Below are 53,508 nucleotides of genomic sequence, written 5' to 3'. Positions count from 1 at the left end.
CGACGCGCCGCGGGCGGCGAGCGTGCGGATGCGGGCGGGGTCGACGATCGTCGTATAGCCGCGCGTATCGCGTTCGGTCTTCGTCTCCTCGCCACTGCGCGCACGCGCGCCCGAGCGGCGGCGCTTGGCGATCTTGAGCGCTTCCTCGTCATTGGCAGGCGGTGCGTCGAGGCGCGCGCGGATCCGCTGCGCTTCCTCGACCCGACGGGCTTCGCGCGCACGTTCACGATCCTGCGAGAGCGCATCGCGTTGCGCGGCCCGCGCTTCGGCGCGCTGGTCGGTCGCGGCGAGGCGGTCCTGCGCGCGCTGTTCCCGCTCGCGGGCGCGCTCTTCGGCGCGGCGGGCTGCGCGATCCGCGGTGCCGGGCAGCAACGGGCCCGGACCGCGGTCGTTCAGCGGCCAGGCCGATGCGGGGCTGGATTTGGGGGGCGATTTCGGCGGGCCCCAGCCGTCGGTCATGTCATGTCCTGTCGTCACCGGTGCGCCGCGCACGACGCGAAAGCCGCGCTGCTATGCGATGGCGTCACCGGTGACAATCAGGCGGTCGGCTTAGGCGGGCACGGTTTCCAGCGCCGGATAGTCGATATATCCCTCGGGGCCCTGGCTGTACCAGGTCTTCGGGTTATCCTGCGCCAGCGGTGCGCCGGTGCGCAGGCGCTCGGGCAGATCGGGGTTCGCGATGAACGTCCGGCCGAAGCTGATCGCATCGGCATCGCCCTTGTCGAGCTCGGCCTGCGCCTTTTCGAGCGTGTCGTAATCCGAATTCACGACCAGCACGCCCTTGAAGACCTTGCGGATCGCCGGGCTTAGCTTTGGCACGTCGGTCTTGCCGAAGGTGCCGTCGGGGCCGGGCTCGCGTAGTTCGAGGAAGGCGATGCCGAGATCGGACAGCGCCTTGGCGGCGGCGGTGAACAGCGGCTCGGGATTGCTGTCGTCGACGCCCTGCGAATCGCCATTGGGCGAGAGACGGACGCTGGTGCGATCGGCACCCGCGACCGAGATCACCCGCTCGGTGACTTCACGAAGCAGGCGGATGCGGTTCTCGACCGAACCGCCATACTCGTCGGTGCGGCTGTTCGCGTTGTCGCGCAGGAACTGGTCGATCAGATAGCCGTTCGCGGCGTGGATCTGGACGCCGTCGAACCCCGCCTCGAGCGCGTTCTTCGTCGCGAGCTCATAGTCGTTGAGCAGCCGCGGGATCTCGTTCAGCTCGAGCGGACGCGCGACCTCGAAATCCTTCTTGCCCTCGAACGTGTGCGCCTGGCCTTCGGTCTTGGTCGCGGACGACGAGACGGGCTGGCCGCCGATCACCGACGAATGAACCTGGCGGCCCATATGCCAGAGCTGCGCGATGATGCGGCCGCCGGCGGCGTGCACCGCTGCGGTGACGGGCTTCCACGCGGCAACCTGCGCATCGGTCCACAGGCCCGGCGCGAACGGCCAGCCCAGACCTTCGCGGCTGATGCCGGTGGCTTCCGAGATGATCAGGCCGGCGCTCGCGCGCTGCGTGTAATAGTCGATCATGAGGTCGGACGGGACGGCGTCCTTGTCCGAACGCCCGCGGGTGAGCGGCGCCATGAGGATGCGGTTGGGCGCTTCGACGGCGCCGAGCGTGATGGGATCGAAAAGGCTTGGCATGGGGGCTCCTTAATGCCTGACGGGGGCAAGATAGGACGCTACAGCGCGGCATGCATCGCCCCGCCCCGCAAAGAATATCTAGCGTGCCCGAAACGCCGACGGCGACGACGACCGGTGCCCCCGGCACGCTCGCGTTCGGCGCGCTGCTGATCGCCAATGTCGCGCTCGCATTCGGGCCGTGGTTCGTCCGCGCGACCGAGGTCGGACCGGTCGCGGCAGGATTCTGGCGGCTGACGCTGGCGGTGCCGTTTCTCGTCCTGCTGGCCGCGCAACAGGGCGCGCGACCGACGCGGCTCGGGCGCGGCGTCTGGATCGGGCTGATCGCGGGCGGCGTGTGCTTTGCCGCCGATCTCGGCAGCTGGCATCTCGGCATCCTGCGCACCACGCTCGCCAATGCGACGCTGTTCGGCAATGCGGCGACGCTGATGTTTCCGATCTACGGGTTTCTCGTCGCGCGAACCTGGCCGACGCGGACGCAGGGCTGGGCGCTGATGCTCGCCGCGGCGGGCGCAGCGCTGCTGCTCGGACGCTCCTATCAGCTCGATGCGAAGAACCTGGCGGGTGACCTGCTCTGCATCCTCGCGGGGCTGCTCTACACGGTGTATTTCATCCTGATGGCGCGCGCGCGGACGACGCTTGCCCCCTTGTCCGCGCTGGTGCTGTCGACATTGGCGGGCATCGTGCCGCTGCTGGTGTTCGCCCTTGCGATGGGCGAGCGGATCGTGCCGGCGCAATGGGGGCCGCTGATCGGGCTCGCGCTGTGCAGCCAGGTGCTGGGCCAGGGATTGATGATCTATGCACTCGGGCGGTTTTCGCCGCTGGTGATCGGCATCGCGCTGCTGATCCAGCCGGTCGTCGCAGGGACGGTCGGCTGGCTGGTCTATGGCGAGCGGCTCGGCCTGCCCGATCTGGTCGGCGTCGTCATGGTCGCGATCGCGCTGGTGTTGGTCCGCCGGACGCCGGCCGATCGCCCCCCTATTGAAGAGGCGCTCGACACGCCTGATCTTGGACGGCAGGAGACGGTATGACCCAAGACCTCACGCTCGACGAAATCCGTTCGCTGCTCGCCCCCGGCATCGCCGCCAATGCGGCATTCGACGGGTGGAGCGACGCGGCGCGCGACATGGCGGCGGACGCGGCGGGCATCGACCGCGACGTCGCCGCGCTCGCCTTCGAACATGGGCCGGTCGACATGATCGACGCCTGGTTCGCCGATATTGACGTCGCGATGCTCGAAAGCGTGCCACCCGAACCGTTGTCGGCGATGAAGATCCGCGCCCGGATCGCCGCGCTGGTCGAGGCCCGGTTGCAGGCGACCGCCGCCGACCGCGAATCGCTGCGCCGCGCGCTGGCGATCCTCGCCCTGCCGCAGAATCTGACAAAGGCGGGTCGGCTCGGCTGGCGGACGGTCGACACGATCTGGCGCGCCGCGGGCGACGTCGCGACCGATTATAATCATTATACCAAGCGGACGATCCTGCTCGGCGTCTATGCCGCGACCGTCACCGTCTTCCTCGACGACGACAGCGAGGGGTTTGCCGAGACGCGGGCGTTTCTCAGCCGGCGGATCGACGGCATCATGCGGTTCGAAACCGCAAAGTCGGGCTTTCTCAAGCGGACAGAGCATGGCTTCAGCCTGTCGCGGTTCGTCGGGCGGTTGCGCTATCCGGTGGCGTGAGCCGGTCGCGGCGCGCCGTCACGCGGCGATGGAATGCACGCAATCTGCGTCAAGTGCGCGTGCCGGGGCTTCCCTTGGCGATCCGTTACTGATAATCAGTCGCATCATGGACACTCGCCCCGATCGTTCCGTCAGTCTCGAAACGCTGCCCCGCAAGCAGCATGGCATCGTCGCTGCGATCGACTGGGCCAGACTGGCAGGCCCGGAGGCACGCCGGTTGCGCGAACTGGGCTTTGACGAGGGTGTCGATGTCGAGGTTCTTCACCGCGCGACGCTGGGCCAGGGTCCGATCGCCTGCCGGATCGGCCGGATGACCGTCGCATTGCGGCGTGCGGTCGCAGGTGCGATTCGCGTATCACCCACGCCAGCCGCCGCAGAATAATCAGCCTGACATTATGAACGCAGCACCGCTGGTCGCGCTGGTCGGCAATCCCAATGCCGGCAAGAGCGCGCTGTTCAATGCGCTCACGGGTGCGCGGCAGAAGGTCGGCAATTATCCAGGCGTGACGGTCGAGCGCAAGGCCGGACGGCTGACGCTCGACGACGGCCGCCCGGTCGAGCTGGTCGACCTGCCCGGCGCATACAGCCTCGAGCCCTCCTCCCCCGATGAGCGCGTCACGCGCGACGTCGTCACCGGAACGCAGGACGGCGAACGCCTGCCCGACGCGCTGGTCGTGGTCGTCGATGCCGCCAATCTCGACAATCACCTGCGCTTCACGCTCCAGCTGATCGCGCTCGGCCTGCCCGTCGTGGTGGCGCTCAACATGGTCGATCTCGCCGAACGCGACGGGTTGAAACTCGATGCGGCGGTGCTTTCGCGAGAACTTGGCGTGCCGGTGATCCCGACCGTCGCGGTCCGCAAACGCGGGCTCGACGCGCTGCGTGCGATCCTGACGCAGACCGTCGTCAACGGTCCGATCCGGCTGCGCAAGTCGGACGGCAGTGTGCAGGACGACATCGTCACGCTGCAGCGGCGCGCGCGCGACATCGCGACGGCCGCCACGCTGTCCGAGACGCCGGTACGGCGCTGGACGCACATGCTCGACGGGGTCGCGCTGCATCCCATCGCCGGGCCGGTGCTACTGCTGGCGATCATGTTCCTGATGTTCCAGGCGGTCTTCAGCTGGGCGCAGCCGTTCATGGACCTGATCGACGGCGGCTTCACGGCGCTGCAGGCGTTCATCACGTCGGAGCTTCCCGATTCGCTGCTCCGGTCGCTGCTGGTCGACGGGGTGATCAAGGGCGTCGGCGCTGTGATCGTGTTCCTGCCGCAGATCCTGATCCTGTTCCTCTTCATCCTCGTGCTCGAGGCGAGCGGCTACATGGTCCGCGCGGCGTTCCTGATGGACCGCGTGATGGCGAGCGTCGGGCTGTCGGGCCGCGCGTTCATCCCGCTGCTGTCGAGCTTTGCCTGCGCGATCCCCGGCATCATGGCGACGCGGACGATCGACGACGAGAAAGATCGGCTGACGACGATCCTGATCGCGCCGCTGATGACCTGCTCCGCGCGGCTGCCGGTCTACACGCTGATCATCGGCGCGTTCGTTCCCAACACGCAGGTGCTGCCGTTCGTCGGCCTTCAGGGGCTGGTGATGCTCGGGCTCTACGTGATGGGCATCGTCGGGGCGTTCGTCGCCGCGCTGGTGCTGCGCCGGACGGTGACCAAGGGCGTGTCGTCGGGCTTCATGATGGAGATGCCGAAATACCAGTGGCCGCAGTGGCGCGACGTCGGCATCGGCCTGTGGAGCCGCGCGCAGATCTTCCTGAAGCGTGCGGGCGGCATCATCCTCGTCTCGACGGTGATCCTGTGGGTGATGCTGAGCTTTCCCAAGCCGCCTGAAGGCAGCCGGGTGTCGCCGGTCGATTATTCGGCGGCGGGACGGATCGCCAATGGCATCGCCCCGGTGTTCGCACCGATCGGCTTCAACCGCGACATCGTGCTCGCGCTGATCCCGGCGATGGCCGCGCGCGAGGTTGCGGTCGCGGCGATCGGCACGGTCTATGCGATCGACGATCCCGACAGCAACCAGGGCGGGAAGGCGATGGTCGAGAATCTGCGCGGCCGCTGGACCCTGCCGACCGCGCTCGCCTTCCTGATGTGGTTCGTGTTCGCGCCGCAGTGCATCTCGACGATCGCCGTAACGCGTCGCGAGACGAACGGGTGGAAATGGCCGGCGTTCATGGTTGGCTATTTGTTCGCCGCCGCCTACATCATGGCCGGAATCACATATTGGCTGGCGGTGTTCGCCGGCCTCTGAGGGGCATCATGGCAGGCAGCGTCAACAAGGTCATCATCGTCGGCAATCTCGGCCGCGATCCCGAAAGCAAGCAGTTCCAGAACGGCGGCAAGGTCGTCAATCTGCGCATCGCGACGTCCGAGTCCTGGAAGGACAAGATGTCGGGCGAGCGCAAGGAAAAGACCGAATGGCATTCGGTCGCTATCTTCAACGAAGGCCTCGCCAACGTCGCGGAAAAGTATCTGCGCAAGGGCTCGAAGGTCTATATCGAGGGCGCGCTCCAGACCCGCAAATGGCAGGACGCGCAGGGCCAGGACAAGTATTCGACCGAGATCGTGCTGCAGGGCTTCAACAGCGTGCTAACGATGCTCGACGGCCCGAATGGCGGCCAGGGCGGCGGCGCAGGCGGTGGCGGTGGTAGCCGCGGCGGCGGCGACGATTGGGCCGGCGGCGGCAACGACTTTGGCGGCGGCTCGTCGGGCGGCGGCGGCGGTTACGGCGGCGGCGGTGGCCGCTCGGCGCCGTCGGGTGGCGGCAGTGGCGGCGGCGCGCGCGGCGGCAGCTTTGGCCAGACCGGCGGGTTCTCGGACGATCTCGACGACGACGTGCCGTTCTAAGCATCGTGACGCCACCCGTTTCGACTCCAGTAGCGCCGAGCGTGTACGACGAGGCGGCGCGATCGCGCGTCATCTCGTCCTACGATGTCGCGGGCGCGCGCATGCAGGGTGAGCTGGACGACATCGTGTCGTTCGCAGCCCGGCTGTGCGATGCGCCGATCGCGCTGCTGAGCCTGGTCGAGGAGGAATATCAGCGGTTCCTCTCACGCAGCGGCACCGATCTCGACCAGACGCCGCGGAGCCAGTCCTTCTGTGCGCATGCGATGCACCATCACGACGTGATGGAAGTGCCCGACGCGCAGGCCGATCCGCGCTTCGTCGACAATGCACTGGTGACCGGTGCCCCGCATGTCCGATTCTACGCGGGGGCGCCTCTGGTATCCAGCGAAGGCGTGCCGCTCGGCGCGCTGTGCGTGCTGGCGACGACCTCGCGGGCGGGGCTTACGCCGTTCCAGCGCGACGGGCTGACACTGCTGGCCAAGGCGGCGATGGGGCGGCTCGACGATCGCCGGACCGCGCGCGAACAGGCCTTTGCCGAGGCGCGGGCGCGGCGCACGCTCGAGGCGAGCGATCTGCGGTTCCGGACGCTGGCCGACACGATGCCGCAGATGGTCTGGTCGACGCTGCCCGACGGCTTCCATGATTATTACAATGCGCGCTGGTACGAGTTTACCGGCACAACGCCCGGCACGACCGATGGCGAGGGCTGGAACGACGTGTTCCACCCCGAGGACCAGGACCGCGCCTGGACGATCTGGCGCCATTCGCTCGCCAGCGGCGAGCCCTATACGATCGAATATCGGCTGCGGCACCGGGACGGCACCTATCGCTGGGTGCTCGGCCGCGCGCTGCCCGTGCGCGACGACCAGGGCGCGATCACGCGCTGGTTCGGGACCTGCACCGACATCCACGAGCAGAAGCTCGCCTATGAAGAGCGCGAGGTGATCAGCCAGGAGCTGAGCCACCGGATCAAGAACATCTTCGCCGTCATCGCCGGACTCATCGCCTTTTCCGCGCGCGGCAAACCCGAATTCGCCGGGATCGCGACCGATCTGCGCCACCGCATCACGGCACTGGGCCGTGCACACGACTTCGTCCGCCCGCACAGCACCCAGTCGCGTCCGGAAGCCCCGCAGGACAGTCTGAAGGGCCTGCTGGGCGATCTGTTCGAACCCTATCGCCAAGACGGGACGGATCGTCTGGTCGTGATCGGCGACGATGTGCGGATCGACGATCGTTCCGCGACCCCGCTCGCCCTGCTGTTCCACGAGCTCGCGACGAACGCGACGAAATACGGCGCGCTGTCGACCGTCGATGGCCATGTCGCGCTGACGATCGGTCATGACGGGGACGGCACAACGGGCGTGGTGCGCTTGACCTGGCGCGAGCAGGGTGGTCCGCCGATCGCACACCCGACGAGCCATAAGGGTTTTGGTAGTCAGCTGATCGAAATGAGTGCGGTTCGCCAGTTGGGCGGGACGGTGCGGCGCGACTGGCGTCCCGAGGGGCTGTGCGTCGAGATCGGGGTCCCCCTCCCCTCCTTCTGCCGCTGACCGCGCGGCCTCCCCGTCAGTTCCCGCGCCGTCGGATCTGGATCAGTTCGCTACCGCCGCGTAGCGCCTGACCCGTGGTCGCCAGTTCGGCGGCGGCGAGGATCGCGGCATCGTTGAACGGCTTGCGGATATAGCCGAGGCAATCGGCGTCGCCGATCTGGCTGGGATTGGCGGTGACGAAGACGACCTTCACGCCGTGATCGCGTGCAATTGTCTCGGCAATCGACGGGCCGGTCGGACCGTCGCGCAGATTGACATCGACAAAGGCAAAATCGCATCCGGCCGCGGCGATGAGCGCGGTCTCCCGGTCCGCCGCGATCGCCACGACGTGATATCCGGCGTCGATCAGGATCCTTTCGAGATCCAGCGCGACGAAGATTTCATCTTCAACGATCATGGCGGTCTTGGTCATTGTCGTGGCAACCGTTGGCCGGGCTATCCGTTCCTTCGGTTTATTGATTTGAATCAAGAACGTGTAGCGAATTGAAACAAATAACCTGTGTTACCGGGGGAGCGCCCGGGTCATGCCCCCGGTTCGCCCCGCAACAGGAATACGGCGTGCTCGGCGAGCAGGTTGGCAGCCGCCGACGTCGTCTGCTTGTCGCCCGACAGGAACCAGGCGCCCTCGACGATCACGCCGCGCTGCCGGAGGAACGCCCGGAAGTCGTCGATCGTGACGTGATGGATGTTGGGGGTGTCGTACCAGCTTTCGGGCAATTGCCGCGTGACCGGCATCCGCCCGCCCCACAACAGCGAAAGCCGCACGCGCCAATGCGCGAAGTTGGGAAAGCTGACAAAGGCGCGCCGACCGATCCGCAACAGATGGTCGAGCACCAGGTCGGGTGCGCGCGCGGTCTGCAATGTCTGGCTGAGGATCGCATAGTCGAAACTGGCATCGGGATAGCCCTGCAGGTCGACATCGGCGTCGCCCTGGATCACCGACAGGCCGCGCCCTACCGCGGCCGCAACGTTGCCCGGATCGATCTCCAGCCCGCGCGCATCGACCGCGCGCTCGTCCCGGAGCGCCGCCATCAGCGCCCCGTCGCCGCATCCGACGTCGAGCACGCGCGACCCACGGGCCACGTGATGCGCGATGATCCCCAGGTCGGCGCGCAGGGTCTCCTGCGGCGTCGGGGTGCTCACGCCCCTGCCCTCAGAAATCCGTCGACGACGCGGTTGAGCTCGGGCGCCTCGAGCAGGAACGCGTCATGGCCGTATGGGCTGCTGAGCTCGACGAAGCTGACCGGCGCGCCGGCGGCATTGAGCGCCTGGACGATACTGCGCGATTCCGCGGTCGGATAGAGCCAGTCGGTGTCGAAGCTGACGAGGCAGAAGCGCGCGCTCGTCGCGCGGAAGGCGTTGGCGAGCAGCCCGCCATGCTCCTCCGCGAGATCGAAATAATCCATCGCGCGGGTGATATAGAGATAGGAATTGGCGTCGAACCGGTCCGTGAAGGCGAGCCCCTGATGCCGCAGATAGCTCTCGACCTGGAAATCGGCGTCGAAGCCGAACGACTTGGCATCGCGCGCCTGCAGCCGTCGCCCGAATTTCTCGGTCAGCCCGGCTTCCGACAAATAGGTGATGTGCGCTGCCATCCGCGCTACCGCGAGCCCCGCGGTCGGCGCGGACTCATCGTGATAATCGCCGCCGCGCCAGTTCGGATCGGCCATCACCGCCTGGCGGCCAACCTCGTGAAAGGCGATGTTCTGCGCGGTGTGTCGCGCGGTCGATGCGATCACGACACAGGCGCGGACCCGGTCGGGGAAGGTCGCGGGCCAGCTCAGCGCCTGCATCCCGCCCATCGATCCGCCGACCACCGCCTGCAGCACGTCGACGCCGAGATGATCGAGCAGCATCGCCTGCGCGCGAACCATGTCGCGGATCGTGATGACCGGAAATCCCATCGCCCAGGCGCGCCCGGTCGCGGGGTTGATCGTCGCCGGTCCCGACGAGCCCATGCAGCTGCCGAGCACATTGGCGCAGACGATGAAATGCCGCGCGGGATCGATCGGTCGCCCCTCACCGACCATCCGCGTCCACCAGCCGGGCTTGCCGGTCCGGGGATGCGTCGAGGCGACATGCTGATCACCGGTCAGCGCATGACAGATCAGGACCGCGTTCGAGGCGTCGGCATTCAGCGTGCCATAGGTTTCATAGGCAATGTCGACCGGCGACAGCAGGACGCCGCCATCGAGCCGCAACGGTCCCGGCAAGGTCACGCGACGCGCCAGGCCGAAGCGCGCGTCGGTCGTCCGGTCGGGATCAATCGTGTCGAGCATGACGCGTCCGCTACCACAACCATTTGCCACTGCGCCACACCGACCGCTATGCCCCGCGGCCATGACAAACATCATGCCCGCACCCACGCCGAAGCCCTGGATCCTGGGGATCGCGCCGTACACGCCCGGTCGCTCGACGACCGATGATGGCCGCACGGTGATCAAGCTGTCGTCGAACGAGAACCCGCTCGGGACGAGCCCCGCGGCCAAGGCCGCGTTCGATGGCGCGGATCACACGCTCGAACGCTATCCCGACGCCAGCGCGACCGCGCTGCGCGAGGCACTGGCGGCGCATTACGACCTGGATCCGGCGCGCGTGATCTATGGCACCGGATCGGACGAGATCCTGCATCTGGTGGCGGGCGCCTATGCGGGCCCCGGCGACGAGATCATCCATGTCCGCTACGGCTTTGCGGTGTATGAGATCGCAACGCGGCGCGTCGGCGCGGAGCCGGTCGTCGTCGACGATCGCGACTATGCGACCGATGTCGATGCGATCCTCGCCGCGGTCACCGAACGCACCCGCGTTGTATTCGTCGCCAACCCGAACAACCCGACCGGCACCTTCACGCCGCGCGCCGAGATCGCCCGGTTGCACGCCGGCCTGCCGCGCTCGGTGCTGCTGGTGCTCGACCAGGCCTATGCCGAATATCTTAGCCCCGAGGAGGACGATGCCGGCCTCGCGCTGGCGATGACCGAGGCCAACGTGCTCGTCACGCGGACCTTCTCGAAGATCCACGGTTTGGCCGCCGAGCGGATCGGCTGGGGCTATGCCTGCGCGCCGATCATCGATGCGATGCACCGCATCCGCGCCCCTTTTAACGTCACGACAGCAGGCCAGGCGGCGGCCGTCGCGGCGCTGGCCGATACCGGCTTCGTCGATGCGACTCGCGCGCACAACGATCGCTGGCGTGGCTGGTTCGTCGAGCAGGTCGCGCAGATGGGCAATGCAGGGCTTCGCTGTGTACCCTCCAAGGCGAATTTCGTGCTGGTCCTGTTCGAAGGCGGACTGACCGCCGACTCGGCCTATCACGGGCTGATGGAGGCGGGATATATCGTCCGCTGGCTGCCCGGACAGGGCCTTCCCAACGCGCTGCGCATCACGATCGGCACCGAGGATGAGACGCGCGGCGTGATCGCAGCGCTACGCGCGCTGGTCGAGCGGGGCTGATGCTGCCGTTCGCACGCGTCACGATTTTGGGACTGGGGCTGATCGGGTCGTCGATCGCGCGCGGCGTGCTGCAGGCGATGCCGACGGTGCGGCTCACCGGCTATGACGCCGATCCCGCGGTGCGTGCGACCGCGGACCGGCTCGAGCTGTGCCACGATATCGCCGACACCGCGGGCAGTGCGGTGATCGACGCCGATCTGGTGATCCTGTGCGTCCCCGTCGGCGCGATGGCGGCGGTCGCGGCGGAGTTTGCCGCGGACCTGCCCGCCGAAGCGATCGTCAGCGATGTCGGCAGCAGCAAGACCGAGGTCGCGCGCGTGCTGGCGGAGGCGCTGCCGGGTGCGACCGTGATCCCCGCGCATCCGGTCGCTGGCACCGAACGCAGCGGGCCCGAAGCTGGGTTCGCGACATTGTTCAACCATCGCTGGTGCATCGTCACGCCCCCCGAGGGCGCCGATCCGGCTGCGGTCGAGCGAGTCGCCGAATTCTGGCGGCGGCTGGGCGCGCAGATCGAGTTCATGGCCCCCGATCATCATGACCGGGTGCTGGCGATCACCAGCCATCTGCCCCATCTGATCGCCTACACGATCGTCGGCACCGCAAGCGATCTGGAAGAGGTCACCCAGTCCGAGGTGATCAAATATTCGGCCGGCGGCTTTCGCGACTTCACGCGTATCGCGGCATCGGATCCGACGATGTGGCGCGACGTGTTCCTGACCAACCGCGAGGCGGTGCTCGACATGCTGCAGCGTTTTTCGGAGGATCTCAGTGCGCTGCAACGCGCGATCCGCTGGGGCAAGGGTGACGAGCTTTTCGACCTGTTCACGCGCACCCGCGCGGTACGCCGGTCGATCGTCGAACAGGGTCAGGACGACGACGCCGCCGATTTCGGCCGCGCGCACGACTGACCCCGTTTGAGCGGCACCAGCGGCGTCAGCCGTCGAGCGCGTTCATCGCCGCATGGACGCGCGCCTCGGCCTCCTCGCGCTTGAGACCGGCGGGGACGACCTCGCCGAAGCGGAAGGTGATGACGCCCGCGCGCTTGGGCCCCTTGCGCGGCCAGACGGTGCCGCTGTCACAGGCGATCGGGACCGTCGGCATGCCGAGCGCGCGGTAGAGGCCGGCAAAACCCGGTTTGAGCGGCGGATGCTCGCCGGGCGCGACCCGGGTGCCTTCGGGGAAGATCAGGACCGAGCGCCCGGTCGCCTTGGCCGCGATCGCCTCGCGCATCATGTTGCGCAGCGCCTTGGCCGACGCGTCGCGGTCGACGACGATCGCACCATAGCGTCGCGCCGCCCATCCCCAGGCAGGGATGTCCGCCAGTTCGCGCTTCAGGACGATCGCCGGCCCGTCGAGCAGCGCCTGAAGCTCGAGTGTCTCGAACATCGCCTGGTGCTTGCAGGCGTAGAAGGCCGCGCCGTCGGGCCGCGTCCCCTCGATCCGGATCCGGATGCCGAGGATCCATCGCGTCGCCCAGCGGTGGAACCGCGTCCACACCGTCGAATGGACGATCACCGCGCGCGACCCGAACAGCGCGCTGATCGGCACGGTCAGCACGATCGGCGCCGAGATACTGTAAAAGACGATCATGAAGACGATCGTTCGCAACCAGGCGATCATGCGCCAAATCCTATCCACAATGCGATCCGTCGCAGGATCAACTTGTTATATTCGTTGACCAGCGTCCCGAGCCGCGGCGTGCCGGGGACGCCGTCGCCAAGCACCAGCACGCGCGGCCCGAGCACCGCGGCAAGCTCCATCTTGGCGCGCGGGACATGCCAGTCCGAGGTGACGAGACGCACGGTGCGATAATCGTGCGTCTTGACCCAGCGCGCGGTTTCCTCGGCATTCGACCGCGTATCCACCGCATCCGCGCCGAGATCGACGCAACAGGCGAAGACGCTGGGCGAGGTGCGATATTCGAGCGCGAGGTCGATCGGGCGGACGCCGGGCGCGACTCCGGTCACGAGCATCCGCTTGGCCTGGCGGTCGCGCAGCAGCGCCAGACCGCGATCGATCCGCCCTGCCCCGCCGGTCGGCACGACGATCGCATCGGTGGTCGAGCCATTGAGCGGCGGCGGCAGGAGCAGCATGAACGCGGCGAACCCCAGCGCCCAGACGAGCACACCGACACCCAGAAGGCGGACGATCACAAGGTCGTCCTCATCGCGCGCACGATCGTCGCGCGCGCGGCGACCATCGCCAGCACGATGAACCCGACCGGCATCGCGCCCAGCGTGGCCCAGTCGGTCGAGGACAACCGCCCCCCGTCGAGCAGTTCGGAGCCCAGCCCCTGCAACCGGGTCATGATCAGCAAAATGACGGCAATCGCGACGCCGGCACCGGCCACGCCGCCGATCGCGGCGTCGATCGCCACCCGACGCTGGAAGAGACGCGCGACCTGCAGATCGGTCGATCCCAACATGTGCATGACCTCGATCGTCGCGCGGTGCGTTTCAAGTCCCGCGCGTGCCGCCAGCACGACCACCGCCGCGGTCGCGCCCGCCATCAACAGGACGATACCGAGCGCGAGCAGCGTCAGCGAGCGCATCACCCCGCTGACGGGTGACATCCAGGTTTCGTGCCGGTCGACGCGCGCGGTCGGCGCGACGCCGCGAACCGCGCGCGCGACCGCGGCGACCGCAGCATCGTCCTGGCCGCCCAGATCGACGTCGATCATCGCTGGCACCGGCAGCCCCGGATCGGCACCGTCGCTACCGAGCCAGGGTCGCAACAGCCGCGTCAGCTCGGCGCGATCGACCGCGGCGACGCGGGTCACCTCCGGCAGCGTCCGCAGCGTCGCGAGGACGCGGGCGGCACTGGCATCACGCCGAACCGGGTCGCCGTCGATGATCTGGACCGTCAGCCGTCCCGCCAGCTGACGATCGAGCGCGCGCGCGGCACCCGCGGTCCCCAGCCCGAGCGCGGCGGCGAGCATGGTAAGGAACAACATGATCGCCATGACCCAGGTCATGGCACGGACGCCGCCAGCCTCGTCGAGCACGCGACGTTCGGATGCGCGGCTCATGGCTCGGCCCGGGGCGATGGGGGGTACTGCAACGACCCGGTCGGATCAAGCAATCGGCCGTGATCGAGCCGCATCATCTGCGCGGTTGGAATCCGGTTCAGAAGGTGCAGATCATGCGTCGCGACCACCACCGTCGTGCCGAGCTTGTTGAGCGATTCGAACAAATGCAGCAGCCGCTCGGCCATGTCGGGATCGACATTGCCGGTCGGCTCGTCCGCGACCAGCATCTCGGGCCGGGCGATCACCGCGCGGGCGATCGCGACGCGTTGCTGCTCACCGCCCGACAAGGTCGCCGGTCGTGCCTCGGCCCGTTCGGTCAGGCCGACCCAGGCGAGCATCTCCTCGACCGGTTGGCGCAGATCCGCCTCGGGCATACCCGCGACGCGCAACGGCAGAGCGATATTGTCCCAGGTCGACAGATGCGGGACGAGCCGGAAATCCTGGAACACCACGCCGATGCGGCGGCGGAACCCCGGCATCCGGTCACGCGGGAGCAGCACGGCATCCTCGCCGAACAGCCGGATCACGCCGCGGCTCGGGCGCTGGGCGAGATAGAGCAGCCGGAGCAGCGACGTCTTGCCCGCGCCGCTTGCGCCGGTCAGAAAGTAGAAGGCGCCGCTGCGCAGCGTGAACGAGATGTCGGACAGCGTTTCCGCGCCGGTGTCGTAGCGCAAGCCAACATTTTCGAACTGCACGATATTCGCCATGAAATTGGTCGCGCCCGCCCGAGTTCGCCTGTGCCGTGAGCCTCGCTTTCGCATGAAAGCGCGCGCGGCTTCAAGCTGGCGGCCATCTGCAGCGCGGCAGACAGCATCCGGGCGCATGATGCTTGCCACGAGCGGGGGCCACGTGCTTAGTTTGACCGCGAACGGCCCCGTCCCGCGGCCCGCAGTGAATCGTGCCCGATGATCCTCCAATGCCCCGAGTGCAGCACACGCTATCTGGTCCCCGACAGCGCGATCGGCACCGAAGGTCGGACCGTGCGCTGTGCCAATTGCCGCCACAGCTGGTTCCAGGCCGCGACGGACGTCACGGCGCCAGACGCGCCAGCCGCCGCGGAGGCAATGCCTGCGGCCCCGCTGGGCTTCGCGCCCCCACCGCCGTTCGGCGCGGCTTTCGATGCCGAGCCCGCCGCGCCCCCGGTCTGGCCAAATCCGGCGTGGCCCAATCCGTCCTCGCCCACCCCGTCCGGGGTTCCGATGTCTTCGCCGCCTTCGGCCGCGCAGACCGCCGACGATCTGCCGCCGCCGATCATCCGACCCTTTGCGCCATTGGCTGCCCAGCCTGCCGCCGCGCCGGCCGCCACGTCGAATGTCGCGGATGAGCAGGCCGAGCTGCCAGCGGTTGCGACGACCGTGCCGGCTACGACCACCGACAGCGCCGCCCCGCCCTCCTATGCGGGAAGCCGGAGCGACGCCGATTCCTATGATGCATTCGCACATGCCCCGCCGTTCCGCGCACGGCGCAACACCACCCGGCTGTGGACGATCGGTGCGGTGGCGGCCGGGCTTCTGATGCTGCTGGGCGTCGCTGCGATCCTCTATGTCGGCGCACCTGGCCTTGCGACGCAGCTTGGACTCGTGACGGGCGCGGACGAGACACCGCTGCGACTGCGCGACAATCCGATCGAGCGCCGCGAACTGGACAACGGATCCGAGCTGTTCGCGGTCAGCGGCCAGGTCACCAATCCCTCCGATTCGACGCAGCGCGTGCCGGACATCCGCGCCGAGCTGCGCGATGCACAGGGCCGGATCGTGTATAGCTGGACGATCACCCCGCAAAAGCGGACGCTGACACCCGGCGCGGCGATCGATTTCAACTCTGCCAAGCTCGACGTGCCGTCGAATTCGAAACGGCTCGAACTGAGCTTTGCCGGCGAAAACGCCTCCTGATCCGGTTCCGCCGCCCCGACGCGGGGGCGGCATAGGGCCCTGCGACATGATTTTCTCGCAGCGGCGCGCATTCGATGGCAAAAGGGCGTTGCGGGATCGCAAAAGCCTTGCTAGTGGCACCGGCCTACCAGCTAGCCGGCTTGTCCGGTCAGTGTTTCACGTGCGGCCGTGGCGGAACTGGTAGACGCGCAACGTTGAGGTCGTTGTGGGCGAAAGCCCGTGGAAGTTCGAGTCTTCTCGGCCGCACCACTTTCCTCGTTTCTATCGACCCGGATTAGAACCACCCCCATGGGGGACATGACGGTCCGTCCTGCGGGATCCTGTCAAAGCGGAGCACGGCGATGGCCGATTCGATCGACGACCAGATCATCGAAACGCCCGATGGCCCGATGACGTTCGCGCAGTGGAAGAAGAAACACCCCGTGCAGCTCCCGTCGCGCCGCACCAAGGGCAAGAAGCTTCCCAACAAGGTGAAGTTGACGACCGACGAGGTTTAGTCGCCGGTCGTCGTTGCCAGGCCCCTGGGAGGGGGGATGGGGACCTGACAATCGGGGTTTGACTCCAGCACCCGGGACAAAGTCACGAGCGATAGCGGCGCAACGAAGCGAAGCCCGAATCGGTTGCCACGTCGCCAGCAGATTGCCGCAAAAATCGCGAGTCCGCCGGGATCGACGACGAGCTGGGCCGCCTGCCCCTGTGAAAAATGCTCGCAGAGCGACGTCGCGACCTCGAGTTTCGCGCCACCGGTCGAGATATCGACCAGCCTTGCGGCATACCAGCACCCCTCGACATTCAGCCTGACCGGTGCCGAGACGACGAATCGCGGCGATCGGGCGATCATCCCGGCGGCGTCGCGCGTCGCGAAGACGGGGTCGATCACATGCGGCTGGTCGAAATCGACTCCTGCGCGAAACCCGTCGACCCAGCGGACGGTGGCGCGAAGCAGCGGCATGCCCCGCACCTTGATCTCGAGCATCTCACCAAGCGCCGGCAGCGTGGTGAATCGCGCCTTCAAACCGACGGTCGAAATGTCATGGACGAGACAGATCGAGCCGCGGTCGGCATGGATGACCCGGCCGATCAGCAGGACAGTCGCATGGCGTCGACCGGCACGCCGGTCGCGGTCCGCGGGCCGGCGCAGATCTGCTCCGCTCCCGCCGTCACCGCCGGTTGCGTCTTCCTCGTCAGGCCCCGAGAGCACGCGCCGTCTCCCCGCCGCCATGCGATCGGGAGGCGCGACGCGCGATTAGCACGCACCGCCCTGTCGGTGCGCGGTAGCGCCATCTGGTGCCTGAGCCTGGTCTGCCTTGCCGCACATTTGATATCCCCGAACGGTGTCGGCGAACCGTGCTAGGCGCGGCTTAACTAATTACTACAAAACCGAAATTACTGTAATACCGTGCTGAATGCCGGTCAGCGTCGGGCGATCGCGGTGAGGTAGCCGGCGACCGCGTCATAGCCGGCTGCGCTCAGCGAGATTTCGATGCGACGCCGATCGGTCGGGTCGTTGACGCGGTCGATCAGCTTCAGCTTGTGGAGGTGCTCGATCCAGCGTTGCGACGTGGTGACCGGTGCATCCGCCATCGCGACCAGCGCCTTGACGTTGGTCGGCCGGTGATCGCGGTGCGAAACGAACAGTGCGACGAGCATGTCCCAAGCCGGCTCGTGGAACAATTCGCCCGGCAGGAAGCGACGGCGCAGTTTACGATGCGCCAGAATCTCCTTGGCCCGGGCGACGAGCATTTCCTCGCTGATCGGGCTCGTCGCATCCTCGGCCCGCTGGTCGACGACCCGCGATGCCCGCGCCGTGAACTCCTCGCTGACGGCGGCCAGCCTCGATCCCAGATCCTTGATCAAGTCGGCAACGGATTCGTCTTTCACCACATGCTCCCGGTCGCCCACAGGGTCTTAAGCCCATAATGACCCAAATATGGCGGCACGCCGGCATAATGGTCAACATCATTCAGCTATCTGTTTTACCGCTCTATTCTTTTAGGTACCCGCGATAGTCTCGGAACTTTCTTAAGATATGCAAAACGGGTTGAAATCTGTTCAGTTTGGTTGTGATTGGTGGCTTGCCCCGTGTGGGTTTTTGGGCTGCAACAGGTAGAATTTGTACCAATGTGAAACCAATATAAGGTTTGATCGATTTTGCCCGCGTCCGGCATGATCCTCCGGCTCGGACGCCCTCCTCGGAGATACGCGATGAATGCTGCACGCACCTATGAGCTTCTGCAGGAAGCCTGTCGCGCGCTCGAACAGGCGGGCGATCATGCGATTGCGGCTTATGTCGGTGTCAGCATGGCGATGGTCGAGGAGAAGTACCTGGTCGGGCACGACCATCTCGACCCGATCGATCAGGACTAAAGCCAGCGCGGTTCCGCATGCCAAGGGCTTGTTATAGCCGCATGTCGGGCCGATGTCCGGACGTCACGCGTTGGCCGTATCAACCGTGCGAAAGGATGTCGTGCCCGCTTCCCTGCCTGCCTATCTGAACGCGATCGGGACTGCGGTCCCCGGCCATGACATTCACGAGGCGTTTATCCGCTGGGCACGCGACCGGGTCGATGCCCGTTCGGCCAGGCTGTTCGATCGGATGGCGGGTCGATCGGGTATCGCGCACCGCTGGTCGGTGCTGCCGCCGACAAAGGCCATCGCGGTTGCGGACGGCGTCGACAGCGGCGACACGCAGCGGCTGCATGCCGGATCTCCGGTCGACCCCGGCGGCTTTTACGCGATCGATCCGCATCCCGGCACCGCGGAGCGGATGGCCATCTATGCCGACGCCGCACCCGGTCTTGCCATCGAGGCCATCGCCGCGCTTCAGGAAACGATCGCACTCGGCACGATAACGCATCTGGTGGTGGCGAGCTGCACGGGGTTCGTCGCGCCCGGCATCGACCAGATCATCGCCCGCAGGCTCGCGCTGCCCGCGACGGTCGAGCGGCTGCTGATCGGGTTCATGGGATGTTATGCCGCGGTCGTCGCGCTCCGCAGCGCGCGGCATATCGTCCGGTCGGAGCCCGGCGCACGCGTCCTGGTGGTCACCGTCGAACTGTCCACGCTGCACCTGCAGGCCGTGTCCGAGATCGAGCCGCTGCTGGCGATGCTCCAGTTCGGCGACGGCGCCGCGGCGGCGCTGGTGACCAGCGATCCGAGCGGATTCGAACTCGAAGCGCCGTTCGCCACCGCATTGCCCGATAGCGAGGCGTTGATCCGCTGGGACATCACCGACCAGGGCTTTGCGATGCACCTGTCCGGAGAAGTGCCGGGGCGGATTGCGCAGGCGCTCGCCGATCCCGCCTTCCGTGCCGCCGCGAGCGGCGGGCGCCCCGCGGATACGGTCGACGGATGGGCGGTCCATGCCGGCGGGCGATCGATCCTCGATGCGGTCGAGCATGCCCTGACGCTCCCGGCGGATGCGCTCGACGCGTCGCGCGCGGTACTGTCGGCGAACGGCAACATGTCGTCCGCGACGCTGATGTTTGTGCTGCAGCGGTTGCTCGCGGGTCCGGACATCGCGCGCGGCGTCGCGCTGGCGTTCGGCCCGGGTCTTGCGGCCGAGGGTATCGGCTTCCGAAGCGCACCGCGATGTTGACGACGCGGGCGCAAGCCGAGGAACTGATGGACGCCGACGACCTGTCGCCGGAGACCTATGCCGCGGTGGTCGCCGATCTTGCGAAGGTGAATGTCGTGACGATGGCGGCGCGTCCGACGCTTGCCTTTCTGAAGCGGGTCATCGCGGGCCGGACGCGGCTGAGGTTGCTCGATGTCGGGTTCGGCGATGGCGACATGCTTCGGACGATCGAGCGCTGGGCTCGCAGGCGAGGCGTGAACACCGAACTGGTCGGGGTCGACCTTAATCCCCGCAGCGAACAGGCCGCGCGCAGGCATACGGACGCGGGATCGACGATCCGCTATGTCACGGGGGATTACGCCGATCTTGCCGGTAAGACGGGTGGGGAACCCCGCTGGGATGCGATCGTCAGCAGCCTGGTCGCGCACCATATGAGCCATGCGCAACTGATCGCCTTCCTTCGGTTCATGGACACGCATGCGCGGTGCTGGCTGATCAACGACCTGCATCGCCACGGCTTTGCGCATCGCGGATTTCCGATTCTGGCACGGCTCGCGCGCTGGCATCCGATCGTGCGTCACGACGGGACGCTGTCGATCGCGCGGTCGTACCGGCCCGACGAATGGCCGGCGATCCTCGACGAGGCGGGGATCCGCGGTGCGCGCGTGTTCCGGGCGTTCCCGTTCCGACTGTGCGTCGAACGGCTGCGGTGACCGCGACGCGCGCGCTGATCGTCGGCGGCGGGCCGGCAGGGGCGGCGGTCGCGATCGAGCTTGCACGCGCGGGCCTGCCGCATCTGTTGATCGAGCGTAGCCGCGAGACGGGCGACGCCTTGTGCGGCGGGTTCCTCAGCTGGCGGACGCTCGACACGCTGGCGCGGCTGGGGATCGATCCGGATCAGCTCAACCCAGCGCGAACGACGACCGTCCGGATCTTCGCCGGTAGCCGCGTCGCGCATGCCGCGCTGCCAAGGCCTGCGCTATCGGTGTCGCGACGGCGACTCGACACCGTTCTGCTCGCCGCCGCGGTGGCGCAGGGCGCAGCGATCGAACGCGGGGTGACCGTCCGGGCGATCGAAGACGGCCAGGTGCGGACCGCCGATGGCGCGGTACTCGCCGCGCCCGCGCTGTTCCTCGCCAATGGCAAGTCGGATGTCCGCGGGACCGCGCGGCCGGCAAGCGCCCGCGGCGCCGATCCGACGCTGGGGATACGCGTCCGCATCGTGCCCCCGCCAGCGATGGCACGCGCGCTGGCGGGGCAGATTGACCTGTATCTCTTCGACCGGGGCTATGCCGGGCTTGCGATGCAGGAAGATGGCAGCGCGAATCTGTGCATGGCGGTACATCGCTCGCGGTTGCAGGAGGCGGGAACGCCGGCGGATCTGCTCGCCGAACTCGGCCGCGCGATACCGGCGCTCGGCGAATGGGTCGCCGCGATCGCGCCGGATGCGACGATCGATGCGATCGCCAACGTCCCCTATGGCTGGCGCCAAACGACGGGGCAGGCGGGGCAGTACCGGCTGGGCGACCAGGCGGGGGTGATCCCCTCGCTGGCGGGCGAGGGCATGGGCATCGCGCTGGCCAGCGGACTCGCCGCCGCGCGCGCCTATCGCACCGACGGGGCAGGGGGTGCAGCGGCGTGGCAGCACCAGTTGGCGCGGACGCTCGCGCGGCCGATCGGGGTGGCGGGCGCGGTGCGTCGGGTGGCCGAAAGCCGCGGTGCAGCCCGGCTTATCCCCTTCGCGCATCCCGTACTGATCCGAATGCTCGCGCAGGCGACCCGGATCGGCGCGTGACGCGCCGTCGCGCGGCGATGAATACTGTCGACGAAACGCCGGGCGGAGTGCGCGTGCCGCGGGCGGTCGCGCGAACCGCTTGTCGGCGCCGCGGTTAAGGCGTATTTCGTCGACCCTTCATGGCTCGCGCGCGTCCCGCTTCCCGCCCCTCTCGGCCTCGCTCCTCATGGCGCCGCCGGTTTGTCCTCCTCCTGAAGGTTCTCGCCGGTATAGCCATCCTCGCGCTCGGCGCGCTGGTGATCGCGATCTACATCGCCCGCGCGCAGCTGCCGAGCTTCGAAAGCCTCAAATCCTCGCCCAACGGCCAGATGATCCGGGTGCATGCCGCCGATGGCAGCGTGATCGTGTCGATGGGGCCGAGTTTCGGCGAATGGCTTTCCTATGGCCAGATCCCCGCGGTGATGCGCGACGCGACCGTCGCGGTCGAGGACCGGCGCTTTCGCTCGCATCTCGGTGTCGATCCGGTCGGGATCGCTCGCTCGGTCAAGGTACGGTTCGATCGCGGGCGCTGGACGCAGGGTGGGTCGACGATCACGCAGCAGTTGGCCCGCAACGTCTTCCTGAACAACCAGAAGAAGTTCGGGCGCAAGTTCCGCGAATGGATCCTGGCGTTCGCGCTCGAGCGCAAGTTCAGCAAGGACCAGATCCTCGAACTCTACCTCAACAAGGTCTATTATGGCGGCGGCGCCTACGGAATCGACGCCGCGTCGCGCAAGTTCTTCGGCCACGGGGCGGACCGCCTGTCGCTGGCCGAAGCGGCGGTGATCGCAGGGCTCGTCAAGGCACCGTCCAACTATTCGCCGACTGCCGATGCCGAGGCCGCGATGGGCCGCGCGGGCGTCGTGCTGAAGACGATGGCGGAAACCGGCGTCATCAGCGCGAGCGAGGCCGCCGATGCCGATGTGCAGGGGCTCAAACTGGCGCCCGAGCCGAAGCAGAACAGCGTCCGCTACTTCACCGACTGGGCCTTGCCGCAGCTCGACACGCTGATCGACGAGACCGAGGCGCCGCTCGAGGTGTGGACGACGCTCGACCTCTCGATGCAGCGCGATGCCGATGCCGCGATCCGGGCGAATGCCCCCCCGGGTGCGCAAGGCGCTTTGGTGTCGCTCGACCGCGATGGCGCGGTCAAGGCGATGGTCGGCGGCAAGGACTATGTCTCGTCGATCTACAACCGCGCGACACAGGCGGTCCGCCAGCCCGGTTCGGCGTTCAAGCTGTTCGTGTATCTCGCCGCGCTCGAGGCCGGGCACAAGCCCGAGGATTCGATCGTCGACGAACCCGTGACGATCGACGGATGGAGCCCGCGCAACGATTCGCGGCGCAATTCCGGTGCGGTCAGCCTGCGCACGGCCTTTGCCTATTCGCTGAACACCGTCGCGGCCAAGCTGGGGCAGGAGGTCGGTTTCACGACGGTCGCGGACATGGCGCGGCGGTTCGGGATCACGACGACGGTCAACACGCATCCCTCGATGGTGCTGGGCACGTCGGAGGTCCGCGTGATCGACATGACGCGCGCCTTTGCCAGCGTCGCGAGCAAGGGCGTCGCGGTGACCCCCTATGGCATCACCCGCGTGACCGCGAACGGCCAGACGATCTACACGCATGAGGTCGATCGCAGCCACGTCCTCGTCGCCCCCTATGTCGCCGCCGAGATGACCGACCTGTTGCAGACCGCGGTCAACACCGGCACCGGGCGAGCCGCGCAGATCGGCCGCCCGGTGGCGGGAAAGACGGGCACGACGAGTTCGTCGAAGGATGGCTGGTTCCTCGGCTTCTCGAGCGGCATCACCACCGGCGTCTGGATGGGCCGCGACGACGCCAAGCCGATCTCCGGACTGCACGGCGGTACGGCACCGGCGCGCGCCTGGGCGGCTTTCATGAAGCCCGCCACGGCCAATCGCCCGATCGAGCAGTTCGAGACGCAGGTGACCCTGCCCGAATGGCAGCTCGAACCCGATGAGGAGAGCTATTTCGGCCAGCCGGACAACGGCCAGATGATGGTCGACGAGAATGGCAATCCGATCGAGCCTGGCGGTGTCCCGGATATGCCGAGCGATGCCCCGGCGGGCGAGCCGATACCGCGCCCCGATGCGGACCCGTCCGACCAGGCACCGCAGGTGCCGCAGCAGCAGTTGAACCAGGACTGGATCGACAGGGTGACGGGCCGGGACGCACCACGCCGCGAACCCGTCGCGCCGCAGCCACGCGCGCCCCAGCGGGACTGGTCACGCGAGAGTTCGCGCGATCGCTTTCAGGACGATCGACCGACCCAGTGAAGCGCCGCGCCATGCGTGCGTAGCCAGACTCGCGCCGGGGTCGGATCCTCACCATAGAGATCGGCGACGAGCGCGTGGAAGGCGGGCGCGTGGTTCATGTGGACGCGGTGGGCGACCTCGTGCGCCACCGTTGCCCGCCGTACAAAGCCGGGGGCGAGGATCAGCCGCCAGCTGTAGCGGATCACCCCGCTCGACGCGCAGCTGCCCCAGCGGCCCCTGGCATCGCCGATCGCGACCTGCGTGACGCTCACCCCCGCCTTGGCGGCATATTCGGCGGTTTCCTGGTCCAGCAGGCCCAGCGCGGTACGCTTGAGCCATGCCTCGACACGGCGCGCAATCGTCTCGACGGGACCGGACAGCGACAGGATCGCGCCGTCGCGGACCACCGTGCGGCGGCTGCCCGGGGCCCACGCGATCGTCACCGGCTCGTCGGCGACCATCACGACCGCACCGGGAACGAAAGGCTGCGGCCGCGGCAGACGCGCGCGCTGTTCCGCGATCCAGTCCGCCTTCTCCTCCGCCCAGGCCAGTGCCTGCTTCAAGGCCGCCCGCTTGGGCAGGACGAGCCTGGCACGGCCGCTGGCGGGATCGATCGACAACCGTGCCCGGCGTGCGCGCGGATGCCGGATGATCTCGAGACCGTCGATCACCGCGTCAGAGTTCGCGGTCGATCACGTGATATTCGAGCTCGCCGGCCTCGTCCTCGCTGATCGTCCAGCCGCGGACCGACTGTTTGGCGCGGTGCACCGCCTCGCGATCGCCGCAGACGAGATAATGCCACTCGGGAAGCTGCTCGCCCGCCGCACGCAGGCGATAGGCGCAGGTCGAGGGCAGCCAGTCGATATCGCGGACATTCGACGTCGTCAGCCGCACGCATTCGGCAACATAGGCATGGCGGTGGCGATAATCCGAACACTGCCCGCTGCGCCGGTCGAGCAGCCGGCACGATACGTTGGTCGCGACGAGCTCGCCGGTATCCTCGTCCTCGAGTTTGTGGATGCAACATTTGCCGCAACCGTCGCACAGGGCTTCCCACTGGCCGCGGTCGAGCTTCTCGATCGGCGTGTCTTCCCAGAATCTGGCGCTCATCGGGCCCAGCGCTTGATGTCATCGGCCAAGGCCTGTGGTCCCTTATCCTGTGGCAGCAGCGCGAGAGGCTTGCCGTCCGGATCCATCAGATAGGCCTGACGCGAGTGATTTACGAGGTAACCGCCACCGGGCGCGGCATCCCCCTTGGCCGAGAAGATCGCGAATTCCTTCTTTACGGTCTCGATCGCCGCGGGACTGCCGGTGAGCCCGACGATGCGCGGATGAAAGGCGGTGACGAACTGCTTGACGACCGCAGGGGTGTCACGCGTCGGATCGACGGTCACGAAGATCGGCACGATCCGCGCCGCAAGCGCCGGATCGCTGGCCTCGAGCAGTTTCATCGCGCCGCCGATCGTCTGCATGTCGGTCGGACAGACGTCGGGACAGAAGGTGTAGCCGAAATACATGATCCGGTATTTGCCCGCGAACCGGCGGTCGCTGACCTGTTGGCCGTCCTGATCGACGAGCGTGAACGGCCCGCCGATCCGCGCCCCGGCAAGCGGCGGCGTCGCGGGCGCCGCGCTCGTATCGGGCGCAGAAGGGCTGCACGCCGCGAGCGCGAGGGCGGCGAGAAGGGCGGGGCGTCGATTGGTCATGATACAGCCAGCCTTGATCTGTTAGCCCGTGCGGCGCAAGCGTCGCACATCACCCGCGTCCCGAGGATCTATCGATGTCGTATATCCGCCAGTGCCCCGCCCTGACGACGGGCGCCAAGACCATGGGCGCCCTGTTGATGGGAGCCGTGATCGCGCTTCCCGCCGCCACCGTGATCGCCCCGCGTGTCGCACACGCGCAGAACCAGTCGGAAGGCTATAAATTCCTGAATGCGGTGCGTGAGTCGAAGAACAACGAGGTCCTCGAAATGCTCGGACGTCCGGGCAGCAGCATCGTCAATGCACGCGACGTCTCGACAGGCGAGGGCGCGTTGCACATCGTCATCAAACGTGCCGACGAGACCTATCTGCGGTTCCTGCTGCAGAAAGGCGCCGACGCCAATCTGCGCGACGGTAAGGGCAACACGCCGCTGCTCCTCGCGGTGACGCTCGGCCAGACCGACATGATCCCGATCCTGACCGCCGCCGGCGCCAATCCGAATCTTGCCAATTCGGCAGGAGAGACTCCGTTGATCCGCGCCGTTCAGCGCCGCGACGTTGCCATGATCCGCGTGCTGCTCAACGAAAACGCCGACCCCGATCAGGCCGATATCATCGCCGGCATGTCGGCGCGCGATTATGCCAAGCAGGATGGTCGCAACGTCGTGGTGACCAAGCTGCTGGCCGATGCGCCGAAGAAGACCCGCAAGGCGGTCGCGGGGCCGAAATTCTGACGATCACGTCGCCGGGCGGCTGATCCTGCCGCGTATCGTGAGGATCAGCCGCCAGCCGGATCAGAAGGCGAGACCGGCGGCGTCGGGATCGACCTGTGCGATCAGGCGGCGTGCGGCGCGTCTGGCGAAGGCTAAAGTGCAGCGCTTGCGGACATGCGCGGGCAGGGGGGTCGTATGCGCCTCACGGACGATCGCGGCGTCATAGCGGTCAGCGACGATGATCCCGGTACGTTCGGGCAGAAACGCCGCCCCCTGCAACGGCCGCATGTCGAACCCGGCCGGCACCGCCCAGAAATAGCGATCGCAATGCCCGAGATATTCAGGCCATTTGCCATCCCCGACCAGATCCGCGCGCGACACTTTGATCTCGACGACGACGATCTGCCCGCGGGCATCGATCGCCATCAGATCGGCGCGACGGCCCCCGTCAAGGGGAACCTCCGCCATCGCGGTCAGGTCGTGGCGCAACAACATCCGGATCACGCCGCGTGCCACGTCGGCAGCACATAAGGGCGATCCGGGTTCGTCGATGCAGGAGTCCGGTGGGCTGTCGAGCATGCGCCAGAAATAGAACAATCCGCGAACGACGCAAGCGCGTTCACGGATTGTTTATAGCGTTGGCGATTGGCGATGCAGGTGGGATGCTGATCATGAACCAGATCCTGTCCGGATCGGCTGTCGATCAGCGATAGAAGACGTGGTTGCCGATCGAGGCGACCTTGATGACGCGACCCGCAGGGCGGCGATCGGCGGTGTTGAAATACAGCGCCTTCTCGGCCGGGCTGTTCCACGCATCGGCCAGTGCGACCTTCGCGACGGCGATGGCGGTCCGGTACGACGTGCCCTTGTTGATCGCGGGGATCTGGCCGCCGCGGACAAAGCTGAACTGGCCGCGCTGCTTGACGACGTCGCAGACGTCGGCGGGGAAACGACCCGACTTGGCGCGGTTGATGATGACTTCGGCGACAGCGAGCTGACCGGTGAGCGGCTCGCCCTTGGATTCAAAATAGATGGCGCCGGCAAGGCACTGGAGCGCTTCGTCGGCGGCGGCGCTATCCTGCGCGGCAACGGCCTGAGCGAGCGTTTCGAATTCTTCGTCTTCGATTTCGGCCGACGTCTGGACGGCGGTCTGTGCAGCGGGCTCGACGGCGGTGACGGGCGTCACGGCGGGAACGGTCTGCGGAACATTCTGAGAGGAGAGGGCGTTTAGATTTGCGAGTGCGGTGAGGCTGGCGGTCGAGCGATCGACGCCGGTGGCCTGGCTGGGCGCGCTGTTGCCGAACAGGCCGGCGAGAGAGAAGGTCATGACCGCAATCGTTGCGGCCCGCTGCAAAATCGTCATTCAAACTTATTCAGATGCGGTTGGACCACGGAACCAATCGTACGAGCCGATCGTCCGGGTATCCCCCCGACTGCGTAACTGATCCGGATCGCACCCGTCCCAGCACAACGCCAATCAATGTTGAATATCCCCTCTATCGGGGGGACTTTGGAGTCAATCGGCCAGGATTGTTTCAGCGGCGAACCGTTCCGCCGCTGCGACATCCACCTCGATCACCCAGAGATCTGGATCGCTCGACCGCCGTCGACGCCAATAGCCGTCGAGGTCTTCGGGCGGAGTCGAGTCGATCAGTGCCGTTCGCCCATCGGCGCCGATCCCGCGCTCGAGCAGGCGGGGCAGGGCGCCCCGATCGATGGCGACCACGAGGATTGCGCCGCCCTGTGCGTCCCCTTTGGCGAGCACCGCACCAAAACCGCCCGCGTCGTTGACCCGACGGAGCAACGCACTGACGAGGACGCCGCTGGGAAGACGGTCGCTCATCGCAGGACCATCACGGCAGCGGACGCGGCGAGACGCGGTATCCGGGAAGCCCGGCCAGGGCGATCCGCGAGCGCATGAACGTACCCGTCCCCCGCGCCGCCTCCTCCCCCTCGGCGTCGATCAGCCGGGCATCGGCGACGAACACGCGGCGCTTCCCGCTGATCCAGCGGCCTTCGGCGATGACCGGACCCGCTTTTAACGGCCGGGTCAGCAACAGGTTGAACGCGGTCGTCAGGAGAAAGCGATCGGTGACGAGACTGTTGGCGGCATAGAAGGCGGCATCGTCGAGCATCTTGAAATAGCTCGTCCCGTGCGCGGCACCGCCAGCATGATAATGACGTTCGTCGATCGTGAACCGGATCCGCGCAACGCCAGCCTCCGGAATCTCGAGCGTGGATTCGAAGAAGCGGTTGATCGGCGCACAGGCGTAGAGCGATTCCAGCGCACGAAAATGTGCCTCGGCGCCGGCGGAGGCCAGTTCAGGCGGCATCGCGGACCGCATCGGCGGTGAACAGCGCATAGAGCGCATCGGTCGAACCCGCACCGCGCAGCTTGTCGAGGAACAACTTGTCGCGCAGCCGGCGCGATATCCGCGCCAGTGCCTTCAGATGAACCGCGCCGGCGTCGGTCGGCGACAGCAACATGAAGACGAGATCGACGGGCAGATCGTCGACGGCCTGAAAATCGATCGCCTGCGCCAGTCGTGCGAACACCGCCGTGATCTGTGTCAGTCCGTCGAGCTTGGCATGCGGGATCGCGACACCACCCCCAAATCCCGTCGAGCCCAGCTTTTCGCGGGCAATCAGACGGTCCGCAATACTCTTCGCGTCGCCTTCGACAATGTCGGCAGCAAGCGTGGCGACATGGTGAAGCACGGCCTTTTTGTTTGCCGCGACCATGCCGGTCAGGACCGCGTCCGGACGCAGCATATCACTGAAGTCATTCATGCTGTTCATGTCTCAAAAGCGCCCCCGCACGCCCCGCCTTAACGGTTTGCACGGGGGCGTAAAGCGCAGCGTCACAACAGCTGTTGCGGCTTGCGCGCTCTATTAGGGTGCGGCGGATGCCGAACGTTGCGGTTCGACCCAGCCGATCGTGCCGTCACCGCGGCGATAGACCATGTTATGCGCGCCAGTACCCGCATTCATGAACAATAGTGCGGCGGTATTGCGAAGATCGAGCATCATCACCGCGTCGGATACGCTGGCCTCGGGGATGTCGACGCGCGTCTCGGCAATGATCAGGGGCGCATCGGGGGCATCGTCCTCGGTGACCTGCTCCTGAAACAGCGTATAGCTTGCATTGTCATAGCCGTTGCTTTCCGCGATCGCCACGGCTTCACCCGCATGGCGATCCTTCAGGCGACGCATATAGCGGCGAAGCTGGGTTTCGATCTTGGCCGCGGCGCTGTCGAACGCGGCACGGGCGTCATAGGCATCGGCATGGCCCTTGAGCACCAGCCCCTTCATGACATGCGCGACGATATCGCATTTGAAGCCGGCATCATGCGGCCCCTTGCCGAACGTGACCTCGGCGGAAATGGCGCGCGAGAAATACTTGTCGGCGATACCCTGGAGTCGGTCTTCCACATGGCTGTTGAGCGCATCGCCAGTGGCGACCTGATGACCAGAAATCCGGATATCCATTATCGTCTCCTTCTCATCGGACGGTCCTATTGGCTCCGTCCGCCCGGCGTCATCCGGACGCCACGGCCCCCCAAATCGGATCCTTGATCCCCTTCATAAACGCGGCATGGGCCGCAAGGTCTCCCTCGCTGACCGTGAAAACGCGTGGTTGCCGAACGACACGAGGCGTCGGTGCGACGACCGGAGTCGCAGCGGTGACGGTCCGCTCGCTGAGCAGGCCGAGACCGATCTGGCGACCACCCAACAGCTCGACATAGACCTGCGCCAGAAGCTGCGCGTCGAGCAGCGCGCCGTGGAGAACGCGGTGACTCCTATCGATCCCGAACCGCGAACACAGCGCATCAAGCGAATGCTTCGCGCCCGGATGACGGCTGCGGGCGATCTGCAGCGTATCGATCATCCGGTTCAGGTGAATGATCGGCCGTCCGCATTTGACGAGTTCGCCGTTGAGAAACGAGAAATCGAAGCTCGCATTATGCGCGATCATCGGCGCATCGCCGACGAAATCGAGCAGGTCCGCCACGCCCTCGCCGAACCGCGGCTTGTCGGCAAGAAACGCCTGGCTCAGCCCGTGGACGTTGAACGCCTCGACCGGCATGTCCCGTTCGGGATGGTAATAGGCGTGGAAGGTGCGCCCTGTCTCTACCCGGTTGACCATCTCGACACAGCCGATCTCGACCATGCGATCGCCACCGGAAAAGCTGAGGCCGGTGGTTTCGGTATCGAAGACGATCTCACGCATCCGGCTGTTATCGGCGCTCACGTCCCGTCACGCAAGCGATCACCGCACGAACCTGCGCGCGGGTTTCGTCGAAACTCGTGTCGGTGCGAATGACATGATCGGCACGCGCGCGTTTCTCGGAATCGGGTGTCTGGCGGGCGAGGATCGCGGCGAAACGCTCGGCGGTCATGCCGGGGCGGGCGAGCACGCGGGCCCGCTGGACATCTGCGGCGGCGGTCACGACGACGATGCAGTCGACGCGCGCGTCACCGCCGGTTTCGAACAACAGCGGCACGTCGAATACGACCAGTGCGCCGGCATGAGAATCGAGAAACGCCTGACGCTCCTCACCGACCGCGGGATGCACGATCGCCTCGAGACGGCGGATCGCATCGTCGTCGCCGAACACCGTTGCGCCCAGTCGTGTACGGTCGACCGCGCCGTCATGGACGGTGCCGGGAAACGCGGCGCCGATCGGTTCGACGAGTCGGCCACCGACACTCTGCAGTCGGTGGACCGTCGCATCGGCGTCGAACACGGGGACACCTTCTTCCGCGAACATCGCGGCAACGGCGGATTTGCCCATGCCGATCGATCCGGTAAGCCCGATGATCATGCGGTGAGCAGCGCGCGCAAGGCCTCGTCGCGGTCCCGCGGAGGTTCCACGTGGAACAGAATCTCGAACGCAACCGCCGCCTGGCCGATCAGCATCTCGAGCCCGTCGACGGTTTCGAGATCGCGCGCGCGGGCGGCCTTGAGCAGTCCGGTCTCGAGCGGCGAATAGACGATGTCATAGACGAGCGAGTCGGAATCAAGCGCGGCGAGATCGAGGTCGAGGGGTGGCTGGCCGGCCATGCCAAGGATGCTCGCATTGACCAGCAGCCGCGACGGCGGGACCGCCGGGCCGATCGGCAGCGCCTGTCCCTTGAGCCCGAATGTCGACAGCAACGCCGCCGCCTTTAAAGGATTGCGGTTGAGGATCGTCACCGGACCGACGCCCATACGCGACAGGGCGAAGAGGATCGCCCGCGCCGCGCCGCCTGCACCGATCACGGTGACGGGCTGGCCGGCGATATCGAGATCGTCGATCGGCGCCCAAAACCCCGCGGCATCGGTATTCGTACCGATGCAGTCCCCGGCGGAATTGCGGAACACGGTGTTGATCGCGCCGATCGAACCCCGGACGTCGCCGGGGTCGGACACGTGGTCGATCGCCGCCAGCTTGTGCGGCATGGTGATATTGCACCCCCGCCATGCGGGATCGCTCTTTCGCGCGGCGAAATAGGCGGGAAGCTGTTCCGCGGTGACGTGCTTGTGCCGGTACTCGGCGTCGATTCCGAGCGCGTCGAGCCAGAAGCCGTGGATCAGTGGCGATTTCGATTGGGCGATCGGATCGCCGATCACTTCGGCATAGGGGCGAGGGGTCATTCAGAGCTCCATAAGATCCCGGGCTGGGTGGCCGGCGTCGACGCCGCCACCGCGCATCGATCGCGTGTAATCGATACCGCCGGGATTGCCAGACGAACGCCGATGCCCGTCAGCTGCCCGCATGCTAAGCGGGGAGTGCACCGCGGGTCCGGAGGAAATCGAGCACGTTCAGCAGCGGCATCCCGAGAACGGTAAACTGGCTGCCGTCGATCTTCGTGAAGAGCTGCGCGCCTGGACCCTCGATCCGGTAACAGCCGACACACCCCGCGATCGCAGGCCACTCGGTATCGAGATAGGTTTCGATGAACGCGTCGGACAGCGGCCGGACATGCATCCGCGCGCGCTCGACATGGCGCCACACCGGTCGGCCATTCTCCGCGATGACCGCCGCGCTCCACAGGTCATGATGCGTGCCCGACATCCGTCGCAGATGCGCGGCCGCGTCATCGCGATCGACCGGTTTGTCGAGGATCGTGCCGTCCTCCAGCGCGACGAGCGAATCGCTGCCAAGGACGAGATGCCCCGGCATCCGCGCCGAGACCTTCGTCGCCTTGAGCTCGGCAAGCGCGTCGGCAAGATCTCGGGGTGACAGCGCGACCAGGGCCGCCTTGGCCGCATCCTCATCGACACCTGCAAAGGTCGCATCGAACGCGACGCCCGCCGCGGTAAGCATCGCGCGACGCGACGCGCTCTGCGACGCGAGAATCAGGAAGCTCATGCCTCGGGCCGGCGCTGGTTGCACAGCGCGATGATCGCCGCCGCGGTTTCCTCGATCGACCGCCGTGTCACGTCGATCACCGGCCAGCCATTGTCCGCGAACATCCGCCGCGCAAAGGCGAGTTCGCGCATCACGGCCTCTTCCTCGACATAGGAGGTGTCCGGTGCCTGATGCAGCGACAGCAGCCGGTTGCGGCGCACCTGGATCAGCCGGTCGGCGCTGGTCGTCAGCCCGACGATCAGCGGCTTTCGCAAGGCGTAGAGGATCTTCGGCGGCGGGCTTTCGACGACGATCGGGATGTTCGCGGTCTTGTAGCCGCGGTTGGCAAGATAGATCGAGGTCGGCGTCTTCGACGAGCGCGAGACGCCGGCGAGGACGATATCGGCCTCCTCCCATTCTTCCCACGCGATCCCGTCGTCATGTGCGATCGTCCACTGGATCGCGTCGACACGCGCGAAATAGGCGGCGTCGAGGACGTGCTGACGACCCGGCCGTGCCTTGGCCTGCTGCCCCAGCAGTCCCGAGAGCGCATCGTTGACCGGATCGAGCGGCGCGACCGCGGGGAGACCTAGCGCAAGGCAGCGTTGTTCGAGGATTCGCCGCGTCGCGGGGTTCACCAGGGTGAAGATCACGAGCCCGGGATTCTGCGCGACCTCCTGAAGGATGCGCTCGAGATGTGCCTCGGTGCGGACCATTGGCCAGAAATGGCGGACGGTCTCGACATCGTCATATTGCGCGAGCGCGGCCTTGGCGATGTTCTCCAGCGTCTCGCCCGTCGAGTCCGACAGCAGGTGAAGATGGAGCCGTATCATAGGTCGCATAGCCCTGCCGCGAGGGGCCATCGGGATGAATCTGTGGATAACATGCGGATAAGGGCTAGCGTAACTCATGCCTCCCGCCAAGCGGGCCGGTCGCTGTGTATAAGTCACCTTTTATCCACAGGGCCGCGCACAGCCCAAAAAGTTATCCACAGGCTGTGGGTTGCGGGGGCCGTTGAATCGAATCAGCGCGTTTGTACGGGTGTGCAGAGGTCAAGCTGTTGGTATTTCCGGGATCACCGCATAAGTCCCGTGATCAACCGCCCAACCACTACAACAACCTCTTTCTTGAATCTTCTTATAGTAGAAGAAGGGTGCTCCGCTGACCGATACGACCCCCAATATGCCGACCTTCAAGCCGCTTCTGGCGACGTTGCGCGGCGACCGTCAGGCGACCCCGCCGCTGTGGCTGATGCGCCAGGCCGGGCGCTATCTTCCCGAATATCGCGCGCTCAGGGCTGAAAAGGGCGGGTTCCTCGCGCTCGCGACCGATCCCGAGGCCGCAGCCGAGGTGACGCTGCAGCCGATCCGCCGGTTCGGCTTCGACGGCTCGATCCTGTTCTCGGACATCCTGATGATTCCCTGGGCGCTGGGGCAGGATCTGAGCTTCGGGGTGGGTGAGGGGCCGCGGCTCGAACCCGCGCTGGTCGATCATGCGCTCGATCGCCTGCAGTCGGTGCCGGAGCGGCTGGAGCCGGTCTACGAGACCGTCACGCGGGTCGCCGAGGCCTTGCCGCCCGAGACAACGTTCCTGGGCTTTGCGGGGTCTCCCTGGACGGTTGCAACCTATATGGTGTCGGGCAAGGGCAGCAAGGATCAGGGCGAGACGCGGCGTTTCGCCTATCGCGATCCGGCGGCCTTCGGAGCGATCATCGATGCGATCGCCGACAACACCGTCGAGTATCTCGTCCGCCAGATCGAGGCGGGAGTCGATGCAGTCCAGTTGTTCGACAGCTGGTCGGGATCGCTGTCGCCTGCGCAGTTCGAACGCTGGGTGATCGCGCCGACCGCGCGGATCATCGACGAACTCCATGCGCGCTGTCCCGGCCTGCCGGTGATCGGCTTTCCGAAGGGGGCAGGGGGCAAGCTCCCCGCCTATGCGCGCGAGACGGGGGCCGATGCGATCGGGCTCGACGAGACGGTCGATCCGGTCTGGGCGCATGCGTCGCTGCCCGCCGACCTGCCGGTGCAGGGCAATCTCGATCCGCTCGCGCTGATCGCGGGCGGTGCGGATCTCGATGCGGCGATCGACCGGATTCTCGGGGCGTTCGGTGATCGTCCGCACGTCTTCAATCTGGGGCACGGTATCCTGCCCGACACGCCGATCGCGCATGTCGAGCAACTGATCGCCCGCGTCAGGAGCACGACATGAGCGGTTTTCTCGGGGCGGCCTATGACTGGGTGAAGGCCGCACACCTGATCTTCGTGATCTTCTGGATGGCGGGGCTGTTCATGCTACCGCGCTATCTCGTCTATCATCAGGAAGCGCTGGCCGCGGGCAATGCAGCCGAGGCGGCGAGCTGGATCGAGCGCGAGGGCAAGATCCGGAAGATCATCCTGACGCCGGCGATGATCGTCGTCTGGGTGCTGGGACTCGCGCTCGCGCTCAACCTCGGGCTGGCGGACGGCGCGCCGGGGCTGGGGTGGCTGCATCTCAAGATGCTGCTGGTGTTCCTGCTGACGGGCTATCATGGCTGGACGGTCGGCTACGCCAAGAAGCTCGCGGCGGGGAAGCCGACGCTGACGGGCAAGCAGTTGCGGATGCTCAATGAGATTCCTGCGCTGGCGGTGACGCTCATCGTCGTGCTGGTGATCGTCAAGCCGTTCTGACTCCCCACGTCATCCTGGACTTGATCCAGGATCCAGAGCGGCGGAGGACACCGTTTGTGGCTCTGGATCCTGGGTCGAGCCCCAGATGGCGGTCGAGGCGGTCGCCCCGTCACCGCTTGACTAACCGCCCCCCCAATTCTACCTCAATTCCCAGCACGGCCTCCTGGCGTCCTGCCCGGTCGTGTGGTCCTGCCTGTTCGGCTCGCCCAGTTCCGCTTTCCAGCGCACCCGCAGACCGAACCTGTTCCCGTTGATCGCTATCCGGAAATCCCCATGCATCTCAAAGACCTGAAGAAGAAGAAGCCCGCCGAGCTGGTCCAGCTGGCCGAGGAACTGGGGGTCGAGAGCGCCTCGACGCTGCGCAAGCAGGACCTGTTGTTCGCGATCCTGAAGGTGCAGGCAGACAATGGCGACCAGATCATGGGACTCGGCACGATCGAAGTGCTGCCCGATGGTTTCGGCTTCCTGCGCTCGCCCGAGTCCAACTATCTCGCCGGGCCCGACGATATCTATATCTCGCCGAACCAGGTGCGGAAGTTCGGCCTGCGTACCGGTGACACGGTCGAGGGCGAAATCCGCGGGCCGAAGGACGGCGAGCGCTATTTCTCGCTGGTGAAGCTAACGGCCGTCAATTTCGACGATCCCGACGTCGTCCGCCACCGCGTCAATTTCGACAATCTCACGCCGCTCTACCCCGAGAGCAAGCTGACGCTCGATCCCGCCGACCCGACCGTCAAGGACAAGTCGGCGCGTGTGATCGACATCGTGTCGCCGCAGGGCAAGGGCCAGCGCACGCTGATCGTCGCCCCGCCGCGCGTCGGCAAGACGGTCATGTTGCAGAACATGGCCAAGGCGATCACCGACAACCACCCTGAGGTGTTCCTGATCGTCCTGCTGATCGACGAGCGTCCCGAGGAAGTCACCGACATGCAGCGCAGCGTGAAGGGCGAGGTCGTCAGCTCGACGTTCGACGAACCCGCGCAGCGCCACGTCCAGGTCGCCGAGATGGTGATCGAAAAGGCCAAGCGCCTGGTCGAGCACAAGAAGGACGTGGTGATCCTGCTCGACTCGATCACGCGTCTGGGTCGTGCCTACAACACCGTCGTGCCGTCGTCGGGCAAGGTCCTGACCGGTGGTGTCGATGCGAACGCACTGCAGCGTCCGAAGCGCTTCTTCGGTGCGGCACGCAACATCGAGGAGGGCGGCTCGCTCTCGATTATCGCGACCGCGCTGATCGACACGGGCAGCCGCATGGACGAGGTGATCTTCGAGGAATTCAAGGGCACCGGCAACTCGGAAATCGTGCTCGACCGCAAGGTCGCGGACAAGCGCATCTTCCCGGCGCTCGACGTCGGCAAGTCGGGCACGCGCAAGGAAGAGCTGCTGGTCGACAAGGCCAAGCTCTCCAAGATGTGGGTGCTGCGTCGTATCCTCATGCAGATGGGCACGATCGACGCGATGGAGTTCCTGCTCGACAAGATGAAGGATTCGAAGACCAACGAGAATTTCTTCGACAGCATGAATCAATAACCGAGGGCGGCCTGCGCCAAGCTGGCGCAGGACTCGCACCGGTTCGGCCGGCGGGGCAGCGCCCCGACCGACGACATGGGCTTCGTCCATGTCCGGCCAAGAAGACCGACCCAAAATGCGGCACGCGAGAGCAATGGCTTTCGTGTGCCGCTTTGCTATGAAACCCATTGAAATCCGCCATCTCCGCACGTCGGTGGTGGCCCGTCACCGGGAGCTGACATCTTGAGTATCATCGCCATGCTGGCCACCGCCGCATCGGGAGTAACCGGACCCGGTTCACCGCTGGAAATCTGGCAGCACATCGTCGCCGACTTCTCCAATCTCGGCGACCCGAAGGCGCTGGCCGCGTTCGGATCGGTCCTGATGATCGACCTCGTCCTTGCCGGCGACAATGCGATCGTCGTCGGCGCGCTCGCAGCGGGGCTTCCTGCTGACCAGCGCAAGAAGGTCATCCTGATCGGCATCGGCGCCGCGCTCGTCCTGCGCATCTTCTTCGCCCTGATCGTGACGTGGCTGATGGGGATCGTCGGGCTGATCTTTGCGGGCGGCCTGCTGCTGCTGTGGGTCAGCTGGAAGTTCTGGCGTGAAATCCGCGAGGGTGCACAGAACGCCGGCTCCGAGGAAATCGAGGGTGACGAACGCTCGGGGATCAAGTCGTCCAAGGGCTTTGCCAGCGCCGCTTGGGCGGTCGCGGTCGCCGACGTGTCGATGAGCCTCGACAATGTGCTCGCGGTCGCGGGTGCAGCGCGCGAGCATCCGGGGATCCTTGTGATCGGCCTGTTGCTGTCGGTCGCGATGATGGGCCTGGCAGCGAACTTCATCGCGCGGATCATCAACCGCTATCGCTGGATCGCCTATATCGGCCTGGCGGTGATCCTCGTGGTCGCGGTGAAGATGATCTACGAGGGCTGGACCGGTACCGGCGAAACGCTCGGGATCGTCTCGCTGCTCGGCTGATCGGGGCAGCGTCCGGATAAGGAAAAGGCCTCGCCGGGATCGTCCGGCGAGGCCTTTTTCTTGGGCGAGGGGCGCGCGATCGGAGGGATCAGCGGCGGATGATCTTGCCGTTGAACATCCCGGGAATGTCGACCTCGGCACCCTTGGCAAGGCAGATCTTCCCGGTCACCATTCCTGAGACGCGCAGCCGGCAATTCAGACCCACGCGAACCTTTCCAATGACCATCCCGCTGATGTCGGTATCCTCGATGATGTCGAGTGGGCCGGTCATCATGCCCGAAATCGTCTTCACCCCAGATGCTCGGCAAAGAAGGCCGCGGTGCGTTCGTCTGCCAGCTTGGCCGACACATCCGACCGGCGCTCGCCGAACTCGGTCGCGAAGCCGTGATCCTCGCCCGCATAATCGTAGATCGTGACCTTGGGATGATCGTCGAGCCCGGCGTGCATCGCCGCCTGCGCGTCCTTGTCGACGAAATGATCCTCCTCGGGAACGTGGAGCAGCACGGGGTTTGCGACCGCGTGCTTCTCGCCGAGCAGGCCATCGATCCCGACGCCGTAATAGCCGACGCTCGCATCGATATCGGTGCGCGCGGCGGTCATGAAGGCGAGGCGGCCACCGAGGCAATAGCCGACCGCGCCGACCTTTGCGCCGTCACCGAGTTCGCTGCGCGCGGCGCGGATCGTTGCCTCGATATCGGCGATGCCCTTGTCCTGGTCGAACTGGCCCATGAGCTCAAGCGCGCGTTCGAATTCGGGCTTCACGTCCGGGTCGAGCTCGACCCCTGGCTCCAGCCGCCAGAACAGGTCAGGGGCGATCGCGAGATAACCGGCCTCGGCGAGCGTGTCGCACTTGCGGCGGATGCCGGCATTCACGCCGAAGATTTCCTGGATCACGACGATCGCGGCCTTGGGCGTGCCGGCGGGGACCACGCGATAGGCGGTGAAGCTGCCGTCGCCCGCGAGCGTCGGTATGGTGGTGGTGTTCGTCATAGCAATCCTCCTTGCGGCCGTTCGAGATCGAGCAGCCGGGATTTTGTGATCGGGCCTTGGCCTGCGGAATACGCACCAAGCCTGCCCCCGGCTCCGAGAATTCGGTGGCAGGGGACGACGATCGGAAAGGGATTGCGCGCACAGGCCTGGCCGATCGCGCGCGGGCTCGACCCGATCGCCAGTGAGAGGTCGCCATAGCTGGCGGTCCGGCCGTAAGGGATCGCGACGATCGCCTGACGCAGCGCGTCGCCGCGGGGCGTCAGCGATGGTGCGAGCGGAAGGTCGAAGACGGTGAGACGGCCGGCGAAATACGCATTGAGCTGGCGGAGCGCTTCGCGGATCACCGGGTTCATGGTCGCCTCGACGATGCCGTCCCGGTCGATCGCGATCGCGTCGATCCGGTCGGTGCTGCCGGTCACGCGGATCAGCCCGATAGGCGTTGCGATCGAGGCGGCATCCCGCGCATACATTGCCACGCTATGCCGTGCCCCGCCGTGCGGCTCAAGCGCCACCGAAAGGGCCGTCCATGAAGATGAACATCGAAATCGAATGCACGCCCGAAGAGGCCCGCCGCGCGGTGGGGCTGCCCGACCTGACGCCGATCCATGACCGCTATGTCGCGATGATGATCGAGGCGATGCCCGGGCTCGGCGACGGGGCGATGCAGCCCGAGATGATCGAGACGATGATGCGCGGGTGGCAGCCGATGGGCGAGGCGGGGATGGCGTTCTGGAAACGGATGTTCGACGGCGCGACGCAGACGGGCAAAACGGGCGGTTGAGTAACAGAATGACGACGATCTTTGCAGTGTCGAGCGGGCGCCCTCCCGCGGCGATCTCAGTGGTGCGGATATCGGGGTCTGAGGCGTTTGCGGCGGCGGTCGCGCTCGCCGGGCCGCTCCCTGCCGCGCGGCATGCCAGTTTACGTGCTCTGCGTGATGCGAGCGGGACGATGCTCGATCGCGCATTGGTGATCGTCTTTCCGGGCCCGACCACCGCGACGGGCGAGGATCTGGTCGAGCTCCACTGTCACGGGGGACGGGCGGTCATCGCCGCGGTCGAACGCAGGCTTTCGGCGATGACCGGGTTACGACTGGCCGAGCCGGGCGAATTCACCCGTCGCGCGCTTGGCAACGGGCGGATCGACCTGACCCAGGCCGAAGGGCTTGCGGATCTGCTTGAGGCCGAAACCGAGGCGCAGCGTGTTGCCGCGATCACCGCGACCGAAGGCCGCGTGAGCCAGGCGGTGCGCGGCTGGATGGACGCGGTCGCGATGCTGTCCGCACGGATCGAGGCGATGCTCGACTTTGCCGACGAGGATGACGTGACCAGCGATGCGGCGGCCTTCGACGCGGTGTGCGCTGACATCGCAGCGCTGGCGGCTGAGATCGAGACGGTGGTGGCGAGCCCCCCGGTCGAGCGACTGAAAGACGGCCTTCGCGTCGTGATCGGCGGCCCCCCCAACAGCGGCAAATCGACGTTGCTCAATCTGATGGGGGAGCGCGATGCCGCGATCGTATCGCCGATCTCGGGGACGACGCGTGACCGCATCGATGTCCCGGTCTTGCGCAACGGGGTCGCCTATGTCCTGACCGATACCGCGGGTCTGGTTGATACGCTCGATCCGATCGAGGCAATCGGCGTTGCCCGGGCGGAGACCGCGATGGCGACGGCGGACCTGCTGCTGTGGCTGGCTGACACGGCGCCGCCACGCGAAGATGCGATCTGGGTTCACGCCCGAGCCGATCTGCCGGGGCGGGACGGGGGCGTCCCGCCCGGTCGGGTGATTGCCCTCTCGCAAAGCGACCAGGCATCGCTCGACGGCCTCTGGGCTGTGGTCCATGATCGCGCAGCTGCCCTGCTTCCCCGCAATGACGATCTGGCGCTCAAGGCGGATCAGCGCCGACGCTGCGAGCGGGCTGCGGCGACACTGCGTGCGGCGGGCAACGACCCGTTGATCGTTGCGGAGCATCTCCGCGAGGCCCGCACCGGGCTTGCCGTGGTGCTGGGTCTCGACGCAACCGGAGAGATGCTCGACGCACTGTTCGGCCGGTTCTGCATCGGCAAATGATGTTCCACGTGGAACAACTTTGACGCGATCGTCGCGTCGCTCTACGGCAATGGCATGTTCGATGTAGTGGTGGTTGGCGGTGGCCATGCCGGGACCGAGGCCGCAGCCGCGGCAGCGCGGAGGGGCGCGCGTACCGCGCTGGTGTCGTTCGACGCGCGCCAGATCGGCGCGATGTCATGCAATCCGGCGATAGGCGGGCTGGGCAAGGGCCATATGGTCCGCGAAGTCGATGCCTTTGACGGGCTGATCGGACGCGCTGCCGATGCCGCAGCGATCCATCACCGGATGCTCAATCGCAGCAAGGGATCCGCGGTTCAGGGGCCCAGGATCCAGGCGGACCGCAGGCTCTATGCGGCGGCGATCCAGGCACAGCTGGCGGCGACGCCGGACTTGTCGATCATCGCCGGCGAGGTCAGCGCGCTGCATCTGGAGGGTGATGGCGTCGCGGGTGTCGTGCTCGCAGACGGCGCCGTGGTCGCCGCCCGTGCGGTGGTGCTGGCGACCGGAACGTTTCTGGGCGGGCGGATCTTCCGTGGCGACGACCGCGAGGAAGGGGGCCGGATCGGCGAGCGTGCGGCGAAGCCACTGGCGGACCAGCTCCGCGCGCGTGCGCTGCCCATGGCGCGGCTGAAGACCGGAACTCCGCCACGGCTCGACGGGCGGACGATCAACTGGGGCGCGCTTGCCGAGCAGCCCTCCGATCCCGAGCCATGGACGATGTCGCCGATGACGACCGACCGTATCCTGCCGCAGGTCGCCTGTGCGATCACGCGGACGACGGACGAGACGCATGCGATCATCCGCGCCGCGTTCCACAGATCGCCGCTGTTCACCGGCGCGATCGAGGCGGCGGGGCCGCGCTATTGTCCGTCGATCGAGGACAAGGTTTCCCGCTTCGGTGACCGCGACGGCCATCAGCTGTTCCTCGAACCCGAGGGTCTCGACGACCCAACGATCTATCCCAATGGTCTGTCGACGTCCTTGCCAGTCGAGGTGCAGGCGGCGATGCTCGCGAGCATTCCCGGGCTTGAGCGTGTCGTGATGACGATGCCGGGCTATGCCGTCGAATATGATTATATCGATCCGCGCGCGCTCGATACGCGGTTGGCGCTTCCCGCGATCGACGGCGTGTTCTGCGCCGGCCAGCTCAACGGGACCACCGGCTATGAAGAGGCGGCGGGGCAGGGGCTGGTCGCTGGCCTGAACGCGGCGGCGCATGCCTGTGATCTGGCACCGGTGATCCTCGACCGCGCGTCGAGCTATCTCGGCGTGATGATCGACGACCTTGTCCTGCAAGGCGTTACCGAGCCGTACCGGATGCTGACCGCGCGTGCCGAGTTCCGGCTGTCGCTGCGCGCGGACAATGCCGAGACGCGGCTGGGCGGGATTGCGGAGGTGGCGGGATGCCTCGGCACCGCACGGCTCGCCCATCAGCGCGCGCGTGGCGAAGACCGGGCCCGGTTCCGATCCGCACTGCATGGCGAACGCACCGCGACCGAGATCGCGGATCAGGGCGTTGCGGTGGGGCGTGATGGCGCGCGGCGGACAGCGTTTGACTGGTTGCGCTTCGAGGGCGTGAAGCTTGCGCATGTCGCGCCTGATGCAGCGATCGGAATCCCGGCGGCGGTGGTCGACGAGGTCGTCGAGGATGCGCGCTACGCTCCCTATATCGAACGACAGGCGCAGGAGGTCGCGCGGTTGCGTGCGGACGAAGCGATCCTGTTACCCCAGGATCTTGCCTATGATCGGGTCCCCGGTCTGTCGAACGAGATGATCGATCGATTGAGTGCGGCACGACCGCTGTCTCTGGCCGCTGCGGCACGGATCCGGGGCATCACGCCTGCGGCACTGTCTGCGGTGCTCCTCCATACGAAACGAGTGCCGGCATGACCGAGGACGAAGCACGGACCTGGGTCCTCGAGCGGTTTGGCCCCGTCGCGACCGAGCGGGTTGCGGCGTTTGTCGCGATGGTCGTCGAGGAGGCCGCGCATCAGAATCTGATCGCGCCTTCGACGATCCCGACGATCTGGGAGCGGCATGTCGTCGACTCGCTTCAGCTGGTTGCACTCGCGGGCCCGGAGACAGATGCGATGCGCTGGCTCGACATCGGAACCGGTGGCGGATTTCCCGGCATGGTCGTCGCGCTGGTGCGCGACGGGCCGGTCGATCTCGTCGAACCACGCCGGCGTCGCGCGGACTTTCTCCAGCTCTGCGTTGCCCGGCTCGGGCTTGGCGAGCAGGTCTGGGTGCATCCGACCAAGGTCGAGTCCGTCACTTCAACGGCGCGGATCATTTCGGCGCGCGCGGTCGCCTCGCTCGAAAACCTTTTGCGTGGCGCGGCGCACTGCGCCACAACAGAGACGCGGTGGCTATTGCCTCGGGGGCGTCTCGACGAGGCAGAGATCACCGCGCTTCAGAAGCCTTGGCACTTTATGTTCCACGTGGAACAAAGCGTCACGAACCCGGAGTCGTCTATCGTGGTTCTGGATCGAGTCCGCGCGCGATGATCACCATCGCGGTCGCCAATCAGAAGGGTGGGGTGGGCAAGACCACCAGTGCCATCAATCTCGCGACCGCATTGGCGGCGACGGGAATGCGGGTGCTGCTGGTCGATATCGACCCGCAGGGCAACGCCTCGACCGGGCTTGGCATCGGCCATGCGCAACGCGTCAAATCTAGCTATGACGTCCTCATCGGCGAAGCGACGATCGACCAGGCCGTGGTGCACAGCCGCGTGCCCCGGCTCGACGTGATCCCCGCGACGGTCGATCTGTCGGGGGCGGAAATCGAGCTCGTCGAATTCGATGCGCGGACGCATCGGCTCGATCGTGCGATGCAGGACTCGACCGGGCATTGGGATATCGCGCTGATCGATTGTCCGCCTTCGCTCGGGCTGCTGACGATTAATGCGATGGTTGCAGCGGATGCGCTGCTCGTGCCGCTCCAGTGCGAATTCTTCGCGCTCGAGGGCCTGTCGCAGTTGCTCAGCACGGTCGAACGTATCCGTCAGCGGTTCAACCCCGGCCTGTCGATCCTCGGCGTTGCGCTGACAATGTATGATCGCCGCAACCGGCTGACCGATCAGGTCTCGGCGGATGTCCGCGCGGTGCTGGGCAAGGTCGTGTTCGAAACGGTCATCCCGCGCAACGTACGGCTGTCGGAAGCGCCCAGTCACGGACTTCCGGCGCTGATCTACGACCATCGCTGCAGCGGGTCGCAAGCGTATATCGCGCTTGCCCGCGAGATGATCGGCCGGCTTCCGGTATCTGCACGAGCAGCCGCGTGAGGGTATTGGTATGAGTGAAGGTACCAAGCGCGGCCGGCCGGGGCTCGGCCGCGGGCTGAACGCGCTGCTGGGCGAGATGGCCCGCGAGGCGCCGGTCAGCGCGAGCGGTGATGCGCCGACCAATAGCGGCGTGCGCATGCTGCCGGTCAGTTCGCTGTCGCCGCATCCGGACCAGCCCCGCCGACATTTCGACGAAGCGATGCTGAGCGAACTTGCCGCCTCGATCGCCGCACGCGGCTTGATCCAGCCGATCATCGTCCGGCCGCACGGCCATGATTATCAGATCGTCGCGGGCGAGCGCCGCTGGCGCGCGGCGCAAAGGGCGCGTTTGCACGAGGTCCCGGTGGTTGTCCGCGACTTCGACGACGCCGAAACGCTCGAAATCGCGCTGATCGAGAACATCCAGCGCGAGGATCTCAACGCGATCGAGGAGGCGCAGGCCTATCAGCGGCTGGCCGGAGAATATGGCCATACGCAGGAGGTGCTGGCCAAGATCGTCCATAAGTCGCGCAGCCATGTCGCCAACCTGTTGCGGCTGCTCGAGCTGCCTGCGCAGGTTCAGTCCCAGGTGGTCGAAGGATCGCTGTCGATGGGGCATGCGCGCGCGCTGCTCGGTTCGCCCGATGTCGAGACACTGGCGGACCAAGTGATCGCCCGCGGCCTATCGGTGCGCGAGACCGAAAAGCTGGCGCGTGATGCCAAGCCGGGCCGGACTCGGTCGGGCGGGACTGCGGCGACCGCAGCGAACGAGGCGCGGGTCCCCGATGCGGATATCGCGGCGCTTGAGCGGCAACTGGCCGATCTGCTGGGGCTTCAGGTGCGGGTTGCACATAGTGAGACCGGCGGCACGCTGACGCTGAGTTATTCGACGCTCGATCAGCTCGACATGGTATGCCAGCGGCTGACGGGCGGGGCGATCTGAACGTCCGGGGGGAAGCGGTTCCTTCCCTCCGGTACGTCCGCCTGACGGGGGGAATTCAGCGGGCTTTAGTTTCTGCGTGCGATCGCCTGAGCAAGGGCGACGATGGCGGCATCCGCGACGACCCCGCCGGGATTGCCCGGGGCCATGATCGCACGTTCGGCGGTGCGGACGCGGGCGATGGCCGTAGCGAGCATCACTGGCGACCAGCGGCGGAGCGATTTGGCGGTCTGTGCCTCGTCGCGGAAGAAGACGCGGTGGCGCTTCATCACCGTATCGACGGACTCGCCGCGATCGATCTCGCCGCGCATCTCGGCGAGCGCGATCAGTCTGCGGACGAGCTGCCGCAGCCACGGGATCGGCGAGGTTCCGGCCTCTTCAAGCCGCGCGAGTTCGGTCCCGAGATCGGCGACACGCCCCTCGATCGCCGCGTCGATCGCCTGACCCATCTCCGCCTCACCGAGGTCCGCGCCGATCGCATCGAGCGCGGCGTGGTCGAGATCATGCGGTCGTTCGGCGCTTGCGTCGAGATACAGCGCGAGCTTGTCGATCTCGCGCGCGATGACCGCGCGGTCGCCACCGGTGGTCTCGACCAGGCGACGCGCGACGCCGGGGGCAGGGCGCAGACCCTGTTCGCCCGCCATCGTGCTGGCGAGACGCTCCGCATCGGCAGCCGTGGGTGCGTAGCAGGCGAACGCCATCGCACGCGGCGATTCGAGCGCGAGCTTGACGATCTTCGCACTCGTCTTGACGCTGGGCGCGATCGCGACGACCGGGTTGCCCGCGCGATCAGCGTTCAACAGCGTGGTGAACGCATCGAGGCTCTCCTCGCCCGCCGACGCGACGCGGACGTGACGCGCGGTGGCGAAGAGCGACAGGGCGGCCGCCTCGTCAGCGAGCCGCGAGGGATCCGATCTGAGCTGTGCGCCATCCAGATCGACGCGCTCGGCATCGGGTCCCATCGCCTTGGCGAGCGTGCGGGCGAGGTCGCTTGCGCCGGCCTCGTCAGGGCCGTGGAGAAGATAGAGACGGATATCGGGGCCGGGCCTGGCCAATGCGGCGCGGATCTGGTTGGCGCTGGCCTTCACGGGGCCGGCGTGGGGGCCGGCGGGGTCCGCTGCGCATAGAGCGCGATCCGCGCGACGATCTGATCCGCGACGATTCCCGACAGACGTTCGAGCGCGGTATTTTCGGCTGCGATCGTCGCATATTCGGACCGGACGACATCGATGCCGGCGTCGGATCCGGCGGTCGCGTCGAGCAGGACGGTGCCGTCACCGATCCGGACGAGCTGATAGCGCGCGCGCAGGATCCGGCGTTCGCGCGACACGCTGTCGTCGCGCCGCACGCCGAGGCCGTTGATCTGGTCCTCGAGCCGGATGTCGATCCGATACAGCGGTGCCGCGCCGTTCGACGGCAACCGGTCGCGCAGCGCGGTTGCCATCAGCCACCCGGACTTGCCCTCGATCGGCGTGATCTCGACCTGGCCGAGCGTGCCGGCAACCGCGCCGCTGCTGCCGCCCGAATAGAGCGGATGCAGCCCGCAACCCGCCAGGCTGGCCGAGAGCAGCAGGGCTCCCGCAAGAAGCGCGTACCGCGTCATGCGACGATGTTCACGAGGCGGTCGGGCACGACGATCACTTTCCGGGGCGGCTTGCCCTCGAGCAGGCGGACGATCTTGTCAGAGGCCAGCGCGGCCGCCTCGACCTCGTCCTTCGGCGCGCCCTTGGGGAAGACGAGCGTGTCGCGCAGCTTGCCGTTGACCTGCACCGCGATGGTGACCTCGTCATCGACCAGCAGCGCCGGATCGACTTCGGGCCACGCGGCGTCGGCGATCAGGCCGTCGTTACCTGCGGTCGCCCAGGCTTCCTCGGCAACGTGCGGCACCATCGGGCTGACGAGCAGCAGCAACGTGCGGATCGCCTGTTCGCGATCGGCGGACGGCGATGCCTTCTCGATCGCACTGCACAGGCTGTAGAGCCGCGCGACCGCCTTGTTGAACTGCAAGCCATTGATATCGCTCTCGATACCCACCGTGGTGCGATGGCACAGCTTGCGCAGGGCGATGTCGTCGCCCTCGGCCTTGGCGGCACCGTCGGCCTCGATCAGGCGCCAGAGACGCTGGACGAACCGCCACGCGCCCTCAATGCCCGACTCACTCCAGGGAAGGTCGCGCTCGGGCGGCGAGTCGGAGAGCACGAACCAGCGCACCGCGTCGGCGCCATACTGGTCGACGATCGGCTCGGGATCGACGGTGTTCTTCTTCGACTTCGACATCTTTTCAACACGACCGACGGTGATCGTGTCACCCGTCGCGATCTCGATGCCGTCGCGCACGTCGTCGGGGCCGAGCCAGCGGCCGTCCGCGGACTTGTACGTCTCGTGCGTAACCATGCCCTGCGTGAACAGCCCGGCAAACGGCTCGGCGATGTCGAGCATGCCGATATGCTTCAGCGCACGCGTCCAGAAGCGGGCGTAAAGCAGATGCAGGATCGCATGCTCGACGCCGCCGATATACTGGTTGACCGGCAGCCACTTCTCCGCGCCCGTCCGGTCGAACGGCTTGGCGTCCGGCTGGCTGGCGAAGCGGATGAAATACCACGACGAATCGACGAACGTGTCGAGCGTGTCGGTCTCGCGCCGTGCTGCGCCGCCACAGGACGGGCAGGGGACGTGCTTCCACGTCGGATGGCGATCGAGCGGGTTGCCGGGGATGTCGAACGACACGTCCTCGGGCAGCACGATCGGCAGCTGGTCCTTGGGCACCGGCACCGCGCCGCACGCGTCGCAGTGGATGATCGGGATCGGCGTGCCCCAGTAACGCTGGCGGCTGACGCCCCAGTCGCGCAGGCGGAACACGGTCGTGCCCTTGCCCCAGCCTTCGCCCTCGGCGCGCTCGATCACGGTGCGCTTGGCGTCTTCGATGTCCATTCCGTCGAGGAAGTGCGAGTTCACCAGATTGCCGGCTCCCGTCCAGGCGGTGTCGCCGACGAACACGGGGGCCTCGTCATCGCCTTCGGAGACGACGCGCTTGACGGGCAGATCGTATTTGCGCGCGAAATCCAGATCGCGCTGGTCATGCGCGGGCACGCCGAACACAGCGCCGGTGCCGTATTCCATCAGCACGAAGTTCGCGATGTAGACCGGGAGCTCCCAGCTCTGGTTGAGCGGATGCGCCGCGCGGATACCGGTGTCGAAGCCCAGCTTCTCCTGCGTGTCGAGTTCGGCCGCGGTGGTGCCGCCACGCTTGCAGAGTTCGATGAACGCAGCCGCATCGGGGTTCGTCTCGGCGACCGCGCGCGCGATCGGATGATCCGCGGCGACCGCGACGAAGCTCGACCCGAACATCGTGTCGGGGCGCGTCGTGAACACCTCGACCGAATCGATGCCGGTCGTATTGCCCGCCAGCGCGAACTTGAACTGCAACCCCTGGCTGCGGCCGATCCAGTTCTCCTGCATCAGCTTGACCTTGTCGGGCCAGTGCTCGAGCGCGCCGAGGCCGTCGACCAGCTCGTCGGCAAAGTCAGTGATTTTGAGGAACCACTGCGACAGCTTGCGCCGCTCGACCAGCGCGCCCGAGCGCCAGCCGCGCCCGTCGATCACCTGCTCGTTGGCGAGCACGGTCATGTCGACCGGATCCCAGTTGACCGCCGATTCCTTGCGATAGACGAGCCCCGCTGCGAACAGGTCGAGGAACAGCGCCTGCTCATGCCCGTAATATTCAGGCTCGCACGTCGCCAGTTCGCGCGTCCAGTCGAGCGCGAAGCCCAGCCGCTTCAGCTGCGCCTTCATCGTCGCGATGTTGGCGCGCGTCCAGTTGCCCGGATGCACGCCCTTTTCCATCGCCGCGTTCTCGGCGGGCATGCCGAACGCGTCCCAGCCCATCGGATGGAGCACTTCCATGCCCTTCATCCGACGGAAGCGCGCGAGCACGTCGCCCATCGTATAGTTGCGGACATGCCCCATGTGGATGCGCCCCGACGGATAGGGGAACATCTCGAGCACGTACGAACGCGGCTTGGTCGAAGAATCGTCGGCGGCGAACGTGTTACGTTCGTCCCAGACCTTCTGCCACGCCGCGTCCGCCTTCAACGCATTGAAACGCGACGCCATGATGTCGTCCTCAGCCCGCGATCGAGGCGCGACGCAGGTCGCGGGCCTTGGTCAGGATGATGTCCTCGAGCTTCTGCGTGGTCGCGGCCTGGACGGGTGCGGACACCCACTGGCCGTTGCGGTTGATCTCCCGCAGTGCCGCGACGCGGACGGCATCGGCGCGCAGGTCCTGGTCGAGGATCGATACCGTTACCTTCATCCGCTCGGCCGGGGTCTGCGGGTTGACGTACCAGTCGGTGACGATGACGCCGCCATTGGAGTCGGTCTGGAGCAGCGGCATGAAGCTCAGCGTGTCGAGCGTCGCGCGCCAGAGATAGCTGTTGACGCCGATCGTGGTGATCTTCGACGCGGCCAGATCGGCCTTGGGACGGGCGCTGCCGCCGCCGCACGCAACCAGCGGCAGAGCGGCGAGAACCACGAGGGCGGTACGCGGGCGGAACATCGGCATCATCCTGGCAATAGATCGTCGTCAGCCTCTACAGGGCGGGCCTGCTACCCGCAAGGATGGGGTGGGCGTCGGCAATTCGTCCGGCAACCACGGCGTTCGACCTGTTCTGTGTGTCTGATGCAACACCTTTGGATAATCATTAGGTGCGGATAGCTGACGGGGATCGATCTGTGTTAGCTGCCGTTCAGCGAAGGAATCGTAACAAGATTCGTCTATAAAAGATTCGCAGGGAGTTGTTGTTTTGGTCGCCAAGCGCGTGATGGTCGGGATGTTCGCCGGAGTGGCTGCTGCCGCTGCGGTCTTCGTCGCGCCCGCGTTCGGCGCCTCCGAACAGCAGGTCCGCATCGCCAAGCGCCCGGCGCTGTCGGTGCGGGGCACGGGCGGCTTCACCCCATCGGCGGCGGATCCCCGGCTTGCGGCGCTGTTCGCGCGCGGCGGCTTCGATGCCGGGAGCTTCCGCTTCACCCCGGCCGAAACGCGTCGCGACAATCGTGCCTTCACCGTCGCTGTCCGCGCGCAGACCAACCGTGGTATCGATACCACGCGTCTCGCGACTAGCACCGCGCCGACCGTCGGATTGGCGCCGATCGCGTATAATCTGGGCATGTCGGTCGGCTGGAAGCGGTTTGCGGTGTCGGGCGATCTGGCACGCGTCGATCTGGCCGGGATGCCGGGCAGTCGCAGCTCCGCCGATGTCGCGGTCAGCTATGCGGGCAAGCGGTTCACGGGCAGCGTCAAGGCTGCGGCGGATCGTCCGCTCGCAAATACGCCGCGTCTCGTCGAGGATGCGCCGAGCTATTCTGTCGATCTCGGCGGATCCTATTCGCTTACGCGCAACATCGATGTAACCGCGGGCGTCCGCTATCGGTCGGATCGTGAGCGGTTCGTTCGGCTCGAGGACGATCGTCGCGACAGCCAAGCCGTCTATCTCGGGACCGCCTTCCGCTTCTGATCCGGGCGCAGCATGATCGGCGGTGAGCCGCGAATTGCTCCCATCACGTCCACGCATCGATCGCGGCCCAGCCGTGAAAGCCCAGCATCCTGAGTCGCCGCCACCGTGCGGCGGTCATGCCGCCCAGCGCGATCATCGGTAGACCGAGCCCACGCGCAACAAGCATAGCAGCCGCGGGACCGATCGCTGGCGCTCCCGGATGCGACCGCGTCGGATAGATCGGCGACACGAACAGCGCGTCGGCACCGGCCCGCGCGCCGAGCATCGCCTCGCGCCGATCGTGCGCGGGCCAGGTCCGCAGGCTCCCACCGCGGCCGGCGCCATGCACGCCGTCGATCCCGGCAAATCCGGGCCGCGCGACCACCACCAGCCGTCGCGCCTGCGCGATGCGGCGTATGCGCAGCGCCAGCGCCCGACGCTGCGCCGGGGGCGTCTGGTAGTGGCGGATCACGATCCCCGATCCCGGCGGAATACACTGCAGCGCATGCCATAGCGCATCGCCCATCCGCTCGTCGGTCATCAGCCAGAGGCGCGGGACGGGGTTTCGGTGCGGCATCTTGCTGCCTATAGCGCCCCGCATGACAGACACGAACGGCATGACCGACGAAACCGACCGCGCGCAGCGCCTGGCCGAGATCCGCGCACGGATCGCCAAGGCCGCCGAGATCGCCGGTCGCAAGCCTGAGGACGTCGCCTTGATCGCGGTGTCGAAGACGCATCCGGCGACGGCGATCGAACCCCTGCTCGAACAGGGTCAGCGGGTATTCGGCGAGAATCGCGTCCAGGAAGCGGCGGACAAATGGCCAGCGCTCAAGGCGCGGTACCCCGACGTCGTCCTGCACCTGATCGGGCAGTTGCAGTCGAACAAGGCAGCGGATGCCGTCGCGCTGTTCGACTGCATCCATGTCGTCGATCGTCCGTCGCTGGTCACGGCGCTCGGCAAGGCGATGCGCGAGAGCGGGCGGCGCCCCGACTGCTATCTCCAGGTGAATATCGGTGATGAGCCGCAAAAGGGCGGCTGTGCGATCGCCGACCTGCCCGCGTTGCTCGACGCGGCCCGCGCGGCCGACCTCCCGGTTGCGGGGCTGATGTGCCTGCCTCCCGCCGATGTCGAGCCTGCGCCCTATTTCGCGCTGCTGGCAAAGCTTGCGCGCGATTGCGGGCTGTCGGGGCTGAGCATGGGCATGTCCGATGATTTCGAGACCGCGGTGACGATCGGCGCGACGCACGTCCGGATCGGCAGCGCGCTGTTCGGCACGCGGGGGCATCGCGCATGACCGGTGCAGTCCGGTTCGATGCGCTGTTGTTCGATTTCGACGGTGTGCTGATCGACAGCGAGGCGCTCGGCAACCGGCATATCGCCGAATGGCTGACCGCTGCGGGGCATCCGATCACCCCGGAGGAGTCGATGGCGAACTTCATGGGGCTTGCCGGGCCGCAATTCGTCGACGCGATCGAGCGCTGGATCGACCGGCCGCTGCCCGAGGCGTTCTACGCGGCGCGCAAGGCGGAGGACGACCGCGTTATGGCCGCGGGTATCGATGCGATCGCGGGTGCGGTCGCCTTCGTCCGCGCCTTGCCGGCCGATCTGCCCAAGGCGATCGTCTCGTCGAGCCCGACCCGCTGGATCGCGCGGCACCTCGACCATATCGGCCTGCGCGACGCGTTCGGCGATCATCTCTACAGCGGCCGCGAGCATGTCACTAACGGCAAGCCTGCGCCTGATCTCTATCTCTACGGTGCCGAACGGCTGGGCGTCGACATCGGCCGGACCGCGATCCTCGAGGATTCGCCGGTCGGCGCGACCGGCGCGGTGGCCTCGGGCGGCTATGTCATCGGACTGTCGGCGGGGTCGCATTGCGGGCCGGATCACGGCGCGCGGCTCAAGGCGATCGGCGTCGATGCGCTGGCCGACGATTTCGACGCGGTGGCGCGCGTCCTGCGAGAGGGGGCCTAGGCCCGCCGCCTGCGCAGGATCGCGCCGACGCCCGCGACCAGGTCATAGGGGATCGCCGCAGCCTCGCGTGCGCGCATCTTGATCTGGTAGCGGCGGCTGCCGCCATGTGGGACGTGAATCGCGCTGGCGGGCATCCCCAACATTGCGAACAACATGCGGATGCGCGGCTGGTGATAGCCGTCGGTGCAGATCATGCACTGGGCATAATGCCCCGCGCGGGCGAACCGAGTGGCTGCGACCACGCTCTGCAGCGTATCGAGACTGGCTTCGTCGAGATGGATCCGCGACCGATCGACCGTTTCCGCCAGCCGATCGGCCATCACCGATGCCTCCGACGGACCATGACGGCCAATCGCGCCCGAACAGAACAGGTCCGCCTCGGTATAGCGCGCCGCGGCCGCCGCCGCGAACGCGATCCGTCGCTCGAGCGTCGGGCTCGGGCTGCCATCCGCGCGCACCGCGGCGCCGAACACGACGATCAGCCGCCACGAGGGAGGAATGTCGATCAAAGCTGATGTCCGGTGCGGTCGCGCTTGGTTGCGAGATAGCGGGCATTGTGCGGATTGGCGGGCAGCGCGTGGGGGACGCGCTCGGCCACCGTCACACCGGTCGCCTCGAGTCCGGCGACCTTGGCCGGATTGTTGGTGAGCAACCGAACCCGGTTCTGGCCGAGCAGGCTCAGCATCCGCGCGGCAACGCCAAAATCGCGTGCATCGATCGCAAAGCCCAGCCGGGTATTGGCGTCGACCGTGTCGAACCCCTGATCCTGCAGCGCATAGGCGCGCAGCTTGTTAACCAGGCCGATGCCGCGCCCCTCCTGACGCAGATAGAGCAATATGCCCCAGCCGCTGTGCTGGATCGCGTGAATCGCGGCGTGGAGCTGCGGCCCGCAGTCGCATTTGAGGCTGCCGAGCACGTCACCGGTCAGGCACTCGCTGTGCAGCCGGACGAGCGGGGCATCGCCGTTCGGCTGCCCGATCAGGAGGGCGATGTGTTCATCGGCGCTTTCCGGCGAGCGGAAGGCGACGATCTCGGCATCCTCCGCGCCCTCGACCGGCAAGCGTGCGCGGGTCGCGATGACGAGCCGGGTCGCATCCTCATGCGCATCGATATCGGCGGCGGTCGCGGTCGCCTCGGGCGCGC

The 53,508-nt window shown here is 66.8% G+C and carries 64 protein-coding genes and 1 tRNA gene (2 of these 65 only partly in view); 30 read left to right on the top strand and 35 right to left on the bottom strand.

Annotated elements, in window-relative coordinates:
- Positions 1-459, bottom strand: partial view of a hypothetical protein gene (locus IFT54_RS01365; RefSeq protein WP_236701578.1) — the 5' portion only. 78 nt of this gene lie to the left of the window's left edge; only the first 459 of its 537 coding nucleotides appear in the window; it begins with the start codon at positions 457-459; its stop codon lies beyond the left edge, outside the window.
- 90 nt (positions 460-549) lie between these two features.
- Positions 550-1,638 carry an alkene reductase gene (locus tag IFT54_RS01360; RefSeq protein WP_192069380.1) on the bottom strand — a complete coding sequence of 363 codons (1,089 nt, stop codon included), beginning with the start codon at positions 1,636-1,638 and terminating at the stop codon, positions 550-552.
- 50 nt (positions 1,639-1,688) lie between these two features.
- On the opposite strand from IFT54_RS01360, the gene IFT54_RS01355 reads away from it, so the two are divergent.
- From IFT54_RS01355 to IFT54_RS01330, 6 genes are all read left to right on the top strand, one after another.
- Positions 1,689-2,666: a DMT family transporter gene (locus IFT54_RS01355; RefSeq protein WP_081874168.1), complete on the top strand. Its 978-nt coding sequence runs from the start codon at positions 1,689-1,691 to the stop codon at positions 2,664-2,666.
- Entirely contained in the window at positions 2,663-3,316 is a 654-nt protein-coding gene (locus IFT54_RS01350) for a COQ9 family protein (protein ID WP_192069379.1), read from the top strand. Before IFT54_RS01355 ends, IFT54_RS01350 begins: the two co-directional genes overlap by 4 nt.
- Positions 3,317-3,422: 106 nt before the next feature.
- A complete protein-coding gene (locus IFT54_RS01345; protein ID WP_031394931.1) occupies positions 3,423-3,698 on the top strand; it encodes a FeoA family protein in 276 nt (91 codons plus the stop codon).
- A 13-nt stretch (positions 3,699-3,711) separates the two neighbouring features.
- On the top strand, positions 3,712-5,574 hold the full coding sequence (feoB, locus tag IFT54_RS01340; protein WP_192069378.1) for a ferrous iron transport protein B: 1,863 nt from the start codon (positions 3,712-3,714) through the stop codon (positions 5,572-5,574).
- Between the two features lie 8 nt (positions 5,575-5,582).
- Positions 5,583-6,170 (top strand): single-stranded DNA-binding protein, encoded by a 588-nt coding sequence (gene ssb, locus IFT54_RS01335; RefSeq protein ID WP_192069377.1) that lies wholly within the window; start codon positions 5,583-5,585, stop codon positions 6,168-6,170.
- A gap of 5 nt (positions 6,171-6,175) precedes the next feature.
- Complete coding sequence (locus IFT54_RS01330; RefSeq protein WP_342354743.1) at positions 6,176-7,723, top strand: sensor histidine kinase; 1,548 nt, start codon at positions 6,176-6,178, stop codon at positions 7,721-7,723.
- 16 nt (positions 7,724-7,739) lie between these two features.
- Here IFT54_RS01330 and IFT54_RS01325 read toward each other — a convergent pair whose 3' ends face one another.
- The 3 genes from IFT54_RS01325 to metX all read right to left on the bottom strand — a co-directional run bounded on the left by IFT54_RS01325 (position 7,740) and on the right by metX (position 10,002).
- Entirely contained in the window at positions 7,740-8,135 is a 396-nt protein-coding gene (locus tag IFT54_RS01325) for a response regulator (protein ID WP_031439515.1), read from the bottom strand.
- 110 nt (positions 8,136-8,245) lie between these two features.
- On the bottom strand, positions 8,246-8,866 hold the full coding sequence (gene metW, locus IFT54_RS01320; RefSeq protein WP_107931036.1) for a methionine biosynthesis protein MetW: 621 nt from the start codon (positions 8,864-8,866) through the stop codon (positions 8,246-8,248).
- Positions 8,863-10,002 (bottom strand): homoserine O-acetyltransferase MetX, encoded by a 1,140-nt coding sequence (gene metX, locus IFT54_RS01315; RefSeq protein WP_192069376.1) that lies wholly within the window; start codon positions 10,000-10,002, stop codon positions 8,863-8,865. Before metX ends, metW begins: the two co-directional genes overlap by 4 nt.
- Before the next feature lie 73 nt (positions 10,003-10,075).
- Between metX and hisC the strand changes: the two genes are divergently transcribed.
- Both hisC and IFT54_RS01305 read left to right on the top strand, forming a co-directional pair.
- Positions 10,076-11,173: a histidinol-phosphate transaminase gene (gene hisC, locus IFT54_RS01310; RefSeq protein WP_031393674.1), complete on the top strand. Its 1,098-nt coding sequence runs from the start codon at positions 10,076-10,078 to the stop codon at positions 11,171-11,173.
- On the top strand, positions 11,173-12,081 hold the full coding sequence (locus IFT54_RS01305) for a prephenate/arogenate dehydrogenase family protein (protein WP_031393673.1): 909 nt from the start codon (positions 11,173-11,175) through the stop codon (positions 12,079-12,081). Before hisC ends, IFT54_RS01305 begins: the two co-directional genes overlap by 1 nt.
- A 25-nt stretch (positions 12,082-12,106) precedes the next feature.
- Here the strand turns inward: IFT54_RS01305 and IFT54_RS01300 are convergent, their stop codons facing one another.
- From IFT54_RS01300 to ftsE, 4 genes are read right to left on the bottom strand one after another with little or no spacing between them, the layout of a single operon-like run.
- On the bottom strand, positions 12,107-12,793 hold the full coding sequence (locus tag IFT54_RS01300) for a lysophospholipid acyltransferase family protein (RefSeq protein WP_056406671.1): 687 nt from the start codon (positions 12,791-12,793) through the stop codon (positions 12,107-12,109).
- Positions 12,790-13,326 (bottom strand): YdcF family protein, encoded by a 537-nt coding sequence (locus IFT54_RS01295; protein WP_031393671.1) that lies wholly within the window; start codon positions 13,324-13,326, stop codon positions 12,790-12,792. The genes IFT54_RS01300 and IFT54_RS01295 overlap by 4 nt, the downstream gene beginning before the upstream one ends.
- Positions 13,323-14,201 (bottom strand): cell division protein FtsX, encoded by an 879-nt coding sequence (locus IFT54_RS01290; RefSeq protein WP_192069375.1) that lies wholly within the window; start codon positions 14,199-14,201, stop codon positions 13,323-13,325. Before IFT54_RS01290 ends, IFT54_RS01295 begins: the two co-directional genes overlap by 4 nt.
- Positions 14,198-14,908 (bottom strand): cell division ATP-binding protein FtsE, encoded by a 711-nt coding sequence (gene ftsE, locus IFT54_RS01285; protein WP_056406665.1) that lies wholly within the window; start codon positions 14,906-14,908, stop codon positions 14,198-14,200. Before ftsE ends, IFT54_RS01290 begins: the two co-directional genes overlap by 4 nt.
- A 198-nt stretch (positions 14,909-15,106) precedes the next feature.
- Between ftsE and IFT54_RS01275 the strand changes: the two genes are divergently transcribed.
- The 3 genes from IFT54_RS01275 to IFT54_RS01265 all read left to right on the top strand — a co-directional run bounded on the left by IFT54_RS01275 (position 15,107) and on the right by IFT54_RS01265 (position 16,590).
- A complete protein-coding gene (locus IFT54_RS01275) occupies positions 15,107-16,093 on the top strand; it encodes an MJ0042-type zinc finger domain-containing protein (protein ID WP_244648445.1) in 987 nt (328 codons plus the stop codon).
- Between the two features lie 162 nt (positions 16,094-16,255).
- Positions 16,256-16,342, top strand: a tRNA-Leu gene (locus tag IFT54_RS01270).
- Positions 16,343-16,434: 92 nt separating this feature from the next.
- Positions 16,435-16,590 carry a hypothetical protein gene (locus IFT54_RS01265; protein ID WP_166746558.1) on the top strand — a complete coding sequence of 52 codons (156 nt, stop codon included), beginning with the start codon at positions 16,435-16,437 and terminating at the stop codon, positions 16,588-16,590.
- On the opposite strand, the gene IFT54_RS01260 is transcribed toward IFT54_RS01265, so the two are convergent.
- Together IFT54_RS01260 and IFT54_RS01255 are read right to left on the bottom strand one after the other, a co-directional pair.
- A complete protein-coding gene (locus IFT54_RS01260; RefSeq protein WP_192069374.1) occupies positions 16,587-17,294 on the bottom strand; it encodes a PilZ domain-containing protein in 708 nt (235 codons plus the stop codon). The two genes, IFT54_RS01265 and IFT54_RS01260, sit on opposite strands and share 4 nt — an antisense overlap.
- A gap of 212 nt (positions 17,295-17,506) precedes the next feature.
- The gene (locus tag IFT54_RS01255) at positions 17,507-17,974 is read right to left on the bottom strand and encodes a hypothetical protein (RefSeq protein ID WP_031395526.1); all 468 of its coding nucleotides are present in this window, start codon (positions 17,972-17,974) and stop codon (positions 17,507-17,509) included.
- 324 nt (positions 17,975-18,298) lie between these two features.
- Here IFT54_RS01255 and IFT54_RS01250 point away from each other — a divergent pair, with 324 nt between their 5' ends.
- From IFT54_RS01250 to IFT54_RS01230, 5 genes are all read left to right on the top strand, one after another.
- The gene (locus IFT54_RS01250) at positions 18,299-18,460 is read left to right on the top strand and encodes a hypothetical protein (protein WP_156360361.1); all 162 of its coding nucleotides are present in this window, start codon (positions 18,299-18,301) and stop codon (positions 18,458-18,460) included.
- 100 nt (positions 18,461-18,560) lie between these two features.
- Positions 18,561-19,691 (top strand): type III polyketide synthase, encoded by a 1,131-nt coding sequence (locus IFT54_RS01245; protein ID WP_446740651.1) that lies wholly within the window; start codon positions 18,561-18,563, stop codon positions 19,689-19,691.
- The gene (locus IFT54_RS01240) at positions 19,685-20,383 is read left to right on the top strand and encodes a methyltransferase domain-containing protein (RefSeq protein ID WP_192069372.1); all 699 of its coding nucleotides are present in this window, start codon (positions 19,685-19,687) and stop codon (positions 20,381-20,383) included. Before IFT54_RS01245 ends, IFT54_RS01240 begins: the two co-directional genes overlap by 7 nt.
- Positions 20,380-21,465, top strand: coding sequence for an NAD(P)/FAD-dependent oxidoreductase (locus tag IFT54_RS01235; RefSeq protein WP_342354742.1), 1,086 nt, complete (start codon positions 20,380-20,382; stop codon positions 21,463-21,465). The genes IFT54_RS01240 and IFT54_RS01235 overlap by 4 nt, the downstream gene beginning before the upstream one ends.
- Before the next feature lie 119 nt (positions 21,466-21,584).
- On the top strand, positions 21,585-23,744 hold the full coding sequence (locus IFT54_RS01230) for a transglycosylase domain-containing protein (protein ID WP_192069370.1): 2,160 nt from the start codon (positions 21,585-21,587) through the stop codon (positions 23,742-23,744).
- Here the strand turns inward: IFT54_RS01230 and IFT54_RS01225 are convergent.
- From IFT54_RS01225 to IFT54_RS01215, 3 genes are read right to left on the bottom strand one after another with little or no spacing between them, the layout of a single operon-like run.
- Complete coding sequence (locus IFT54_RS01225) at positions 23,720-24,394, bottom strand: YgjP-like metallopeptidase domain-containing protein (protein WP_192069369.1); 675 nt, start codon at positions 24,392-24,394, stop codon at positions 23,720-23,722. The genes IFT54_RS01230 and IFT54_RS01225 overlap by 25 nt on opposite strands.
- Before the next feature lie 4 nt (positions 24,395-24,398).
- Positions 24,399-24,833: a YcgN family cysteine cluster protein gene (locus tag IFT54_RS01220; RefSeq protein WP_031395091.1), complete on the bottom strand. Its 435-nt coding sequence runs from the start codon at positions 24,831-24,833 to the stop codon at positions 24,399-24,401.
- The gene (locus tag IFT54_RS01215) at positions 24,830-25,429 is read right to left on the bottom strand and encodes an SCO family protein (protein ID WP_166746565.1); all 600 of its coding nucleotides are present in this window, start codon (positions 25,427-25,429) and stop codon (positions 24,830-24,832) included. The genes IFT54_RS01220 and IFT54_RS01215 overlap by 4 nt, the downstream gene beginning before the upstream one ends.
- Before the next feature lie 74 nt (positions 25,430-25,503).
- Between IFT54_RS01215 and IFT54_RS01210 the strand changes: the two genes are divergently transcribed.
- On the top strand, positions 25,504-26,160 hold the full coding sequence (locus IFT54_RS01210) for an ankyrin repeat domain-containing protein (RefSeq protein ID WP_244648442.1): 657 nt from the start codon (positions 25,504-25,506) through the stop codon (positions 26,158-26,160).
- Positions 26,161-26,220: 60 nt separating this feature from the next.
- Here IFT54_RS01210 and IFT54_RS01205 read toward each other — a convergent pair whose 3' ends face one another.
- From IFT54_RS01205 to IFT54_RS01155, 11 genes are all read right to left on the bottom strand, one after another.
- On the bottom strand, positions 26,221-26,718 hold the full coding sequence (locus tag IFT54_RS01205; protein WP_031395094.1) for an MmcB family DNA repair protein: 498 nt from the start codon (positions 26,716-26,718) through the stop codon (positions 26,221-26,223).
- Between the two features lie 124 nt (positions 26,719-26,842).
- A complete protein-coding gene (locus IFT54_RS01200) occupies positions 26,843-27,466 on the bottom strand; it encodes a cell wall hydrolase (protein ID WP_234387597.1) in 624 nt (207 codons plus the stop codon).
- A gap of 189 nt (positions 27,467-27,655) precedes the next feature.
- Positions 27,656-27,982: a DUF1491 family protein gene (locus IFT54_RS01195; protein ID WP_107931056.1), complete on the bottom strand. Its 327-nt coding sequence runs from the start codon at positions 27,980-27,982 to the stop codon at positions 27,656-27,658.
- Positions 27,983-27,992: 10 nt separating this feature from the next.
- Positions 27,993-28,472: a PaaI family thioesterase gene (locus IFT54_RS01190; RefSeq protein ID WP_031395097.1), complete on the bottom strand. Its 480-nt coding sequence runs from the start codon at positions 28,470-28,472 to the stop codon at positions 27,993-27,995.
- Positions 28,462-28,929, bottom strand: coding sequence for a PTS sugar transporter subunit IIA (locus tag IFT54_RS01185; RefSeq protein ID WP_192069368.1), 468 nt, complete (start codon positions 28,927-28,929; stop codon positions 28,462-28,464). Before IFT54_RS01185 ends, IFT54_RS01190 begins: the two co-directional genes overlap by 11 nt.
- 102 nt (positions 28,930-29,031) lie before the next feature.
- Positions 29,032-29,628 carry a ribosome hibernation-promoting factor, HPF/YfiA family gene (hpf, locus tag IFT54_RS01180; RefSeq protein WP_031395099.1) on the bottom strand — a complete coding sequence of 199 codons (597 nt, stop codon included), beginning with the start codon at positions 29,626-29,628 and terminating at the stop codon, positions 29,032-29,034.
- A 49-nt stretch (positions 29,629-29,677) separates the two neighbouring features.
- Positions 29,678-30,370 carry a DNA polymerase III subunit epsilon gene (gene dnaQ / locus IFT54_RS01175; RefSeq protein ID WP_192069677.1) on the bottom strand — a complete coding sequence of 231 codons (693 nt, stop codon included), beginning with the start codon at positions 30,368-30,370 and terminating at the stop codon, positions 29,678-29,680.
- A gap of 7 nt (positions 30,371-30,377) precedes the next feature.
- On the bottom strand, positions 30,378-30,965 hold the full coding sequence (gene coaE, locus IFT54_RS01170) for a dephospho-CoA kinase (RefSeq protein WP_192069367.1): 588 nt from the start codon (positions 30,963-30,965) through the stop codon (positions 30,378-30,380).
- Positions 30,962-31,777, bottom strand: coding sequence for a shikimate dehydrogenase family protein (locus IFT54_RS01165; RefSeq protein WP_192069366.1), 816 nt, complete (start codon positions 31,775-31,777; stop codon positions 30,962-30,964). Before IFT54_RS01165 ends, coaE begins: the two co-directional genes overlap by 4 nt.
- 124 nt (positions 31,778-31,901) lie before the next feature.
- Positions 31,902-32,495, bottom strand: coding sequence for a Maf family protein (locus tag IFT54_RS01160; RefSeq protein ID WP_192069365.1), 594 nt, complete (start codon positions 32,493-32,495; stop codon positions 31,902-31,904).
- Entirely contained in the window at positions 32,492-33,307 is an 816-nt protein-coding gene (locus tag IFT54_RS01155) for a pyruvate, water dikinase regulatory protein (RefSeq protein ID WP_031440906.1), read from the bottom strand. The genes IFT54_RS01160 and IFT54_RS01155 overlap by 4 nt, the downstream gene beginning before the upstream one ends.
- Positions 33,308-33,656: 349 nt before the next feature.
- On the opposite strand from IFT54_RS01155, the gene hemE reads away from it, so the two are divergent.
- From hemE to IFT54_RS01135, 4 genes are all read left to right on the top strand, one after another.
- On the top strand, positions 33,657-34,685 hold the full coding sequence (gene hemE / locus IFT54_RS01150; protein WP_192069364.1) for a uroporphyrinogen decarboxylase: 1,029 nt from the start codon (positions 33,657-33,659) through the stop codon (positions 34,683-34,685).
- Positions 34,682-35,143, top strand: coding sequence for a CopD family protein (locus IFT54_RS01145; RefSeq protein ID WP_192069363.1), 462 nt, complete (start codon positions 34,682-34,684; stop codon positions 35,141-35,143). The genes hemE and IFT54_RS01145 overlap by 4 nt, the downstream gene beginning before the upstream one ends.
- A gap of 273 nt (positions 35,144-35,416) precedes the next feature.
- Positions 35,417-36,673: a transcription termination factor Rho gene (rho, locus tag IFT54_RS01140; RefSeq protein ID WP_031395107.1), complete on the top strand. Its 1,257-nt coding sequence runs from the start codon at positions 35,417-35,419 to the stop codon at positions 36,671-36,673.
- A 237-nt stretch (positions 36,674-36,910) separates the two neighbouring features.
- Positions 36,911-37,630: a TerC family protein gene (locus tag IFT54_RS01135; RefSeq protein ID WP_031395108.1), complete on the top strand. Its 720-nt coding sequence runs from the start codon at positions 36,911-36,913 to the stop codon at positions 37,628-37,630.
- 88 nt (positions 37,631-37,718) lie between these two features.
- On the opposite strand, the gene IFT54_RS01130 is transcribed toward IFT54_RS01135, so the two are convergent.
- The 3 genes from IFT54_RS01130 to IFT54_RS01120 are packed head-to-tail and all read right to left on the bottom strand — an operon-like array spanning position 37,719 to position 39,090.
- Positions 37,719-37,904 carry a hypothetical protein gene (locus IFT54_RS01130; protein WP_192069362.1) on the bottom strand — a complete coding sequence of 62 codons (186 nt, stop codon included), beginning with the start codon at positions 37,902-37,904 and terminating at the stop codon, positions 37,719-37,721.
- 14 nt (positions 37,905-37,918) lie between these two features.
- Positions 37,919-38,620 carry a dienelactone hydrolase family protein gene (locus IFT54_RS01125; RefSeq protein WP_192069361.1) on the bottom strand — a complete coding sequence of 234 codons (702 nt, stop codon included), beginning with the start codon at positions 38,618-38,620 and terminating at the stop codon, positions 37,919-37,921.
- Complete coding sequence (locus tag IFT54_RS01120; protein ID WP_192069360.1) at positions 38,617-39,090, bottom strand: methylated-DNA--[protein]-cysteine S-methyltransferase; 474 nt, start codon at positions 39,088-39,090, stop codon at positions 38,617-38,619. The genes IFT54_RS01125 and IFT54_RS01120 overlap by 4 nt, the downstream gene beginning before the upstream one ends.
- Positions 39,091-39,146: 56 nt before the next feature.
- Here IFT54_RS01120 and IFT54_RS01115 point away from each other — a divergent pair, with 56 nt between their 5' ends.
- From IFT54_RS01115 to IFT54_RS01090, 6 genes are read left to right on the top strand one after another with little or no spacing between them, the layout of a single operon-like run.
- On the top strand, positions 39,147-39,401 hold the full coding sequence (locus IFT54_RS01115; protein WP_031440901.1) for a DUF6489 family protein: 255 nt from the start codon (positions 39,147-39,149) through the stop codon (positions 39,399-39,401).
- 8 nt (positions 39,402-39,409) lie between these two features.
- Positions 39,410-40,690 (top strand): tRNA uridine-5-carboxymethylaminomethyl(34) synthesis GTPase MnmE, encoded by a 1,281-nt coding sequence (gene mnmE / locus IFT54_RS01110; RefSeq protein ID WP_192069359.1) that lies wholly within the window; start codon positions 39,410-39,412, stop codon positions 40,688-40,690.
- A 54-nt stretch (positions 40,691-40,744) separates the two neighbouring features.
- Complete coding sequence (gene mnmG / locus IFT54_RS01105; RefSeq protein WP_192069358.1) at positions 40,745-42,580, top strand: tRNA uridine-5-carboxymethylaminomethyl(34) synthesis enzyme MnmG; 1,836 nt, start codon at positions 40,745-40,747, stop codon at positions 42,578-42,580.
- Positions 42,577-43,197, top strand: coding sequence for a 16S rRNA (guanine(527)-N(7))-methyltransferase RsmG (locus IFT54_RS01100; RefSeq protein ID WP_192069357.1), 621 nt, complete (start codon positions 42,577-42,579; stop codon positions 43,195-43,197). The genes mnmG and IFT54_RS01100 overlap by 4 nt, the downstream gene beginning before the upstream one ends.
- Positions 43,194-43,976 (top strand): ParA family protein, encoded by a 783-nt coding sequence (locus IFT54_RS01095; protein ID WP_031396158.1) that lies wholly within the window; start codon positions 43,194-43,196, stop codon positions 43,974-43,976. The genes IFT54_RS01100 and IFT54_RS01095 overlap by 4 nt, the downstream gene beginning before the upstream one ends.
- Positions 43,977-43,986: 10 nt before the next feature.
- Positions 43,987-44,898, top strand: a complete 912-nt coding sequence (locus IFT54_RS01090; RefSeq protein ID WP_192069356.1) for a ParB/RepB/Spo0J family partition protein — start codon at positions 43,987-43,989, stop codon at positions 44,896-44,898.
- Between the two features lie 65 nt (positions 44,899-44,963).
- Here IFT54_RS01090 and holA read toward each other — a convergent pair whose 3' ends face one another.
- Genes holA through IFT54_RS01070 form a run of 4 tightly spaced genes read right to left on the bottom strand, consistent with a single transcriptional unit; the run spans position 44,964 to position 49,450 of the window.
- Positions 44,964-45,983: a DNA polymerase III subunit delta gene (gene holA, locus IFT54_RS01085; protein ID WP_192069355.1), complete on the bottom strand. Its 1,020-nt coding sequence runs from the start codon at positions 45,981-45,983 to the stop codon at positions 44,964-44,966.
- On the bottom strand, positions 45,980-46,498 hold the full coding sequence (gene lptE, locus IFT54_RS01080; protein ID WP_192069354.1) for an LPS assembly lipoprotein LptE: 519 nt from the start codon (positions 46,496-46,498) through the stop codon (positions 45,980-45,982). Before lptE ends, holA begins: the two co-directional genes overlap by 4 nt.
- Entirely contained in the window at positions 46,495-49,008 is a 2,514-nt protein-coding gene (gene leuS, locus IFT54_RS01075) for a leucine--tRNA ligase (RefSeq protein WP_192069353.1), read from the bottom strand. Before leuS ends, lptE begins: the two co-directional genes overlap by 4 nt.
- Positions 49,009-49,018: 10 nt before the next feature.
- Positions 49,019-49,450 (bottom strand): DUF3576 domain-containing protein, encoded by a 432-nt coding sequence (locus tag IFT54_RS01070; protein WP_031396163.1) that lies wholly within the window; start codon positions 49,448-49,450, stop codon positions 49,019-49,021.
- Positions 49,451-49,697: 247 nt separating this feature from the next.
- On the opposite strand from IFT54_RS01070, the gene IFT54_RS01065 reads away from it, so the two are divergent.
- Positions 49,698-50,408, top strand: coding sequence for a hypothetical protein (locus tag IFT54_RS01065; protein ID WP_244648440.1), 711 nt, complete (start codon positions 49,698-49,700; stop codon positions 50,406-50,408).
- A gap of 43 nt (positions 50,409-50,451) precedes the next feature.
- Here the strand turns inward: IFT54_RS01065 and IFT54_RS01060 are convergent, their stop codons facing one another.
- The gene (locus tag IFT54_RS01060; RefSeq protein WP_244648438.1) at positions 50,452-50,928 is read right to left on the bottom strand and encodes a thiamine phosphate synthase; all 477 of its coding nucleotides are present in this window, start codon (positions 50,926-50,928) and stop codon (positions 50,452-50,454) included.
- 58 nt (positions 50,929-50,986) lie between these two features.
- Here IFT54_RS01060 and IFT54_RS01055 point away from each other — a divergent pair, with 58 nt between their 5' ends.
- Positions 50,987-51,685, top strand: a complete 699-nt coding sequence (locus IFT54_RS01055) for a YggS family pyridoxal phosphate-dependent enzyme (protein ID WP_244648436.1) — start codon at positions 50,987-50,989, stop codon at positions 51,683-51,685.
- Positions 51,682-52,365, top strand: a complete 684-nt coding sequence (locus IFT54_RS01050; protein WP_192069351.1) for an HAD family hydrolase — start codon at positions 51,682-51,684, stop codon at positions 52,363-52,365. The genes IFT54_RS01055 and IFT54_RS01050 overlap by 4 nt, the downstream gene beginning before the upstream one ends.
- Here the strand turns inward: IFT54_RS01050 and IFT54_RS01045 are convergent.
- Both IFT54_RS01045 and ribA read right to left on the bottom strand, forming a co-directional pair.
- Positions 52,362-52,874: a YdcF family protein gene (locus tag IFT54_RS01045; RefSeq protein ID WP_192069350.1), complete on the bottom strand. Its 513-nt coding sequence runs from the start codon at positions 52,872-52,874 to the stop codon at positions 52,362-52,364. The genes IFT54_RS01050 and IFT54_RS01045 overlap by 4 nt on opposite strands.
- On the bottom strand, positions 52,871-53,508 hold the 3' portion of the coding sequence (gene ribA / locus IFT54_RS01040) for a GTP cyclohydrolase II (protein ID WP_244648434.1). The gene runs 418 nt beyond the window's last position; the window shows 638 of its 1,056 coding nt (coding positions 419-1,056); its start codon lies beyond the right edge, outside the window; the stop codon is at positions 52,871-52,873. The genes IFT54_RS01045 and ribA overlap by 4 nt, the downstream gene beginning before the upstream one ends.

The organism is Sphingomonas sp. CFBP 13714 (assembly GCF_014842205.1).
GTDB lineage: Bacteria > Pseudomonadota > Alphaproteobacteria > Sphingomonadales > Sphingomonadaceae > Sphingomonas > Sphingomonas aerolata.
This window is presented reverse-complemented; position numbering and strand designations above follow the sequence as displayed.

Bases quoted from the DNA above. Each gene is read 5' to 3' on its own strand.
- IFT54_RS01360 (WP_192069380.1), bottom strand. From the start codon at position 1,638: ATGCCAAGCCTTTTCGATCCCATCACGCTCGGCGCCGTCGAAGCGCCC.
- IFT54_RS01355 (WP_081874168.1), top strand. From the start codon at position 1,689: ATGCATCGCCCCGCCCCGCAAAGAATATCTAGCGTGCCCGAAACGCCG.
- IFT54_RS01350 (WP_192069379.1), top strand. From the start codon at position 2,663: ATGACCCAAGACCTCACGCTCGACGAAATCCGTTCGCTGCTCGCCCCC.
- IFT54_RS01345 (WP_031394931.1), top strand. From the start codon at position 3,423: ATGGACACTCGCCCCGATCGTTCCGTCAGTCTCGAAACGCTGCCCCGC.
- feoB (WP_192069378.1), top strand. From the start codon at position 3,712: ATGAACGCAGCACCGCTGGTCGCGCTGGTCGGCAATCCCAATGCCGGC.
- ssb (WP_192069377.1), top strand. From the start codon at position 5,583: ATGGCAGGCAGCGTCAACAAGGTCATCATCGTCGGCAATCTCGGCCGC.
- IFT54_RS01325 (WP_031439515.1), bottom strand. From the start codon at position 8,135: ATGACCAAGACCGCCATGATCGTTGAAGATGAAATCTTCGTCGCGCTG.
- metX (WP_192069376.1), bottom strand. From the start codon at position 10,002: ATGCTCGACACGATTGATCCCGACCGGACGACCGACGCGCGCTTCGGC.
- hisC (WP_031393674.1), top strand. From the start codon at position 10,076: ATGCCCGCACCCACGCCGAAGCCCTGGATCCTGGGGATCGCGCCGTAC.
- IFT54_RS01305 (WP_031393673.1), top strand. From the start codon at position 11,173: ATGCTGCCGTTCGCACGCGTCACGATTTTGGGACTGGGGCTGATCGGG.
- IFT54_RS01300 (WP_056406671.1), bottom strand. From the start codon at position 12,793: ATGATCGCCTGGTTGCGAACGATCGTCTTCATGATCGTCTTTTACAGT.
- IFT54_RS01290 (WP_192069375.1), bottom strand. From the start codon at position 14,201: ATGAGCCGCGCATCCGAACGTCGCGTGCTCGACGAGGCTGGCGGCGTC.
- ftsE (WP_056406665.1), bottom strand. From the start codon at position 14,908: ATGGCGAATATCGTGCAGTTCGAAAATGTTGGCTTGCGCTACGACACC.
- IFT54_RS01275 (WP_244648445.1), top strand. From the start codon at position 15,107: ATGATCCTCCAATGCCCCGAGTGCAGCACACGCTATCTGGTCCCCGAC.
- IFT54_RS01265 (WP_166746558.1), top strand. From the start codon at position 16,435: ATGGCCGATTCGATCGACGACCAGATCATCGAAACGCCCGATGGCCCG.
- IFT54_RS01250 (WP_156360361.1), top strand. From the start codon at position 18,299: ATGAATGCTGCACGCACCTATGAGCTTCTGCAGGAAGCCTGTCGCGCG.
- IFT54_RS01240 (WP_192069372.1), top strand. From the start codon at position 19,685: ATGTTGACGACGCGGGCGCAAGCCGAGGAACTGATGGACGCCGACGAC.
- IFT54_RS01230 (WP_192069370.1), top strand. From the start codon at position 21,585: ATGGCTCGCGCGCGTCCCGCTTCCCGCCCCTCTCGGCCTCGCTCCTCA.
- IFT54_RS01220 (WP_031395091.1), bottom strand. From the start codon at position 24,833: ATGAGCGCCAGATTCTGGGAAGACACGCCGATCGAGAAGCTCGACCGC.
- IFT54_RS01215 (WP_166746565.1), bottom strand. From the start codon at position 25,429: ATGACCAATCGACGCCCCGCCCTTCTCGCCGCCCTCGCGCTCGCGGCG.
- IFT54_RS01210 (WP_244648442.1), top strand. From the start codon at position 25,504: ATGTCGTATATCCGCCAGTGCCCCGCCCTGACGACGGGCGCCAAGACC.
- IFT54_RS01205 (WP_031395094.1), bottom strand. From the start codon at position 26,718: ATGCTCGACAGCCCACCGGACTCCTGCATCGACGAACCCGGATCGCCC.
- IFT54_RS01200 (WP_234387597.1), bottom strand. From the start codon at position 27,466: ATGACCTTCTCTCTCGCCGGCCTGTTCGGCAACAGCGCGCCCAGCCAG.
- IFT54_RS01195 (WP_107931056.1), bottom strand. From the start codon at position 27,982: ATGAGCGACCGTCTTCCCAGCGGCGTCCTCGTCAGTGCGTTGCTCCGT.
- IFT54_RS01190 (WP_031395097.1), bottom strand. From the start codon at position 28,472: ATGCCGCCTGAACTGGCCTCCGCCGGCGCCGAGGCACATTTTCGTGCG.
- IFT54_RS01185 (WP_192069368.1), bottom strand. From the start codon at position 28,929: ATGAATGACTTCAGTGATATGCTGCGTCCGGACGCGGTCCTGACCGGC.
- hpf (WP_031395099.1), bottom strand. From the start codon at position 29,628: ATGGATATCCGGATTTCTGGTCATCAGGTCGCCACTGGCGATGCGCTC.
- dnaQ (WP_192069677.1), bottom strand. From the start codon at position 30,370: ATGCGTGAGATCGTCTTCGATACCGAAACCACCGGCCTCAGCTTTTCC.
- coaE (WP_192069367.1), bottom strand. From the start codon at position 30,965: ATGATCATCGGGCTTACCGGATCGATCGGCATGGGCAAATCCGCCGTT.
- IFT54_RS01165 (WP_192069366.1), bottom strand. From the start codon at position 31,777: ATGACCCCTCGCCCCTATGCCGAAGTGATCGGCGATCCGATCGCCCAA.
- IFT54_RS01160 (WP_192069365.1), bottom strand. From the start codon at position 32,495: ATGAGCTTCCTGATTCTCGCGTCGCAGAGCGCGTCGCGTCGCGCGATG.
- IFT54_RS01155 (WP_031440906.1), bottom strand. From the start codon at position 33,307: ATGATACGGCTCCATCTTCACCTGCTGTCGGACTCGACGGGCGAGACG.
- hemE (WP_192069364.1), top strand. From the start codon at position 33,657: ATGCCGACCTTCAAGCCGCTTCTGGCGACGTTGCGCGGCGACCGTCAG.
- IFT54_RS01145 (WP_192069363.1), top strand. From the start codon at position 34,682: ATGAGCGGTTTTCTCGGGGCGGCCTATGACTGGGTGAAGGCCGCACAC.
- rho (WP_031395107.1), top strand. From the start codon at position 35,417: ATGCATCTCAAAGACCTGAAGAAGAAGAAGCCCGCCGAGCTGGTCCAG.
- IFT54_RS01135 (WP_031395108.1), top strand. From the start codon at position 36,911: ATGCTGGCCACCGCCGCATCGGGAGTAACCGGACCCGGTTCACCGCTG.
- IFT54_RS01130 (WP_192069362.1), bottom strand. From the start codon at position 37,904: ATGATGACCGGCCCACTCGACATCATCGAGGATACCGACATCAGCGGG.
- IFT54_RS01125 (WP_192069361.1), bottom strand. From the start codon at position 38,620: ATGACGAACACCACCACCATACCGACGCTCGCGGGCGACGGCAGCTTC.
- IFT54_RS01120 (WP_192069360.1), bottom strand. From the start codon at position 39,090: ATGTATGCGCGGGATGCCGCCTCGATCGCAACGCCTATCGGGCTGATC.
- IFT54_RS01115 (WP_031440901.1), top strand. From the start codon at position 39,147: ATGAAGATGAACATCGAAATCGAATGCACGCCCGAAGAGGCCCGCCGC.
- mnmE (WP_192069359.1), top strand. From the start codon at position 39,410: ATGACGACGATCTTTGCAGTGTCGAGCGGGCGCCCTCCCGCGGCGATC.
- mnmG (WP_192069358.1), top strand. From the start codon at position 40,745: ATGTTCGATGTAGTGGTGGTTGGCGGTGGCCATGCCGGGACCGAGGCC.
- IFT54_RS01100 (WP_192069357.1), top strand. From the start codon at position 42,577: ATGACCGAGGACGAAGCACGGACCTGGGTCCTCGAGCGGTTTGGCCCC.
- IFT54_RS01095 (WP_031396158.1), top strand. From the start codon at position 43,194: ATGATCACCATCGCGGTCGCCAATCAGAAGGGTGGGGTGGGCAAGACC.
- IFT54_RS01090 (WP_192069356.1), top strand. From the start codon at position 43,987: ATGAGTGAAGGTACCAAGCGCGGCCGGCCGGGGCTCGGCCGCGGGCTG.
- lptE (WP_192069354.1), bottom strand. From the start codon at position 46,498: ATGACGCGGTACGCGCTTCTTGCGGGAGCCCTGCTGCTCTCGGCCAGC.
- leuS (WP_192069353.1), bottom strand. From the start codon at position 49,008: ATGGCGTCGCGTTTCAATGCGTTGAAGGCGGACGCGGCGTGGCAGAAG.
- IFT54_RS01070 (WP_031396163.1), bottom strand. From the start codon at position 49,450: ATGTTCCGCCCGCGTACCGCCCTCGTGGTTCTCGCCGCTCTGCCGCTG.
- IFT54_RS01060 (WP_244648438.1), bottom strand. From the start codon at position 50,928: ATGACCGACGAGCGGATGGGCGATGCGCTATGGCATGCGCTGCAGTGT.
- IFT54_RS01055 (WP_244648436.1), top strand. From the start codon at position 50,987: ATGACAGACACGAACGGCATGACCGACGAAACCGACCGCGCGCAGCGC.
- IFT54_RS01050 (WP_192069351.1), top strand. From the start codon at position 51,682: ATGACCGGTGCAGTCCGGTTCGATGCGCTGTTGTTCGATTTCGACGGT.